36 protein-coding genes, 1 pseudogene and 1 riboswitch are annotated in these 41,587 nt (G+C 43.8%); of the genes and pseudogenes, 19 read left to right on the forward strand and 18 right to left on the reverse strand.

Translation table 11 applies throughout. From position 1 onward, the window contains the following. The 9 genes from tuf to rpoC all read left to right on the forward strand — a co-directional run. On the forward strand, window positions 1–1,003 hold a 1,003-nt coding region (gene tuf, locus KDJ85_RS18540; RefSeq protein ID WP_225820897.1), incomplete at its 5' end, for an elongation factor Tu. A gap of 577 nt (window positions 1,004–1,580) precedes the next feature. Further along, a complete protein-coding gene (secE, locus tag KDJ85_RS18545) occupies window positions 1,581–1,967 on the forward strand; it encodes a preprotein translocase subunit SecE (RefSeq protein WP_004265885.1) in 387 nt (128 codons plus the stop codon). Further along, window positions 1,968–2,513 (forward strand): transcription termination/antitermination protein NusG, encoded by a 546-nt coding sequence (gene nusG / locus KDJ85_RS18550; RefSeq protein ID WP_004264378.1) that lies wholly within the window; start codon window positions 1,968–1,970, stop codon window positions 2,511–2,513. It begins immediately after the preceding gene. A gap of 177 nt (window positions 2,514–2,690) precedes the next feature. Beyond that, the gene (gene rplK / locus KDJ85_RS18555; RefSeq protein ID WP_004264379.1) at window positions 2,691–3,119 is read left to right on the forward strand and encodes a 50S ribosomal protein L11; all 429 of its coding nucleotides are present in this window, start codon (window positions 2,691–2,693) and stop codon (window positions 3,117–3,119) included. A gap of 4 nt (window positions 3,120–3,123) precedes the next feature. Beyond that, the gene (rplA, locus tag KDJ85_RS18560; RefSeq protein WP_206086831.1) at window positions 3,124–3,825 is read left to right on the forward strand and encodes a 50S ribosomal protein L1; all 702 of its coding nucleotides are present in this window, start codon (window positions 3,124–3,126) and stop codon (window positions 3,823–3,825) included. Window positions 3,826–4,151: 326 nt separating this feature from the next. After that, window positions 4,152–4,649, forward strand: a complete 498-nt coding sequence (gene rplJ / locus KDJ85_RS18565) for a 50S ribosomal protein L10 (protein ID WP_154626049.1) — start codon at window positions 4,152–4,154, stop codon at window positions 4,647–4,649. A gap of 60 nt (window positions 4,650–4,709) precedes the next feature. Next, complete coding sequence (gene rplL, locus KDJ85_RS18570) at window positions 4,710–5,078, forward strand: 50S ribosomal protein L7/L12 (protein WP_206086830.1); 369 nt, start codon at window positions 4,710–4,712, stop codon at window positions 5,076–5,078. A 357-nt stretch (window positions 5,079–5,435) separates the two neighbouring features. Continuing rightward, entirely contained in the window at window positions 5,436–9,464 is a 4,029-nt protein-coding gene (rpoB, locus tag KDJ85_RS18575; protein WP_225820898.1) for a DNA-directed RNA polymerase subunit beta, read from the forward strand. A gap of 108 nt (window positions 9,465–9,572) precedes the next feature. Then, window positions 9,573–13,796, forward strand: a complete 4,224-nt coding sequence (gene rpoC, locus KDJ85_RS18580) for a DNA-directed RNA polymerase subunit beta' (protein WP_225820899.1) — start codon at window positions 9,573–9,575, stop codon at window positions 13,794–13,796. 82 nt (window positions 13,797–13,878) lie between these two features. Here the strand turns inward: rpoC and KDJ85_RS18585 are convergent, their stop codons facing one another. Both KDJ85_RS18585 and KDJ85_RS18590 read right to left on the reverse strand, forming a co-directional pair. Next, window positions 13,879–14,388 carry a pyridoxamine 5'-phosphate oxidase family protein gene (locus tag KDJ85_RS18585; protein ID WP_225820900.1) on the reverse strand — a complete coding sequence of 170 codons (510 nt, stop codon included), beginning with the start codon at window positions 14,386–14,388 and terminating at the stop codon, window positions 13,879–13,881. Window positions 14,389–14,429: 41 nt separating this feature from the next. Beyond that, window positions 14,430–15,146 (reverse strand): class I SAM-dependent methyltransferase, encoded by a 717-nt coding sequence (locus KDJ85_RS18590; RefSeq protein ID WP_225820901.1) that lies wholly within the window; start codon window positions 15,144–15,146, stop codon window positions 14,430–14,432. Between the two features lie 336 nt (window positions 15,147–15,482). Here KDJ85_RS18590 and KDJ85_RS18595 point away from each other — a divergent pair, with 336 nt between their 5' ends. Further along, window positions 15,483–16,400 (forward strand): VWA domain-containing protein, encoded by a 918-nt coding sequence (locus KDJ85_RS18595; RefSeq protein WP_225820923.1) that lies wholly within the window; start codon window positions 15,483–15,485, stop codon window positions 16,398–16,400. Window positions 16,401–16,464: 64 nt separating this feature from the next. Here the strand turns inward: KDJ85_RS18595 and dcuC are convergent, their stop codons facing one another. Next, a complete protein-coding gene (gene dcuC, locus KDJ85_RS18600) occupies window positions 16,465–17,838 on the reverse strand; it encodes a C4-dicarboxylate transporter DcuC (protein ID WP_225820902.1) in 1,374 nt (457 codons plus the stop codon). After that, the gene (pepT, locus tag KDJ85_RS18605) at window positions 17,835–19,088 is read right to left on the reverse strand and encodes a peptidase T (protein ID WP_225820903.1); all 1,254 of its coding nucleotides are present in this window, start codon (window positions 19,086–19,088) and stop codon (window positions 17,835–17,837) included. The genes dcuC and pepT overlap by 4 nt, the downstream gene beginning before the upstream one ends. Before the next feature lie 782 nt (window positions 19,089–19,870). On the opposite strand from pepT, the gene KDJ85_RS18610 reads away from it, so the two are divergent. The 3 genes and pseudogenes from KDJ85_RS18610 (at window position 19,871) to KDJ85_RS18620 (ending at window position 21,777) form a co-directional block, all read left to right on the forward strand. Beyond that, window positions 19,871–21,172, forward strand: a complete 1,302-nt coding sequence (locus KDJ85_RS18610) for a uracil/xanthine transporter (protein WP_225820904.1) — start codon at window positions 19,871–19,873, stop codon at window positions 21,170–21,172. A gap of 83 nt (window positions 21,173–21,255) precedes the next feature. Beyond that, the gene (locus KDJ85_RS18615) at window positions 21,256–21,507 is read left to right on the forward strand and encodes a type II toxin-antitoxin system Phd/YefM family antitoxin (RefSeq protein ID WP_225820905.1); all 252 of its coding nucleotides are present in this window, start codon (window positions 21,256–21,258) and stop codon (window positions 21,505–21,507) included. Continuing rightward, window positions 21,497–21,777 (forward strand): annotated as a pseudogene (locus tag KDJ85_RS18620) (type II toxin-antitoxin system RelE family toxin). Before KDJ85_RS18615 ends, KDJ85_RS18620 begins: the two are co-directional and overlap by 11 nt. Before the next feature lie 59 nt (window positions 21,778–21,836). Here the strand turns inward: KDJ85_RS18620 and thiH are convergent. From thiH to KDJ85_RS18680, 12 genes are all read right to left on the reverse strand, one after another. Then, the gene (gene thiH / locus KDJ85_RS18625) at window positions 21,837–22,958 is read right to left on the reverse strand and encodes a 2-iminoacetate synthase ThiH (protein WP_225820906.1); all 1,122 of its coding nucleotides are present in this window, start codon (window positions 22,956–22,958) and stop codon (window positions 21,837–21,839) included. Next, complete coding sequence (locus KDJ85_RS18630; RefSeq protein WP_225820907.1) at window positions 22,955–23,725, reverse strand: thiazole synthase; 771 nt, start codon at window positions 23,723–23,725, stop codon at window positions 22,955–22,957. Before KDJ85_RS18630 ends, thiH begins: the two co-directional genes overlap by 4 nt. Window positions 23,726–23,727: 2 nt before the next feature. Then, complete coding sequence (thiS, locus tag KDJ85_RS18635; RefSeq protein ID WP_225820908.1) at window positions 23,728–23,928, reverse strand: sulfur carrier protein ThiS; 201 nt, start codon at window positions 23,926–23,928, stop codon at window positions 23,728–23,730. Continuing rightward, on the reverse strand, window positions 23,916–24,674 hold the full coding sequence (locus tag KDJ85_RS18640; RefSeq protein WP_225820909.1) for a HesA/MoeB/ThiF family protein: 759 nt from the start codon (window positions 24,672–24,674) through the stop codon (window positions 23,916–23,918). Before KDJ85_RS18640 ends, thiS begins: the two co-directional genes overlap by 13 nt. A 74-nt stretch (window positions 24,675–24,748) precedes the next feature. Continuing rightward, a complete protein-coding gene (thiE, locus tag KDJ85_RS18645; protein WP_225820910.1) occupies window positions 24,749–25,414 on the reverse strand; it encodes a thiamine phosphate synthase in 666 nt (221 codons plus the stop codon). After that, window positions 25,398–27,383: a phosphomethylpyrimidine synthase ThiC gene (gene thiC / locus KDJ85_RS18650; RefSeq protein WP_225820911.1), complete on the reverse strand. Its 1,986-nt coding sequence runs from the start codon at window positions 27,381–27,383 to the stop codon at window positions 25,398–25,400. The genes thiE and thiC overlap by 17 nt, the downstream gene beginning before the upstream one ends. A 146-nt stretch (window positions 27,384–27,529) precedes the next feature. Beyond that, window positions 27,530–27,641: riboswitch (TPP riboswitch) on the reverse strand. A gap of 232 nt (window positions 27,642–27,873) precedes the next feature. Beyond that, complete coding sequence (locus tag KDJ85_RS18655) at window positions 27,874–28,536, reverse strand: HAD family hydrolase (protein ID WP_225820912.1); 663 nt, start codon at window positions 28,534–28,536, stop codon at window positions 27,874–27,876. Window positions 28,537–28,554: 18 nt separating this feature from the next. Continuing rightward, on the reverse strand, window positions 28,555–29,571 hold the full coding sequence (locus KDJ85_RS18660) for an ABC transporter ATP-binding protein (protein WP_225820924.1): 1,017 nt from the start codon (window positions 29,569–29,571) through the stop codon (window positions 28,555–28,557). After that, window positions 29,571–30,395, reverse strand: coding sequence for an ABC transporter permease (locus tag KDJ85_RS18665; RefSeq protein ID WP_225820913.1), 825 nt, complete (start codon window positions 30,393–30,395; stop codon window positions 29,571–29,573). The genes KDJ85_RS18660 and KDJ85_RS18665 overlap by 1 nt, the downstream gene beginning before the upstream one ends. Then, window positions 30,385–31,287: an ABC transporter permease gene (locus KDJ85_RS18670; RefSeq protein ID WP_225820925.1), complete on the reverse strand. Its 903-nt coding sequence runs from the start codon at window positions 31,285–31,287 to the stop codon at window positions 30,385–30,387. The genes KDJ85_RS18665 and KDJ85_RS18670 overlap by 11 nt, the downstream gene beginning before the upstream one ends. Next, complete coding sequence (locus tag KDJ85_RS18675; protein WP_225820914.1) at window positions 31,287–32,102, reverse strand: alkaline phosphatase family protein; 816 nt, start codon at window positions 32,100–32,102, stop codon at window positions 31,287–31,289. The genes KDJ85_RS18670 and KDJ85_RS18675 overlap by 1 nt, the downstream gene beginning before the upstream one ends. A gap of 32 nt (window positions 32,103–32,134) precedes the next feature. Next, window positions 32,135–33,187, reverse strand: coding sequence for an ABC transporter substrate-binding protein (locus KDJ85_RS18680; protein WP_225820915.1), 1,053 nt, complete (start codon window positions 33,185–33,187; stop codon window positions 32,135–32,137). A 265-nt stretch (window positions 33,188–33,452) separates the two neighbouring features. Between KDJ85_RS18680 and nudC the strand changes: the two genes are divergently transcribed. The 6 genes from nudC to KDJ85_RS18710 all read left to right on the forward strand — a co-directional run bounded on the left by nudC (window position 33,453) and on the right by KDJ85_RS18710 (window position 38,031). Further along, window positions 33,453–34,244: an NAD(+) diphosphatase gene (gene nudC, locus KDJ85_RS18685; protein WP_225820916.1), complete on the forward strand. Its 792-nt coding sequence runs from the start codon at window positions 33,453–33,455 to the stop codon at window positions 34,242–34,244. 92 nt (window positions 34,245–34,336) lie between these two features. Then, entirely contained in the window at window positions 34,337–35,401 is a 1,065-nt protein-coding gene (gene hemE, locus KDJ85_RS18690) for a uroporphyrinogen decarboxylase (protein WP_225820917.1), read from the forward strand. Window positions 35,402–35,509: 108 nt separating this feature from the next. After that, window positions 35,510–36,181: a deoxyribonuclease V gene (gene nfi, locus KDJ85_RS18695; RefSeq protein WP_225820918.1), complete on the forward strand. Its 672-nt coding sequence runs from the start codon at window positions 35,510–35,512 to the stop codon at window positions 36,179–36,181. Between the two features lie 74 nt (window positions 36,182–36,255). Continuing rightward, window positions 36,256–36,843, forward strand: a complete 588-nt coding sequence (locus KDJ85_RS18700) for a YjaG family protein (RefSeq protein WP_225820919.1) — start codon at window positions 36,256–36,258, stop codon at window positions 36,841–36,843. A 199-nt stretch (window positions 36,844–37,042) separates the two neighbouring features. Continuing rightward, complete coding sequence (locus KDJ85_RS18705; RefSeq protein ID WP_004264522.1) at window positions 37,043–37,315, forward strand: HU family DNA-binding protein; 273 nt, start codon at window positions 37,043–37,045, stop codon at window positions 37,313–37,315. A gap of 89 nt (window positions 37,316–37,404) precedes the next feature. Next, on the forward strand, window positions 37,405–38,031 hold the full coding sequence (locus KDJ85_RS18710) for a DUF1481 domain-containing protein (protein WP_225820920.1): 627 nt from the start codon (window positions 37,405–37,407) through the stop codon (window positions 38,029–38,031). Between the two features lie 236 nt (window positions 38,032–38,267). Here the strand turns inward: KDJ85_RS18710 and purD are convergent, their stop codons facing one another. Then, entirely contained in the window at window positions 38,268–39,551 is a 1,284-nt protein-coding gene (gene purD / locus KDJ85_RS18715) for a phosphoribosylamine--glycine ligase (protein WP_225820921.1), read from the reverse strand. Between the two features lie 17 nt (window positions 39,552–39,568). Further along, window positions 39,569–41,158: a bifunctional phosphoribosylaminoimidazolecarboxamide formyltransferase/IMP cyclohydrolase gene (gene purH, locus KDJ85_RS18720; RefSeq protein WP_225820922.1), complete on the reverse strand. Its 1,590-nt coding sequence runs from the start codon at window positions 41,156–41,158 to the stop codon at window positions 39,569–39,571. Between the last annotated feature and the right edge of the window lie 429 nt (window positions 41,159–41,587).

Consider the following 41,587-nt stretch of genomic DNA (forward strand, 5'->3'; position numbering starts at 1 on the left):
CACCATCTCTACTTCTCACGTAGAGTACGATACTCCAACTCGCCACTACGCACACGTAGACTGCCCAGGACACGCCGACTATGTTAAAAACATGATCACAGGTGCTGCACAGATGGACGGTGCAATCTTGGTTGTTGCTGCGACTGATGGCCCAATGCCACAAACTCGTGAGCACATCCTGTTAGGTCGTCAGGTTGGTGTTCCTTACATCATCGTATTCCTGAACAAATGTGACATGGTTGATGATGAAGAACTGTTAGAATTAGTTGAAATGGAAGTTCGTGAGTTACTGTCTCAGTACGACTTCCCAGGCGACGACACTCCAGTTGTTCGCGGTTCAGCACTGAAAGCGCTGGAAGGCAACCCAGAGTGGGAAGCGAAAATTGTTGAATTAGCCGGTTACTTGGATTCTTACATCCCAGAACCAGAGCGTGCAATTGACCGTCCGTTCCTGCTGCCAATTGAAGACGTATTCTCAATCTCAGGTCGTGGTACAGTAGTAACAGGCCGTGTTGAGCGTGGTATCATCAAAGTTGGTGAAGAAGTTGAAATCGTTGGTATCAAAGATACGGTTAAAACAACTTGTACTGGCGTTGAAATGTTCCGTAAATTACTGGACGAAGGCCGTGCGGGTGAGAACGTTGGTGTTCTGCTGCGTGGTACAAAACGTGAAGAAATCGAACGTGGTCAAGTACTTGCTAAACCAGGTTCAATCAAGCCACACACTAAATTTGAATCAGAAGTTTATATTCTGAGCAAAGATGAAGGTGGTCGTCACACTCCATTCTTCAAAGGTTACCGTCCACAGTTCTACTTCCGTACAACTGACGTAACAGGTACTATCGAACTGCCAGAAGGCGTAGAGATGGTAATGCCAGGTGATAACATCAACATGATCGTTACCCTGATCCACCCAATCGCGATGGACGACGGTTTACGTTTCGCAATCCGTGAAGGTGGCCGTACTGTAGGTGCGGGTGTTGTTGCAAAAATTATTGCATAATACCGCTCTTTCTGAATAAGAAAGAACTACTTAGTAAAAAGGGCGTCTTATAGACGTCCTTTTTATACGTTGCAAAATTAAGAACCTATCTCATCAATCATTTCTAAATAATTATTGGTGAGATAGGCTCTGAAACAACGAATTAATAATTGCGTTGGTTCCTTTGCGCAGTTATATGAGATTTATTAAGGTTTTGCTCCGAAGATATGGTATATTTTACCGCTGCCACAAAAAGAACCTGATTTTTCTATTGGTGTGGCTGAAAATTTACTGAGCATGCTGAAAATCCTGCAAAATGGATAGCACTTGTGAAATGGAAAGTACTGACGAACGAATAGTACTTGCGAAATAGAATGTGGCTGCAATGGGTTGTATTTGCAGAACGAATAGCGCTAATTACCTCCATTAACAAGGCTAATTGTTTTAACTCGCGGGTGATGTTATTGATATCCCTATCAAATTTTGCAGGCTTAGTTTGTAGTAATTGAGGGATATGTTGGCATATTCTATTGGTTTGGCTTGATTGTTTCTGTAAGCAAACAGGCTTTGTACATACTTCATGGTAACAGGTTGAATTATGAGTGCGAATAGCGAAGCTCAAGGAAGTGGACGCAGTGCAGACATTTTCAAATGGGTGATTGTCTGTGCCCTATTAATAATTGCAATTGTTGGCAACTATTACTTCCGTCAATATAATCTCGCGCTGCGTGCTTTTGCAGTTGTGGCTGTGGTCGCTATTGCAGGTGCTGTCGCTTTATGGACAACAAAAGGTAAAGCAACACTGGCGTTTGCACGCGAAGCTCGTGTCGAGATGAGAAAAGTCATTTGGCCAACTCGCCAGGAAACATTACAAACTACTTTAATTGTTGCCGCAGTAACGGCTGTAATGTCATTAATACTGTGGGGATTAGATGGTATCCTGGTGCGTTTAGTTTCATTTATTACAAGCCTGAGGTTATTCTAAATGTCCGATTCACCTAAAAAGCGCTGGTATGTCATTCAGGCATTCTCTGGTTTTGAAGGTCGCGTAGCACAATCTTTACGTGAACATATCAAATTACATGCTATGGAAGATTCTTTTGGCGAAGTTATGGTTCCAACAGAAGAAGTTGTTGAAATCCGTAGCGGTCAGCGCCGTAAGAGTGAACGTAAATTCTTCCCAGGCTATGTCTTAGTCCAAATGGTCATGAATGATGACTCTTGGCACTTAGTACGTAGTGTACCTCGTGTAATGGGGTTCATTGGTGGGACTTCAGACCGTCCAGCACCAATTAGCGATAAAGAAGTTGATGCTATCATGAACCGCTTACAACAAGTTGGTGATAAACCACGTCCGAAAACACTGTTTGAACCAGGTGAAATGGTTCGTGTTAGCGAAGGTCCATTTGCTGACTTTAACGGTGTTGTTGAAGAAATCGACTATGAAAAGAGCCGCTTAAAAGTCTCTGTTTCTATTTTCGGTCGTGCAACTCCTGTCGAATTGGATTTTGGCCAAGTCGAAAAAGCCTAATCTAAACGACAAAACTGACTTGCAAAAGGCGTGAAATTTGACTACAATTTCGCGCCTTTTGTTTTTATGCTTTGCCAGTTTCGCTTCTTAATTGAGCCTATATTAGGCAGGGCATGTTTAATGTAACGGGGAGCCTTACGAACGTTAAGGCGTTATCACCCATCTAGAGGAAATATCATGGCTAAGAAAGTTCAAGCCTACGTTAAGCTGCAAGTTGCGGCTGGTATGGCGAACCCAAGTCCACCAGTTGGTCCAGCTCTGGGTCAACAAGGTGTTAACATCATGGAATTCTGTAAAGCGTTCAACGCAAAAACAGACAGCCTGGAAAAAGGTTTACCAATTCCTGTTGTTATTACTGTTTACGCAGACCGTTCTTTCACTTTCGTTACCAAAACTCCACCTGCAGCAGTTCTGCTGAAAAAAGCAGCTGGCGTTAAGTCTGGTTCAGGCAAGCCTAACAAAGACAAAGTTGGTAAAGTGACCTCTGCTCAGATTCGCGAAATCGCTGAAACTAAAGCTGCGGACATGACTGGTGCTGACGTTGACGCAATGATGCGTTCAATCGAAGGTACTGCTCGTTCCATGGGCCTGGTTGTGGAGGACTAAGACAATGGCTAAACTGACTAAGCGCATGCGCAATATCCGTGAAAAAGTTGATGCTACTAAACAGTATGACATCGCTGAAGCCGTTGCACTGCTGAAAGAATTAGCGACAGCTAAATTCGTTGAAAGCGTTGACGTTGCTGTTAACCTGGGCATCGATGCTCGTAAATCTGACCAGAACGTTCGCGGTGCAACTGTACTGCCACACGGTACTGGCCGTTCAGTTCGCGTTGCTGTGTTCGCACAAGGCGCAAACGCTGAAGCTGCTAAAGCTGCTGGCGCTGAACTGGTTGGTATGGAAGATCTGGCTGATAAAATCAAAGCTGGCGAAATGGACTTTGACGTTGTTATTGCTTCTCCAGATGCAATGCGCGTTGTTGGCCAATTAGGTCAAGTTTTAGGCCCACGTGGTCTGATGCCAAACCCGAAAGTAGGTACTGTAACACCTAACGTTGCTGAAGCGGTTAATAACGCTAAAGCAGGTCAGGTTCGTTACCGTAATGACAAAAACGGAATCATCCACACCACTATCGGTAAAGTTGATTTCGACGCTGACAAACTGAAAGAAAACTTAGAAGCACTGCTGATCGCGCTGAAAAAAGCAAAACCAGCTTCTGCTAAAGGTGTTTTCATCAAGAAAGTTAGCCTGTCTACCACTATGGGTGCAGGTGTTGCTGTTGACCAAGCTGGTCTGTCAGCGACAGTTTAATTGCTATAGCTTCGGCTAATGAGTAATTAAGCTTTACCTTTGCGTCGATTTTGTATAAAATTTGACGCCTTGAGTTTGTTGGGTATAGAAATGTATCCAACAAACCACAAATTTCGGTATGGAGTCTGGCCTTTCCAGACCCCGTCCAAGACCGCAGGTGTGCTATTTATAGTCACTTAATTTACCTGCGTAGACGGTGACAGAGATACCTAGAATTTTATTCTGGATTCTATTCTGCTCACCGTGTTTTAGCGCTCAAATACATGTTGTATCTGAGTGATGTGAGTCCCGGGGGTTTTCCCGGTTAATCCAGGAGCAAGAAGCTAATGGCACTAAATCTTCAAGACAAACAAGCGATTGTTGCTGAAGTCAGCGAAGTAGCCAAAGGCGCGCTTTCTGCAGTTGTTGCTGATTCACGCGGCGTAACTGTAGCAAAAATGACTGAACTGCGTAAAGCAGGTCGCGAAGCTGGCGTTTATATCCGTGTTGTTCGTAACACACTGATTCGCCGTGCTGTTGAAGGTACTTCTTATGATGTACTGAAAGACGCGTTTGTTGGTCCAACCTTAATTGCTTTCTCTAACGAACACCCGGGCGCTGGCGCTCGTCTGTTCAAAGAGTTCGCGAAAGCGAATCCAGCATTTGAGATTAAAGCTGCGGCCTTTGAAGGTGAGTTAATCCAAGCGAAAGATATCGATCGTCTGGCAACTCTCCCAACTTACGATGAAGCAATCGCACGCCTGATGGCAACCATGAAAGAAGCCGCTGCCGGCAAATTGGTTCGTACTCTGGCTGCTCTGCGCGATCAGAAAGAAGCTGCATAAGCCCTTTCCTTCGTTGCTTTTTAACGTATAAACTATTTCTGAATTTTAGGAACACTTGTTATGTCTATCACTAAAGACCAAATCCTTGATGCAGTTGCAGAAATGTCTGTAATGGACGTTGTTGAACTGATTACTATGATGGAAGAAAAATTCGGCGTTTCTGCTGCTGCAGCTGTTGCTGTTGCTCCAGGTGCTGCTGCTGAAGCTGCTGAAGAAAAAACTGAATTCGACGTTGTTCTGTCTGCTATCGGCGGTAACAAAGTTGCAGTTATCAAAGCAGTTCGTGGCGCAACTGGTCTTGGCCTGAAAGAAGCTAAAGACATGGTAGAATCAGCTCCAGCGACCATCAAAGAAGGCGCAAGCAAAGACGAAGCTGAAACTCTGAAGAAAGCTCTTGAAGAAGCAGGCGCTTCTGTTGAACTTAAATAAGTTCAATTTCAAGAACGCAGCTTAATTTAATTAGGCTGACGGCTGGTGATTTTTTAATCACCAGCCTTTTTGCGCTGTAAAGCGTGATGGGTGTTAACAGCTTTTCACGCAGTTTTAATGTTAACAACAACCCTCCAATACTTCTTTCTATTGACGACTTAATATACTGTGTTCTTCGCTACGACCCGCTCGGGTAGCTCGGTAGCTAAAGCGCGCAATGAAATGATTTAAGAGTAATAGCAATGAGTATTAAGGAAAGTATTCATTTTCCATTTCTTATATAAAACGCGTTGCGGTTAAGACTCTTACTTTAAGAGCTAACCACTTGGGTCACTGATCAACGAGCTGAGGAAACCTATGGTTTACTCCTATACCGAGAAAAAACGTATTCGTAAGGACTTTGGTAAACGTCCACAAGTTTTGGACATACCTTACCTCCTTTCTATCCAACTTGACTCGTTCCAGAAGTTTATCGAGCAAGATCCAGATGGCCAGAATGGGCTGGAAGCAGCTTTCCGTTCTGTGTTTCCAATTCAGAGCTACAGCGGTAATGCTGAACTGCAATATGTCAGCTATCGTTTAGGCGAGCCTGTTTTTGATGTTAAAGAATGTCAAATTCGCGGTGTGACTTATTCTGCTCCTCTACGTGTTAAATTACGCCTGATCGTTTATGAGCGTGAAGCACCAGAAGGCACCGTTAAAGATATCAAAGAACAAGAAGTCTACATGGGTGAAATTCCACTCATGACTGAAAACGGAACTTTCGTTATCAACGGTACAGAGCGTGTTATCGTATCTCAGTTACACCGTAGTCCAGGTGTGTTCTTCGATAGCGATAAAGGTAAAACACACTCTTCAGGTAAAGTGCTCTATAACGCACGTATTATCCCTTACCGTGGTTCATGGCTTGATTTCGAATTTGACCCGAAAGATAACCTGTTTGTACGTATTGACCGTCGCCGTAAATTACCTGCGACCATTATTCTGCGTGCAATGGATTACAACACCGAAGAAATTTTAAACCTGTTCTTCGAGAAAACTGTATTCCAAATCCGCGATAACAAACTGATGATGACGCTGGTTCCTGAGCGTCTGCGTGGTGAGACTGCTTCTTTTGATATCGAAGCGAACGGTAAAGTCTATGTTGAAAAAGGCCGCCGTATCACTGCACGTCATATTCGTCAGTTAGAAAAAGAAGAAGTTAGCAATATCGAAGTACCTGTTGAATATATCGCAGGTAAAGTTGTTGCAAAAGACTACATCGATGAAAGTACTGGTGAGCTGATTTGTGCAGCAAACATGGAACTTTCTTTAGACATGTTGGCACGTCTGAGCCAGTCTGGTCATAAAACAATCGAAACATTGTTTACCAATGACTTAGACCATGGTGCTTACATTTCTGAAACCGTTCGTGTCGACCCAACTAACGACCGTCTGAGTGCATTGGTAGAAATCTACCGCATGATGCGTCCTGGTGAGCCGCCGACCCGTGAAGCGGCAGAAAACCTGTTCGAGAACCTGTTCTTCTCTGAAGACCGTTACGACTTGTCTGCTGTAGGTCGTATGAAGTTCAACCGTTCACTGAACCGCGATGAAATCGAAGGTTCTGGTATCCTGAGTGAAGAAGACATCATCGAGGTGATGCGCAAACTCATCGATATCCGTAACGGTAAAGGCGAAGTCGATGACATCGACCACTTAGGTAACCGTCGTATTCGTTCCGTTGGTGAGATGGCAGAGAACCAATTCCGTGTTGGTCTGGTTCGTGTTGAGCGTGCAGTGAAAGAGCGTCTTTCTCTGGGTGACCTTGATGCATTAATGCCACAGGATATGATTAACGCTAAACCTATTTCAGCCGCAGTTAAAGAGTTCTTTGGTTCCAGCCAGCTGTCACAATTTATGGACCAGAACAACCCACTGTCTGAAATTACGCACAAACGTCGTATCTCTGCATTAGGCCCAGGCGGTCTGACTCGTGAACGTGCGGGCTTCGAAGTACGTGACGTACACCCAACTCACTACGGTCGTGTATGTCCAATCGAAACGCCTGAAGGTCCAAACATCGGTCTGATCAACTCATTATCTGTTTATGCACAGACCAATGAGTACGGTTTCTTAGAAACACCATACCGTTTAGTTCGTGATGGCTTAGTCACTGATGAGATTCACTATCTGTCTGCAATTGAAGAAGGTAACTTCATCATTGCTCAGGCAAACACCGTATTAGGTGAAGATGGTAGCTTTATCGAAGAGTTAGTCACTTGTCGTAACAAAGGTGAATCAAGCTTATTCAGCCGTGAACAGGTTGAATATATGGACGTTTCGACTCAACAGGTTGTTTCTGTTGGTGCGTCACTGATCCCATTCCTTGAACACGATGACGCCAACCGTGCATTGATGGGTGCGAACATGCAACGTCAAGCGGTTCCAACTTTACGTGCTGACAAACCATTAGTTGGTACAGGTATGGAACGTGCAGTAGCGGTTGACTCGGGTGTAACGGCTGTTGCAAGACGTGGTGGTTCAGTTCAGTACGTTGATGCGTCTCGTATCGTTATCAAAGTTAACGAAGATGAGATGTACCCAGGCGAAGCTGGAATTGATATTTATAACCTGACTAAATATACCCGTTCTAACCAGAACACCTGTATTAGCCAGATGCCTTGTGTATCTTTAGGTGAGCCAGTTGAACGTGGTGATGTGCTAGCAGATGGTCCTTCAACAGACCTCGGCGAATTAGCACTAGGTCAAAACATGCGCGTGGCCTTCATGCCATGGAATGGTTATAACTTCGAAGACTCCATCTTAGTTTCTGAGCGTGTTGTTCAAGAAGACCGTTTCACGACTATTCACATTCAGGAACTGTCTTGTGTGTCTCGTGACACCAAATTAGGGCCTGAAGAAATCACTGCAGATATTCCAAACGTCGGTGAAGCTGCACTTTCTAAACTGGATGAGTCCGGTATCGTTTATATCGGTGCGGAAGTGAAAGGCGGCGACATTCTGGTTGGTAAAGTAACACCGAAAGGTGAAACTCAGTTAACCCCAGAAGAGAAACTACTGCGTGCTATCTTTGGTGAAAAAGCGTCAGACGTTAAAGACTCTTCTTTACGTGTTCCTAACGGTGTTTCTGGTACGGTTATCGACGTACAAGTATTTACCCGTGATGGTGTAGAGAAAGACAAACGTGCATTAGAGATCGAAGAAACTCAGTTACGTGATGCGAAGAAAGACTTAACAGAAGAGCTGCGTATTTTCGAAGCTGGCCTGTTTGCGCGTATCCGTTCTGTACTGGTTAACGGCGGAATTGAAGCTGAAAAACTGGACAAGCTGCCTCGCGATCGTTGGTTAGAGTTATCTTTAGCTGATGAAGAGAAGCAAAACCAGTTAGAGCAATTAGCTGAACAGTATGACGAACTGAAATCTGAGTTCGAGAAAAAACTCGATGCTAAACGTCGTAAAATTACCCAAGGTGATGATCTGGCACCTGGCGTACTGAAAATTGTTAAGGTTTATCTGGCTGTTAAACGTCAGATCCAACCGGGTGATAAAATGGCGGGTCGCCATGGTAACAAAGGTGTTATCTCAAAAATCAACCCAGTTGAAGACATGCCTTACGATGAAAACGGTAACCCAGTTGATATCGTTCTGAACCCACTGGGCGTACCATCACGTATGAACATCGGTCAGATTTTGGAAACCCACTTGGGGATGGCAGCAAAAGGTATTGGTGAGAAAATCAATGCTATGCTTAAACAGCATGAAGAAGTTGCCAAACTGCGTGAGTTTATCCAAAAAGCGTACGATTTAGGTGATGATCCACGCCAGAAAGTTGACTTGAACACTTTCTCTGACGAAGAAGTGATGCGTTTGGCTGAGAACCTGAAAAAAGGTATGCCAATTGCGACACCAGTGTTTGATGGTGCGAAAGAGAAAGAAATCAAAGAACTGCTGAAACTGGGTGGTCTGCCAACTTCAGGTCAGATTACATTATTCGATGGTCGTACTGGCGAGCGTTTCGAGCGTCAAGTTACTGTCGGTTACATGTACATGCTGAAACTGAACCACTTGGTTGACGATAAGATGCACGCCCGTTCAACAGGTTCTTACAGCTTGGTTACTCAGCAACCGCTGGGTGGTAAAGCGCAGTTCGGTGGTCAGCGTTTCGGGGAGATGGAAGTGTGGGCACTGGAAGCATACGGTGCAGCCTATACTCTTCAAGAAATGCTTACAGTTAAATCGGATGACGTTAACGGCCGTACGAAGATGTATAAAAACATCGTCGATGGCAGCCATCAGATGGAACCTGGTATGCCGGAATCTTTCAACGTATTGCTGAAAGAAATCCGCTCACTGGGTATCAACATCGAGCTGGAAGACGAGTAATTCGTTTTGTGCCGGAGGGTTCGCCTTCCGGCCTATGTAAGCACTGGGATTTGGGGAGAGTGTCTTTGAATACTCACCTGACAGGTCTAACTCCGACAGGAGCATTTTGTGAAAGACTTAATAAAGTTTCTGAAAGCGCAAACCAAGACCGAAGAGTTTGATGCTATCAAGATTGCTCTGGCATCACCTGATATGATCCGTTCATGGTCATTCGGTGAAGTGAAAAAGCCAGAAACGATTAACTACCGTACGTTCAAACCTGAGCGTGATGGTCTTTTCTGTGCACGTATTTTCGGGCCAGTGAAAGACTACGAATGTCTGTGCGGTAAGTACAAACGTTTAAAACACCGCGGTGTGATTTGTGAGAAGTGTGGCGTTGAAGTTACACAGACCAAAGTCCGTCGTGAGCGCATGGGTCACATTGAACTTGCTTCTCCGACTGCACATATTTGGTTCTTAAAATCACTGCCATCCCGTATCGGTTTGCTGCTCGATATGCCACTGCGTGATATCGAACGCGTTCTGTACTTTGAATCATATGTAGTTGTTGAAGGCGGTATGACCAGCCTTGAACGTGCACAGATTCTGACAGAAGAGCAATACTTAGATGCGCTGGAAGAATTCGGTGACGAATTTGATGCGAAAATGGGTGCGGAAGCTATCCAAGGTCTGCTGAAAAACCTCGATCTTGAGAACGAGTGTGAAACGTTGCGTGAAGAGTTAAACGAAACTAACTCTGAAACTAAGCGTAAAAAGCTGACCAAACGTATCAAACTGCTGGAAGCGTTCATTCAATCTGGTAACAAACCAGAGTGGATGATCTTAAACGTACTGCCAGTATTACCACCGGATCTGCGTCCATTAGTTCCACTGGATGGTGGCCGTTTCGCAACATCAGATCTGAACGATCTGTATCGTCGCGTGATCAACCGTAATAACCGTCTGAAACGTCTTCTGGATCTGGCTGCGCCAGACATCATCGTACGTAACGAAAAACGTATGTTGCAAGAAGCGGTTGATGCGCTGTTAGATAACGGTCGTCGTGGTCGTGCTATCACAGGTTCTAACAAACGTCCTCTGAAATCTTTGGCTGATATGATCAAAGGTAAACAAGGTCGTTTCCGTCAGAACTTACTTGGTAAGCGTGTTGACTACTCAGGTCGTTCTGTTATCACCGTAGGTCCATACCTGCGTCTGCATCAGTGCGGTCTGCCGAAGAAAATGGCTCTTGAGTTATTCAAACCATTTATCTATGGCAAATTAGAATTACGTGGTCTGGCAACAACCATCAAAGCTGCGAAGAAAATGGTTGAGCGCGAAGAAGCGGTTGTTTGGGATATCTTGGATGAAGTTATCCGCGAACACCCAGTCATGCTGAACCGTGCACCAACACTTCACCGTCTGGGTATCCAAGCGTTCGAACCTATTTTGATCGAAGGTAAAGCTATCCAATTGCACCCACTCGTTTGTGCGGCATACAACGCCGACTTCGATGGAGACCAAATGGCGGTACACGTTCCTCTGACTCTGGAAGCTCAGTTAGAAGCACGTGCGTTGATGATGTCAACCAACAACATCCTGTCACCTGCAAGTGGTGAGCCTATCATCGTTCCTTCACAGGACGTTGTATTGGGTCTCTACTACATGACTCGTGATTGCGTAAACGCGAAAGGCGAGGGCATGGTATTAGCCGGTCCTAAAGAAGCTGAGCGTGTTTACCGTTCTGGTCATGCTTCACTGCATGCCCGCGTTAAAGTCCGTATCACTGAAGAAGTGAAAGATTCGGAAGGTAACATCACTATCAACACGGGGTTAGTGGATACCACGGTTGGTCGTGCAATTTTATGGATGATCGTACCAAAAGGTCTACCTTATGCGCTGGTTAACCAAGCGTTAGGTAAGAAAGCGATCTCTAAAATGCTGAACACCTGTTACCGTGTTCTGGGCTTGAAGCCTACCGTTATTTTTGCTGACCAAATCATGTATACCGGATTTGCCTATGCGGCACGTTCAGGTGCATCAGTTGGTATCGACGATATGGTTATTCCAGAGAAAAAAGCTGGGATCATCGCCGAAGCAGAAGCAGAAGTGGCAGAAATTCAGGAACAGTTCCAGTCTGGTCTGGTGACAGCAGGTGAACGTTACAACAAAGTTATCGATATCTGGGCAGCGGCAAACGAACGTGTTGCTAAAGCGATGATGGAAAACTTGTCGACTGAATCCGTTATCAACCGTGATGGCGTCGAAGAACAACAAGTTTCTTTCAACAGTATCTTTATGATGGCCGACTCTGGTGCTCGTGGTTCCGCCGCTCAGATCCGTCAGTTAGCGGGTATGCGTGGTCTGATGGCTAAGCCAGATGGCTCCATCATCGAAACACCAATCACGGCAAACTTCCGTGAAGGTCTGAACGTTCTCCAGTACTTTATTTCGACGCACGGTGCGCGTAAAGGTCTTGCCGATACCGCATTGAAAACAGCGAACTCTGGTTATCTGACTCGTCGTTTAGTTGACGTTGCACAGGACTTGGTTGTGACTGAAGACGACTGTGGAACTCACGAAGGTATCCTGATGACTCCGGTTATCGAGGGTGGCGACGTTAAAGAACCACTGCGTGAGCGTGTACTGGGTCGTGTGACTGCTGAAGATATCCTGATCCCAGGTACAGCGGACATTCTGGTTCCACGTAACACCCTACTTCATGAAAAACTGTGTGACCTGTTAGAAGCTAACTCTGTCGACAGCGTGAAAGTACGTTCTGTTGTAAGTTGTGAAACAGACTTTGGTGTGTGTGCGCACTGTTATGGTCGTGACCTTGCTCGTGGTCATATCATTAACAAAGGTGAAGCTATCGGTGTTATCGCGGCACAGTCAATCGGTGAGCCAGGTACACAGTTAACGATGCGTACGTTCCACATTGGTGGTGCGGCATCTCGTGCGGCAGCTGAATCTAGCATCCAAGTCCGTAACACAGGTACCCTGAAACTGGTTAACGCGAAATTCGTTACGAACTCAGAAGGCAAACTGGTTATTACTTCACGTAATACTGAACTGCGTCTGATTGACGAATTCGGTCGTACGAAAGAAAGCTACAAAGTACCTTACGGTGCGCACCTGTCTAAAGGTGATGGCGCTGCGGTAACGGGTGGCGAGACTGTTGCGAACTGGGATCCACATACCATGCCAGTCGTCAGTGAAGTTTCTGGTTTCATCAGCTTCTCTGACATGCTTGATGGTCAAACAATGACGCGTCAGACTGATGAGTTAACAGGTCTGTCTTCAATCGTTGTTCTGGATACTGCGGAACGTACCAGTGGTGGTAAAGACCTGCGTCCTGCTCTGCGTGTTATTGACGCAAATGGTAACGATGTTCTTATCCCTAACACGGACATGCCAACTCAGTACTTCTTACCGGGTAAAGCAATTGTTCAGTTAGACGATGGCGTTGCTATCAATGCGGGTGATACTTTAGCGCGTATTCCACAAGAATCTGTGGGTACTAAAGATATCACGGGTGGTCTGCCACGCGTAGCTGACTTGTTCGAAGCACGTCGTCCGAAAGAGCCTGCAATCTTGGCTGAAATCAGCGGTATTATCTCGTTTGGTAAAGAAACCAAAGGTAAACGTCGTCTGGTTATCACCCCATTAGATGGTAGCGATCCGTACGAAGAGATGATCCCTAAATGGCGTCAGCTCAACGTGTTCGAAGGTGAGATCGTTGAACGCGGTGACGTTGTTTCTGATGGTCCAGAATCTCCACATGATATTCTGCGTCTGCGTGGTGTCCATGCTGTTACGCGTTATATCACGAATGAGGTTCAGGAAGTTTACCGCTTACAAGGCGTTAAGATAAACGATAAACACATCGAAGTTATCGTTCGTCAGATGCTGCGTAAAGTCACCATCGCGGATGCAGGAAGTTCTGAATTCCTAGAAGGTGAACAAGTCGAGTACTCACGTGTTAAAGTTTCTAACCGTAAACTGGAAGTGGAAGGCAAAATTCCAGCCAATTACGCACGCGACCTGTTGGGTATCACTAAAGCATCTCTGGCAACAGAGTCCTTTATCTCAGCAGCATCGTTCCAAGAAACAACACGCGTACTGACAGAAGCTGCCGTTGCGGGTAAACGTGATGAACTGCGTGGTCTGAAAGAAAACGTTATTGTTGGACGTCTGATCCCAGCAGGTACTGGTTTTGCATATCACCAAGACCGTATCCGTCGCCGTCATCTGAACGACGTTGTGGAAGCGCCACAAGTTAGCGCAGATGAAGCAACAGCGAACTTAGCTGAACTGTTAAATGCAGGTTTCACGAGTGACAACCAGAATTAATTTCTGATTTCCAAGTGTTTCTTGATAAAAACTGGTGTCGTAAGGCACCAGTTTTTTTATGCCTAACAGATGATAAAAAAGCTTATTTGTTACTAAGCAATGATATTGGGACGGCGACTCTTCGACTTTCTTGTTTATCCTCCCAGCTTTCCATATCAAACATCCATAAATGATCGACTGTCATTTCATAAAAGCGTGAATGGCCATTACCACGTAATGCATCCAAATTTACTTTAGTGGAAGAGGGTGATATTTCATCAAAAGGTGATTGGAGATAAAATTCTTCAAGGGTTTCTTCACATTCCACATCCGTGAGCTCTCGTGCTTTCCCTGTAAATTGCATTCCATCTAGGCCTAGTTTTAGCATTTCAGGTAATGAGTGATTAAATAATGAGCCACTGACCTTTTCATTTTGTTGGATATTCTTAGAGTGTTTTGCTTTTCGAGACGAAAACCAAATAAAGCGTAGTGGGTTTAATTTGACGCAATGTTCGACAGTCGATGCCCAAGGTAATTGATCATTACCTTGTGTAGCCAGTGTTAAAAAACGGGTATTTTGCAGTAGTAATAAACTGCGTGTTTTTAAATTCATATAGGGTCCTTTAATCAAAATTGTAGGTTTATTAGAAATAACTATGCGGTTTTCGATGCTGTTATAAGTAGGGCGTGAGGACATTGTAGGTAGTCCAAATATAGCTCTGTAGTTTCAGAATGGTCGGCAATTATGTTTCCATATTGAAGATAGCTGAATCCAGCCTGTAAAATAGTATTACCTAACGTGTTATAGGAATAATAATAAGCTTGTATTGTTTCATTATAAGGAGGGATACAAATATTAAAATGAATGGCACTTTCATCCTTTCTTGGTTGTTTTTCAATTAACCGAAAGCCATACGTGTAATAATATTCGCTATTTCCAGAAAAATCAGGGTTAATTGTTAATATAGTTAAGCGGCCATTTGGTTTCAATACACGGTAAATTGACTGCACAATAGAGTGTATATCGTTCACATGCTGGCAATAAGGAAAAACATAAATGGCAAGAGCTAAATCAAAATATTCAAAATAATTATCAAGATTAGAGGTGTAAGTAATATTTGAATTACTCAGTTTTGCATTTTTTCTTGCCAAATTGAGCATGTTGGGTGAAATATCAAACCCAACTATATTTTTTGCTCCTTCTGTCTCTAACCAGTGCGATATAAACCCTGCACCACATCCATAATCTAAAATAGCCAGTGTTTCTAACTTATCTAAATATGGTTTTATCGTAGGAATATCGATATGCATACGAAAGGGCCACTGAAAGGCATGACTGTATATTTCAGTTAGTTGATCAAATTTTTTCATTTTACTTTAAATTATTTATTAAGTTGAATTAATCGTTTGTTTTTATATTTATCATGGTTTTTTAATTAGATGTTTTTATTGGTTATTTATTTTTTCTCGCATGGCCTTTGAAAAAATTTGAAGCAATATAACGCTGGTAAATTTATATATAAATATTGAGTTTTATTAGATGTTGTTAATTTTTATAGGATGATGATAAATAAAAAATAGTGATAATAAATGACCTCGATATCAATTAGGGGAAATAATAAGGTGATTAATTATTTTTTATTTTAAATTTAAAAGGAATATTAAATGGATAAAGATGTCATAAATAATCAGAGTGATAATGAAAAAATGAACTTGTCTACCCAACAAGGGAATTTATCGAATAATTTTGCCGCTATTAATACTTCCCAGATTGTCACTGGAAGAGGTTCTATTGCATTGGATTTAGTCGTTATTATTGATACCAGTGGTTCAATGTCAGATGAGTCAAATGACCTGAGTCAGCAAATTGATGCTGCTATCGAAAAAGCAGCTGCGAATTGTCCTTCTCAGTTAAGAGCCACTTTTTTAGGTATCCAAGGGACATGGGATAACACAAAATTTGACCAATCAGTGAGTGACTATTTAACAGCCTTAGGCGTTAGTCAAAATAGTTTACAGGCAAGGCAGCCTTTTAAAGAAGCGGATGGTATTGACCATGCAGGTAATAAAGAAGATTTGTGTCGCGCGGTGATTGATGTCAGTAACTATTTTGATTGGCGTGATAACGCACGTAGAGCGATTTTTGTCTTGGGGGATGAAGGCTTAGAAGGTGGCGGAGGGACGTTAACGAGTGCGGCGGTATTGAAAAATAACGAGGCTATTGCCGTTGCACAAAATGCCAATGTAAAAGTATATACTTATCAAGGCACACCAAATGATGATCCATCCAATATTGACCGTTTCCCAACCTTGAGTGACCGAGACAAAGTCACGAAAGAGTATGAGCGCTTAGCAGCACAAACGGGGGGACGTGCGTATATTTATACTACTGGAATAGCGAATTTTTCATTGGTTCTGCAAGAGATTTTATGTGATAGCCTAATGCCTCCGACTCGCCCAGAGACAGAGAAGTCTAGCTGTGCAACGGTTTGTGAACAGCTCCCTTTGATTATAGCGACAGTTAATACATTGGCTGAAATTATCAATAAAACGATAGATGCTTGTTGTCCAGAAGGATCCGATAAGTACCATGATGTGGTTAAGGCTTGCCAATGTGATCATTGATTTTTAAGCAAAAAAAGAGGGAGTCTCTCCCTCTTTTTTATTTTGTAGCTCGTAGTCATACAGACTAATAGAAGATACCAATGATTGCACAGTGTGCAACAAAACCGACCATCAGCGGTACTGCCGTTCGTTTCACCACATCGAAAGGCTGTAGTTTTGCTCCACTGGATACGGCAATGATCACACCTGCTACTGGGGACATACCACGACCCATATGGGAAGCTTGTTGCATCGGTAGGATCATCGAGATCGGATTCACGCCCATGCTGTGTGCGATTTGCGGAATTAACTCCACAAACGCTAAGAATGGCGCATTCCCTGAGCCCATGATAATTGCGGCAGCAAGTGTCACTAGGGCAAAGACGATCGCCATAGCAAATGGCGGTAAGCCGACTGATTCCGCACCTAAAATCAGTTGGTCAATTGCACCACTGACTTTGATACCGTGAGCAAATACCCCAGCTGCAACGAGTAAGCCAACAACGTTACTAAAAGCATGCCCCATTCCGTTAAGGAACGTTTGAAAGCCATTACATACCAATTTAAAATTACGTACTCTTAGGGTTTCAATCACCATACAAATTGCCATCGCAATCAATACAATGGTCACTACATCTAAGTGAATACCTGCAAAGAATAGATTGGATGTACCGACTGCCATCACGATGGGTAGCATAGGAAGAAATGCATAGTATCCTGGAACGGATTTTTTGCTTTCAGTCTTTTCATTGGATTGAACGGCTTTACCGATTTCAGGTACAAAGCCTTGTTTACGGTCACAATGACGTTGCCAGAAAATATGGGTAATACCGACCACCAGCACAGTGGCTAATGCCGCAGGGCCTTGGTAGTAAAGGACATATTCAACGACAGACATATCAACGGCTTTTGCACCACGAATTGCATCGATGGCGGTTGGTGTGTATGCAACACCGAGAGAGGTTGCAATAACCCCAGCCGCGGACGCAGGTGATAAACCCAAACCAATCATTATCGGGAACATGGTTCCCATTAGTAATACAGCAAGGCCAGTTGCTGACGGAATTGCCAGTTGTAGGATACTTGCCAATAAGAAAGAGAAAAACAGCAACACATATGGCGAACGCATGTTTTTCAGTGGCTTAGTAGCAACACGAACAACGGCTTCATTTGCACCGATATGGTCCATATACTGTGCAAAGCCCATCAAAGCCATGATCATCAAACCAAGATCTGCCGCACGACTACTGAAAAGGTCGCGCATCACTTCAAATGGGTCGAGCCAGGTTATCCCTGTTGTTGCGACGTTTTTAGGCAGGATTGGCCCCCAACCCAGCGCCATGGTGAAGATCATCAGTGCTAAACCCGCGATGAGTAACACAGGTTCTGCTTTGTAGCCCTTCAAAATAAACCGCGCAACCAAAACAACGATAATCAGAACCGTTAGAATTGGGATCATGCTTTTGCTCCTGGTTTGAAGCGTTCAGCCGTAATCTGGACCACTTGTTTCAGAACATCGCTTGCTGCATACAGGGACTTCACTGGAAGATATTCATAGATTGAATGGAAGTTATGAGCACCAGTGAAAATATTCGGGCAAGGCAAGCCATTTTGCGACAATGCGGCACCATCATAACCCCCACGCATTGGAATAACTTTCGGTGTAATGCCGCAAGCTTGGTAAGCATCAACAGCAATATCAATTGGATAGCTGTTATCACCTTGCAGGCTGTTATACACATTCGAATAGCGATCGGCTAATTTGCAAACGACGCTTTCTTTGCCCCACAGGTCTTCACAGTTTTCAGCCAGTTTTTTCAAGAAAGCCATACGTGCACGGTAGCCTTCTTCAGTAAAATCGCGAACGTCCATTTTTAACACGGTACGCGCGCTGTTTCCTGACATTTGTTTAACCCAGTAGTAGCCTTCACGCCCTTCGGTATATTCGGGTGCTTCACCCCCTGGTAACATGGCAATAAATTTTTGTGCCATCAATAATGAGTTGATTAATTTACCTTTTGCTGACATTGGATGGGCAGATTTACCTGTAAAGATAATTTCTGCATCCCCTGCGTTCCAGTTTTCATACACTAACTCACCAATCCCGCAGCAGTCGAGGGTATAGGCAAAATCTGCACCAAACTCTTTAACATCAAACACTTTTGCACCGCGCAGGCCTTGTTCTTCATCAGGTACAAAACCAACTTTGATGGTTCCGTGTTTTACGTCAGGGTTTTGTTTGAAGTACTGCAGCATATCCATAATAGATGCGATAGCTGCTTTATCATCAGCACCTAATAAGCTGGTTCCATCGGTGACAATGATGTCATCGCCAATATAATTGACTAGCTCAGGGAAGTCGCTCTTACGTAAGTAAATATTCAGTTCTTTGTTCATACACAAGTCTTCGCCGGTATAAGGCAGAATTTGTGCTTTAGTATCATTAGTTTGTTCTGCACTTGTGTCTAAGTGCCCAAAAAATGCGACAGTTGGGACGTCGTAATCAAGGTTAGAGGGCAGTGTGGCGGTGACAATGGCGGTATCACGTAGTTTGATATCTTCAACGCCGAGAGCTTCTAGCTCCTGAACAAGTTGCTTGGCTAATACGCGTTGCCCTTCAGAGGATGGCATGATCCCCGCAGCGCCTTTTTCCCGATCAGTGGTGGTATTCACTTTGGTGTAAGAAATAAAACGGTCAACAATATTCATTATTCTCATGCTCCAACATCATTTTGAATGTTTTATACTTTAGTTATCGCTGTGTTTGTAATCTCATTTCACAGTATTATTCTTTTATCATAAATATAGATAACTCGAATATCAGACCAGTTGGTTTTTTTTATAAATGTTAGGGAGAATATAAAATCAGTAATTAATACTGGCTTTATTTGCATAATGAATTAAAATGCGCAACTTTATACCCACCTTATTTTGTATGTTAATTTATTGATATTAAAGAGTGATAAACTCCGCTCTTATGTTTTTTTATTTAACATTTCACATTATTCTTACTTATCCAAAATCTATCTTCGAATAAACTGAGATAAATAAACTAACTTAATTTTAAATATTATTACTGAATTTTTATTTTAATTTTCTAAAATTTAAATAGTTCTTTAGGAAGTTATAAATGAATGGTTAAAGTGATATTTTAGTATTTAAAACTAAAGTAGAAATAATGATATTCAATTACTTGTGCGGTGACTGCTAGGGTAATTAATTGTTAGATATATCTACGTAGTTTAGCTAATGTGTAAGACTGGAGGGTAAATTTATTATTAATATTTATGAATAGATAAAATAGATTAAATAATAGTAATAAACCATAAAACCAAATATGTCGTCTTTTAAAACCATTATTTAAATGGAATCTAAGGTATTTTTTTGACATGATGCAAATAGGTGCCTCGCGAGTTGACTTAACCAAATAGAAAGAAAGCTGAAGTGGGCTCTCCTAAACTATTTTTCATAAAGTTAGGCAAGGAATAAACATGAGTTCAATTAACATTAAAAAAAATAATATTATTTCTGGCTTTCAATGGTTCTTTTTTATCTTCTGTAATACCGTGGTGATCCCACCAACCCTACAATCTGCGTTCCATTTATCAGACCAAATCACTTTTACCATTACCCAATATTCATTTTTATTAACCGCGCTAGCCTGTTTGTTGCAAGCTTTCTTAGGTCACAAACGGTCGGTTATGGAAGGGCCTACAGGGCTATGGTGGGCGACGATTTTAACCGTCACATTATCTGAATCAATGCAAGGAACCGCCCTTGGTACTATTGGTTGGAGCCTCGCTATAGGAATTTTTCTCTCGGGAATTATCACCATTTTAATTGGCTTAAGCGGGCTTGGCGGTTGGCTAGCCAGTTTATTTAAGCCTGGTGTATTAGTGGTATTTATGTTTTTGCTAGGGGCTCAATTGGTGACCATCTTTTTAAAGGGAATGCTGGGTCTTCCATTTGGTGTTGGCGGAGCAGAGGTGGCGGTCAATTACCCAGTCTTCTTTCTTGCCCTTGCTGTGCTTGCGTTAGTGATTGGGATTATTATTTATTTACCTGCGAGTATCAGTAAATACGCATTGTTGATTGGTACAATCACTGGTTGGGCGGTGTACAGCATGTTGTTTGGTAGTAACACATTACCAGTATCGCCTGCTTCGTGGCTGCTTTTTCCACTTGGTAAATCGGACGAAATTAGCGTGAGTATTATTTTAACCGCTATCTTTGCAGGTATTCTGAATACCTCAAATACCTTTGGAGCGATGCGAGGAACTGATGTTTTCTACCCCAATTCACAGCCGACCAAATCACTGTACCGACGTAGTTTTATGATGTCAGGTTTTGTGACGGTACTTGCTGCACCTCTGGGCATCGTGCCTTTCTCGCCATTTGTGTCCTCTATTGGTCTGATTACTCAAACAAAAGACAGCTCTCGAATTTCCTTTAGCATTGGTAGTATTATTTTTCTTTGTGTAGGGGGAATTGCTGTACTCACGCAATTTTTCCGTTCGTTGCCCCTCGCGATTGGTAGCGCGGTGATGTTAGCCACATATTTGCCGTTATTGTTTTCGTCATTTTCATTTCTGACGGATATGAAACTGAATGCGCGTAATATTTACCGATTAGCACTGCCGATTTTTGTGGGGATCTTTTTAATGTCAGCGCCATCAGCGGTACTCGATTCGTTACCCACAATGTTCAGTTCACTATTAGGTAATGGGCTTTTAATGGGGATTATTTTTGCACTCATTCTGGAAAACACCATTAAGTGGGACAAAATTTCTTAGGTAAGTGGTATTGCAAAAAGTATCTTTAAAGGTGCTTTTACTAGTGCTTTTGTGGGTGTGAAATTTTAGTTTGGAGATAAAGCATGACTTATCAAATTTTGAGTGATACTGCTGCAAGTATCACTGATTTGAAAAAAAATCCAATGGGTATTATTGCTGAAGGTGAAGGCAACCCTGTTGCTATTCTTAATCGAAATGAACCGGCTTTTTATTGTGTTCCGCCTGACTTATTCGCGTGGTTTATGGAACTAGCAGAAGATGCAGAACTCAATAAGATTGCAGATGAGCGTGTACAATCACTCGATACTGTTAGTGTAGATCTCGATGACCTATAAACTCGAATTTGATAAACGTGCATTAAAGGAATGACAGAAATTAGCGCCTCCGATTAAGAATCAATTTTAAAAAAATTAGCGGAACGTCTTGAAAATCCTTTTGTGCTATCAGCTCAGCTGAGTGGTAAACACAATCGTTATAAAATAAAGCGACGCTCATTAGGCTACCGCTTGGTTTATGAAGTGATCAAGGACAAAATTATTTTACTGGTTATTGCTATCGGTAAAAGAGAAGGGAATGTGGTTTACTTTTCTTCTAATGAACGTTGACACGAGAAATTCTAAGGCATAGTCAATTAAAGGGCTAACATCGCGTTAGCCCTTTAAGTTTAACGACCCAAATAGCCATCCCAATCTTTCCAAACGGGTTGTAACCCTGCTTGTACGAGGGCGTTTGCCACCTGTGCCGCACTGCGGTTATCGTTAGGCGAAAACTGTTCTAACTCTTCTTTGGTATCTGCATAACCCCCTGGTTGGGTTTTAGAGCCTGCGCTGACATTATTAATCGCGAGTGGCACCACATGGTCGCGAAAATACGGTGACTCACGAGTAGACAGTGAAAGCTCAACATTGGGGGCTAGTAACCGAAAGGCACAAATGAGTTGAACCAATTCAGCTTCATTCATCAGTGATGCAGGCTCAACGCCACCCGCACAAGGTCGCAAACGCGGAAATGAAATGGAATAGCGGCTCTGCCAATAATATTGCTGCAAATACAGTAAATGCTCAGCCACCATGTAGCAATCGGTGCGCCAACTATTAGATAAACCAATTAATGCCCCAAGACCAATTTTATCCACACCGGCTTCACCAAGGCGTTCAGGGGTGGCTAAACGCCAGTGGAAATCTTGTTTTTTGCCCTTGAGGTGATGCAACTGGTAGGTTGGCTCATGGTATGTTTCTTGATACACCATCACGCCATCTAAGCCCAATGTTTTCAATTCCTTATATTCGTCAGTGCTTAATGGCTGCACTTCCATCATCAACGAACTGAAATAAGGGCGAATGATAGGCAAAGTATGGCGGAAATAATCCATCCCCACTTTACTTTGGTGTTCCCCTGTGACCAACAATAAGCTATCAAACCCAATTTTGCGGAGAGTTTCGCACTCATTGACTATCTCAGCATCATTGAGTGTTTTACGCTTGATTTTGTTACTCATCGAAAAACCACAGTAAGTACAGTCATTTGCGCAGAGATTGGATAAATAAAGAGGGACGTAAAACCCAACCGCATGACCAAAACGTTGGCGGGTGAGTCTTTGTGCTTTTTGCGCCATTGCCTCGACATAAGGGCGTCCAGCAGGGGAGAGCAGCGCCATAAAATCATCGAGGGTGAGGATATCACTCGCTAAAGCGTGTTCTACATCGTGAGCGGTTTTGCTGTTGATTCGCTGTGTTATGTCGTCCCAATCCAATGTACTTAAGCGCTCTTGGAAACGGGGGATCATGATAGTGCCCCCAAAAAGCTGGTGAGTGGGCTGGAAGCTTGGGCTTGTTGCTTCGGTGCCGCTAACCCACTTTGATAAGCCAGTTCAGCAGCCTCGACGGCAAGTTTAAAGGCTTTCGCCATTAAAATGGGTTGCTTGGCAACGGCAATCGCGGTATTCACCAACACCGCATCAGCTCCCATTTCGATAGCCTCTGCAGCGTGGCTCGGCGCGCCAATCCCCGCATCGACAATAACAGGCACGGTGGCTTGCTCGATAATAATCCGCAGCATCTCTTTAGTGGCTAAGCCTTTATTGGTACCGATAGGCGCACCTAATGGCATGACTGCTGCGCAGCCCACTTCTTCAAGACGGCGGCACAGTACAGGGTCTGCACTGCAATAAGGTAATACCACAAACCCTTCTTTGACAAGCTGCTCTGCGGCGAGCAGGGTTTCGATAGGGTCGGGTAATAAATAGCGCATATCAGGGTGAATTTCGAGTTTGACCCAGTTGGTGCCAAGTGCCTCTCGAGCAAGACGGGCAGCAAATACCGCTTCTTGGGCGTTTTTTGCCCCCGATGTATTGGGTAAAAGCTTTACGCCAAGCTCTTGAAGAGGTTGTAAAATACCATCATCCTGCCCACGCAAATTAATTCGTTTCATGGCCATGGTGACTAATTGGCTACCTGAGGCTTGAATGGCATCTTGCATTAGCCTGGCATTGGCAAACTTTCCTGTTCCCGTAAATAGGCGTGATTGAAAGGTAAAATCGGCGATTTTTAACATTGTTAGCCCCCAGCGATAGCTTGAAATAACAAGATATTGTCTTGGTCATTAATGAGATGAGAATCCCACTGACTCTTTGGAATGATCACTTGGTTGATAGCCAGCGCGGTGCCAGCTGTGGAGCGGCCTAGCGTCTCAAATAACTGGTTGACAGTCAGCGGGGCATCAAGCGCCATAGTTTGGTCATTAATTAGGATATGCATGTTTCTTCCCGACAAACTGGACATTGCAGCGAAGGTGTTAACTGCAAGGTGTTCCACTGTTGTTGTTTTCCATCGAATAAGCGTAGTTTTCCGCTTAAAGATGAAGGCAACCCGACAAGTAATTTAAGGGATTCAAGTGCTTGCAGCGTACCGATAACACCAACGACAGGCCCTAATACTCCCGCTGTGCGGCAGTTTCGCTCGGGTTCATCTTGATCGGGGTAAAGGCAGGCGTAACATCCTGAACTAAACGGCGGTTCGAGCACCATCAGCTGTCCACCAAAGCCCACGGCGCTACCACTAACGAGTGGCGTGTTGGTCATGACACAGGCGGCATTGACGGCATGGCGAGTTGCCATGTTATCGCAGCAATCAAGCACTAAATCGACCTGCTTGGCGAGTGGGATTAATGCCTCAACATCTAATTTTTGCACAATGGCTCGCGTTTTCACGAGCGGGTTGAGTTGATGAAGTCTCTTTGCGGCTAATCGGGCTTTTGGTTGTTCAATATCATCAGTATTGTAGAGCACTTGTCTTTGTAAATTAGAGACATGCAGGTTATCGTGGTCAGCGAGCCATAATTCGCCAACGCCTGCACCAGCTAAATAGAGGGATGCGGGAGAGCCTAACCCACCTAAACCGACAATCAGCACTTTGCTATTTTTCAGTTTTTGTTGCCCTTCAGGGCTAATGTCTTCAAGTAATAGCTGGCGGCTGTAACGCATGAATTCTTGGTCACTTAACATGATTAAATTCCTCGAATTATCAACCGTGTGTCTATTTCACTAAATACACGGCTAATTATTTGATTGTGAATTAATTAACAAGCGCGATGACGCTCAATTAAATTCAGTAACGTCTCAGTAGCAGCTCGCCAATCATCGGCTTTGGTAATCGCACTGACCAGTGCCACACTACCAACACCTGTTGCTAAAACAGCAGGTACGCGCTCAATGGAAATTCCACCAATGGCGACGGTTGGGTAATCAGGTGTAGCCTCAACCATTGCCTTTAGCGTTTCCAATCCTTGAGGAGATGATGGCATCTCTTTGGTTTGTGTGGGGAAAATATGCCCCATGGCAATGTAAGAGGGTCGCACAGATTTGGCGATGGCTAACTCATGTTCATCGTGGGTTGAAATGCCTAACCGAAGCCCTGCTTGGTGGATTGCCAGTAAGTCAGTGGTTTCCAGATCCTCTTGACCAAGGTGTACGCCGTAGGCGCCAAACTCCACGGCTAAGCGCCAGTAGTCGTTGATAAATAACCGTGCGTTATATTTTTTACCCAAAGTGATAGCTTTTTGAATATCATCACGCACGTCAGCATCCGCTTTGTCCTTGATGCGTAATTGAAGGGTGGAAACACCTGCACTAAGCAGGCGTTCAATCCATTCAACGGAATCGACGACAGGGTAAAGGCCGAGGTATTGCTCGGTTTCGGGAAATGGCGATGTTGGCGTAATAATAGGATTAGGCGATTTTTTCATTATCAGCAACCTCTGCACTCACAATTTCTGCGCCATGGTATAGCTCGCTGCCGTGGGCGCGGAAAGCTTCGGACATTTGTTCCATACCCGCTTCTTTTTCGTTTGCTTCTTTTTGGGCTGCGTAATCACGCACTTCTTGGGAGATTTTCATCGAACAGAATTTCGGCCCACACATTGAGCAGAAATGGGCAATTTTCCCCGAAGCTTGTGGCAAGGTTTCATCGTGATATTTACGTGCGGTTTCTGGGTCTAATGCCAAGTTAAATTGGTCTTCCCAACGGAATTCGAAACGTGCTTTTGACATTGCATTGTCGCGAATTTGTGCGCCTGGGTGGCCTTTGGCAAGGTCAGCGGCGTGCGCTGCAATTTTATAGGTGATAAGCCCTTGTTTAACATCGTCTTTGTTCGGTAAACCCAAATGCTCTTTTGGTGTGACATAGCAGAGCATTGCACAACCAAACCAACCGATCATGGCGGCACCAATACCTGAGGTAAAGTGGTCATAACCTGGTGCAATATCGGTTGTGAGCGGCCCTAAGGTATAGAACGGGGCTTCGTGGCAATGCTCCAGTTCTTCCGTCATGTTGCGGCGGATCATTTGCATTGGGACGTGGCCGGGGCCTTCAATCATCACTTGGACATCATATTCCCACGCAATCTTGGTTAACTCGCCAAGGGTATGAAGTTCGGCAAATTGGGCTTCGTCATTTGCATCTTGGATGGAACCAGGACGCAAGCCATCACCTAATGACAAGGAAACGTCGTAAGCGGCACAAATTTCACAGATTTCACGGAAGTTTTCGTACAGGAAGTTTTCTTGGTGATGAGATAAACACCATTTTGCCATGATAGAGCCACCGCGCGAGACAATACCTGTCAGGCGTTTCGCGGTCATTGGTACGTAACGCAGCAAGACTCCAGCATGGATAGTAAAGTAGTCAACGCCTTGTTCTGCTTGTTCTAATAACGTATCGCGGAACATTTCCCACGTCAGGTTTTCCGCTACTCCATTGACTTTTTCAAGGGCTTGGTAGATAGGGACTGTGCCGATGGGGACTGGGCTATTACGTAAAATCCATTCACGGGTTTCATGAATGTAACGGCCTGTGGACAAATCCATTACGGTATCTGCGCCCCAGCGCGTTGACCAAATCAGTTTTTCCACTTCTTCTTCGATGGATGAAGTGACTGATGAGTTACCAATATTGGCGTTCACTTTCACCAAGAAGTTACGGCCAATAATCATCGGCTCAGATTCAGGGTGATTGATATTGGCAGGGATAATGGCGCGACCCGCGGCGACTTCTTGGCGAACAAACTCTGGCGTGATATTTTCGGGCAAATTAGCCCCAAAGCCTTGCCCTGGATGTTGTTGCAGCAAAACCTCACCACGAATACGTTCACGGCCCATATTTTCGCGGATGGCGATAAACTCCATTTCTGGGGTGATGATGCCTTTACGGGCGTAGTGAAGCTGGGTGACGCATTTGTTGGTTTGTGCTTTTAATGGGTGTGGGCGGTTGTTAAAGCGTAAGTGGTCGAGACCTGCATCAGCGAGACGCTGTTGTGTGAAGTCAGAACTTAAGTTTTCGACTTCGGTGGTGTCTGAACGTTCGCTTATCCACGGAGCACGAATTTTTTTCAGGCCTTTGTGAACGTTGAGTTCTGATGCTGGGTCGCCGTAAGGGCCTGAGGTGTCGTAGATAGGAACGGGCTCGTTATCTTCAAATTGCGGGTTATCTTTGTCGCCACCTATGAGGGTTTGCGAAAGCTGGATTTCTCGCATCGGGACTTGAATATCGTCTCTTGAACCTTGGAGATAAATGCGTTCAGAATTTGGAAATGAAACGCCAGAAACGGTGTTGATAAAGTTTTCAGCGGCGTCACGTTGGGCCTTACGCGTGCGAGCAGGTGCTGCTTGTGGGGATAAATCAGCGGTCGGTATAACATTATTTGTAATATTGGACATAGCAATTTCCTGACATTGTCACGGCTATGATGCAAAACGCACCAAGCGGGTTTATCGAAAGAAAGTTGCTTGTCAGGAGTTCGGAGGAGTAATAAAAAGACGTTGCGTTTAAATTTTCACCAAAAGGAAAATGGCAAAAATGGCGCTGAGTGATTACTCTTGTTCCCTTCGCGGGTATTAACCCGATCAGGTTCCGCGGATCCCGAATTAACGGTCTCAGCCTGATGCTATGCATACTAGGCACTCCGACAAGAATTAATTAGTATAGAGAGCTTCCTGTGATTCTCAAGCTTTTTCCTCGTCATTCTTCGCGCGATAGGTGCGTTGGCCGCACTAAGCTACCCTAGTCACATACTTGTGTATGCTCCTAGGGATATCTTAGTTTGCCGCCTTCCTCTAGCACGAATAATTTAGAGGAACCTTTGAAAGGAAAGTTAGTTAAAACCTTAAAAATTAAAAATTAAAATCAAGGTTCGGATAACAATAAGGTTTATAAATTCCACTGATATTGAGGCCAATTATTTTCATTGGCGGCTTGAAGAAGTCGAGGGTCGCCGTTAACGATAAAGGTTTCATCGGCGAATTGGCACATCGGGAGGTCGTTGGCAGAGTCGGTGTAGAAATACACATATGCATCGGTGATTGGCTGGTGGCGGATCCATTCTAATAGGCGTTTAACCTTACCTTCCTTAAAGGTTGGAATACCATCAATTTCGGTCGTATAGCAGCCATTTTGCTGCTTAATATCAATGCCCATGGCGACATCGGCATTGAGTTGAGCTGCGATCTTTTTGACAATAAATGAAACGGTTGCAGAGATCACAATAATCGGGATCCCCTTGGCGCGGTAGCGGGCGATCGTTTGACTCGCTTCAGGGTAGATCTTTGGTAAAACCACGCTTTGTACGAAATCATCCAGCCAGATATCCACTTGTTCCGTTTTGATATTGGCGAGGTTTTGCAGGTTAAAACGCAGGTAAGTCGGCATATCCAAAGTGCCTGCATTATACTGCGCCATCATGGCTTTATCGGCTTCCACAAACTGTGGGTCACTGATGATTTGCTTATCCCACAGGTATTGTGTCCACAATACGCTGCTATCCCCTTGAATCAACGTATCATCTAAGTCAAAAATGGCTAATTGGTTTTGCATTATATTCCTATCGTATGATTAGCTAAATGCGCGAATTTCATTTTTATTAAACATTAACTCAAGGCGGGAGCCAGGTTCAAATAAACGTTCAGAAGAGCGATTGAGTAGGTCAACAGTCATATCTCCTACAGGGGTATTCACGCTATAACGAATAATATTGCCAAGTAACTGATGATCTAAAATTACGGCATCCACAGGGTGAGAAATATGTGTACCGTATTGGCGACCCGCTTCTTTCACATAAATAGATTCAGGGCGGATGGCGAGTGTACCCTGTAAATTTAACCCTAACATGGTATTGGCTTTGTGAGCATCCACCAAATTGTAGTGACCCATAAAACGAGCAACAAACTCGTTCGCTGGCTGGGTATAAATATTCTCTGCCGTATCACTTTGTACGATCTGCCCTTTATTCATCAAAAAGATCCTATCAGACATGATCATCGCTTCGTCTTGGTCATGGGTGACAAAAATCGTCGTTAGCCCAAGTTCCCGCTGAATATGACGAATTTGTTGGCGCAAATGCTTACGAATGCGCGCATCAAGGGCGGATAACGGCTCGTCGAGTAATAAAATTTGCGGTTTCATTACGAGCGCCCTTGCTAGGGCCACGCGTTGACGCTGACCGCCTGACAATTGGTGAGGAAATTGCTGCTCTTTACCTTGTAATTCAACTAGTTCAATTACTTCTGCAACGGCTTTGGTTCTTTCGTTACTATCAATTTTACGTATTTTTAAGCCGAACGCGATATTGTCTGCGACGGTCATGTTGGGGAATAGCGCATAGCTTTGAAACACCATGCCCACACCACGTTGTTGGGCAGGTTGGTGGGTAATATTTTTGCGGTTAATATAAAGTTCACCATTATTAGGTTGCTCAAGGCCTGCAATACAGCGTAATAAAGTTGATTTCCCGCAACCACTTGGCCCTAATAGGGTGATAAATTCGCCTTTTTCAATGGTAAATTGAATATCAGTGAAGACCTGATTTGACCCGAAAGATTTTGTTAAGTTTTCAGCAATAACATAGCTCATCATTCATCTCCTGAACGATTTAAACGCATTGCTAACCACGTCAGCAATAACGTAAATAAGAAGTAAGACATCACTAGTGCAGAAGTGAAGTGCCCACTGGTTTGGCGCATATTGAATAAGTAAATTTGCAGGGTCTCATAACGTGTTCCCACTAAAATATTGGCAAACACAAACTCACCCATCAAAAATGAAAATGAAATTAATAATGAAACCAACATGCCTTTGCGAATATTTGGCAGCACAATCATCATGAAAGCGTTGAAGGTATTTGCCCCTAGCAAATGTGCCGCATCCATCAGATCATGTAAGTTAATCCCTTGAAAACTATTGGCGAGGGCGCGGTACATAAATGGCAGTGTGATGGTGAAATAGGTGCCAATTAAGATCCATGGCGTGCCCACTAACATAAATGGTTCATCCGCAAAAATTTGCAATAAACCGACGGACGATACTACGGGGGGGATTGCAAAAGGGAGGATAATCAATAAATCCATCAGCCCTTTTAGCTTGGGAAAGCGATAAAACACGGCAAATGTCATCGGTAAAATGACCAAGGTGCTGATTAACAGCGTGCCAAAACAGATAATCAAGGAGCGTCCAAATGCCATTAAAAACCGTGGGTCTTGCCATAATTGCAGATACCATTTTATAGATAATGCATCGGGTAACACGGTTGCGCCCCAAGAACTGGCAATGGAATACACAAACGTAGCAATAATAGGCAGCGCTAATAAGCTGGCAACACTGATTAACACTAACTTATGAAACCATAATCCAGAGTTCTTATTGGTTATGATAGGGCTAATCACATTGTTATTTTGCATGGTAGCTCCGTTTGATTAACCAATGATGGATACCAGTGATAAACCCTAAGATAGCGATAAGCAGGACAGATAACGCCGCCGCCATATTTGGCTCGAGGAATAAATCACCAGACACTAAACTGGCAATACGTATGGTCACAAGGTTGTAGTTACCGCTGGTTAACGCATAGGTACTGGCGTACGCGCCCATCGCATTGGCAATTAAGATAATAAAAGTGCCAAGTAAAGCTGGGGAAAGCACTGGAATAGCCACTTTCAACCAGTAGGTCAATTTGCTGGCCCCCATGGTTTTTGCCGCATCTTCCCACTCAGGTTTGAGGGCATCAAAGGCAGGGTAGAGCAACAATACACCGAGTGGAATTTGAAAATAGACATAAAGCAGCATTAACCCGCTGGCGCTGTAGATATTAAAATCTTCGATAATTCCCCACGCTTTGAGCTGCAAAGTGATTGCGCCATTAAAGCCCAAAATAATGATAAACGCGAAGGCCAGCGGAACGCCGCTAAAGTTACTTGCCATGGTGGTGAATGAAATCATCATTCGGCGCACCTTGCCTTGCATCTTGTAGATAGAAAAGGCAGTAATGCTTGCGATAAGCAAACCGATTAGGCTACAAATCAACGATAACCATAAGGTATTTTCGAAGGCTTGCAGGTAAAAATCATTGGTAAATATGTCGAGGTAATTACCTAAGGACCAGGCTTCTTCATAGATAAAACTGTTGATAAACACCCAAATCATCGGGGCGAATTGAAATAGGCCAAACAATACAAAAAAGGGCAACAAGAGTAATGCTGCGCGCCAATGAAAACGGGCAAAGGTTTTTTTTAACATGGCCATTTTCCCCTGCTGTGGTTGGGCTTGCTCGTAGGGCGCAGTCAGGTCAGCCATCATGCATCTCCTTGTAATAATGCATCACACACAGGCTTGTCGAGCGGATCGATACCCAATAAACGGCAGACTGTGCCACAAATATCGGTTTGCTGAATATCACAAGGTTGATGAGCAAACTTTGAACCGATAACAAACAGCGGAACCAAACACTCTTCAGGAAGTGTGCCGCCATGGCTACGGTCATTGTTCATGCCATGATCGCTTGTGACAAGAATTTGATAGCCTTGCTCAATCCATGTTGGGATGTAATTCGACAAAATAATATCGGCATGGCGAGCTGCATTGCGGTATTGCGGTGAATCAAATCCGAACTTGTGCCCTGTATCATCGATATTCATTGGGTGAATCAATAAAAAGTCAGGGTTAAATTGGCTACGCAAATATTCAGCATCCAGCAAGAGATGGTCATCGGGGTAGCTGTCTATTTGATAAAAGCAGCCGTGCTGAATAGTGAGCAATTCATCGTGCGTAAAACGGTCGCGAGTCGCCACGAAGGGTGCGCGGTTATATAGCTCGCTTACCCAATAATAAGCGGCAGCTGCTGTGGTTTTACCCGCAAGACGTGCAAGAGAGAAAATGCTGTCAAAGTGGGATAAACGTACAATCTCATTGTTGACGATCCCGCTTTTCACTGGTGGTATACCCGTTAAAATGCATTCATACAACGGGCGAGACATGGAAGGGAGTTCGCACTCTAATTGATAAAGTGTTGCGCTATCGGCTTTGATAAGTCCATTGAGATAGCCCATACACTGATGGGCTACTGAATAACTTAAACCGTCTAGGACAACAAGTATGACTTTTTCAGACATCAGACTTTTATTCCTAAATTCAACAAATTCAATTATTGCTGGTGGATCAGAACTTGTTGTTGCCACATTTTTGGTAAATTACGCGATGATTTTTCCCAGCCGTCAGCATCTTTAATTGGCTGAACATTTTTATACTGTTCTTCTGGTAGTAATTTTGCTTTAACATCATCAGGTAATGTCAGATATTGGGCGCGAATTGGACGAGCATAGCCTTCTGCCAGGTTCAACTGACCTTTATCACTGAAAATAAATTCACGTGCTAACTTGGCTGCATTTGGGTTTTTTGCAAATTTATTGATGATAGTGGTGTAGCCAGAGATCACTGAACCATCGGATGGAATGACAACAGTAAAACGATCGCGGTTGATCTGATCGCGATAATTCAAGGCGTTAAAGTCCCATAAGATCCCAACTTCCACTTCACCTTTTTCAATATTTGCAACGGTAGGGTCATTTACAGAGAGGCGCTTTTGCTTTGCTAACTCAGCAAATAACTCAATGGCAGGTTTAAGGTTATTTTCATCACCACCGCGGGCAAATGCAGCGGCTAAAACGGCATTATTGGCTTGTGCTGCAATACCAACATCACCTACGGTGACTTTGTATTTGCCTTTTAACAAGTCATCCCAACTTTTTGGTGCATCTTTAACTAAGTCATTATTAATCATAAAGGCAATTGAACCGGTATAGGCTAATGCCCAGTGGCCGTCTTTATCTTTTGCCCAATCAGGAATTTGTGACCATGTGGTGGGTTTATAAGGCTGGGTGACCCCTTTTTGTACCGCTACAGGGCCAAACGATGCGCCGACATCGCCAATATCTGCTGTTGCGTTATTTTTTTCGGCGGCAAATTTGGCAATTTCTTGTGCAGAACTCATGTCCGTATCTTGGTGTTTTAAGCCATATTGCGTGGCTAAATCTTGCCAAGTTCCTTTCCAGTTTGCCCAAGAATCAGGCATCCCAACGCTGTAAACTTGCCCTTCTTTTTTCGCTGCATTGATTAACTCTGTTAAATTAGCATCAGCAGCAAATGTCATACTGGATGCGGTCAGTGATAGTAAAATCGCAGGAACGATAGCTTTCATTGTTTTCTCACTTTTGAGGAACGGTGAACCAGATTGGTTACTGAGCATCCTAATTTTAATAAGTGACAGTGAGTTGACCGTTTTATGACAGTTTTTAGACATTTTAAGGGATGAATTGTCTAAAAAGTGTCAAAATTGACAGAGATAGGAAATGAAACAAACGTTTGAATGACATTGTGTCAAAGAAGTGTATTGTGTGATTCGAAACTGATTTTTTATCGACACCCTTTTTATCAACAACAAAAAGCCAATAAAGATAGATAAAATGAATAAATTAACGTTAGTAGGAACAGAAAGTGGCTGGTGGTTCGTCTGTTTCGCTGGTCGATTGTGGTTACCAAAAGGGGATATTCCACGCGGCAGTGCTAAAGACTATTCATTAGAAGGTAAAAACGCGACGCCAATCGGTGAATGGCAAGGGGAAATTGTCTGGCTGATCGCAGAAAAAATGCCATCAGATATGGCGTCTCCGCGGGTTGTTGCTGCGCAAGATGAAGGCTTATTCCGCCTGGCAGGGCGCGGCGTACAATTGGCTGAATTCTATCGTTCCCACCGCTATTGTGGTTACTGTGGTACGGCAATGCGCCACAGTGCAACAGAATGGGCGTGTTTATGTGATCATTGCCATGAGCGTTATTACCCGCAAATTGCCCCTTGTATTATCGTAGGGATCCGTCGTGATGACCATATTCTCTTGGCGCAGCACCGTCGTCATTCCCAAAACCCATTATTTACCGTATTAGCAGGTTTTGTTGAGGTGGGTGAAACATTAGAAGAAGCCGTTATGCGCGAAGTCATGGAAGAAAGCCAGATAAAAGTGAAAAATATTCGCTATGTCTCTTCACAGCCATGGCCTTTCCCTCATTCCTTAATGATGGGCTTCCTTGCAGATTATGAGAGTGGTGATATTCAGGTTGATCCAAATGAGTTAGTTAGTGCAAATTGGTATCATTACAATGACTTACCGCTTATCCCTCCTGGGGATACTATCGCAAGGCGCTTAATTGAGGACACAGTAGCGCTATGTCGTCAAAGTGAGTACGAATCGGACAAATAGCAGTGCGCTGATATTGTTGCCTTTTACATGTTACAATAGCCATCTTTGCTTATAGCCATTTGCGGCGGCCACTAATAATAATGGAGTAAATAATGACTGAGTTAAAAAATGACCGCTATCTACGTGCTCTGCTACGTCAGCCTGTAGATGTGACCCCGGTATGGATGATGCGTCAAGCGGGGCGTTATTTGCCTGAATACAAAGCAACGCGTGCCGAGGCTGGTGATTTTATTGCGCTGTGCAAAAATACTGAGCTTGCGTGTGAAGTGACATTGCAGCCATTACGCCGTTTTCCATTAGATGCCGCAATTTTATTCTCTGATATCCTAACTATCCCTGATGCCATGGGGCTTGGGCTGTATTTTGAAACAGGTGAAGGCCCACGTTTTCAAAAACCGATTACCTGTGCAGCGGATGTGAAAAACATCCCAATTCCTGACCCTGAAATGGAGTTGGGATATGTGATGGATGCTGTTCGCGCCATTCGTAAAGCCCTTGAAGGGAATGTTCCACTGATTGGTTTCTCAGGAAGCCCATGGACATTAGCCACTTACATGGTGGAAGGTGGCAGCAGTAAAGCCTTCACTAAAATCAAAAAAATGATGTATGAAGACCCGAATACACTGCATTTATTACTGGATAAACTGGCAGATAGCGTCATCTTATACTTAAATGCGCAAATTCGTGCGGGCGCACAATCCATCATGATTTTTGATACATGGGGTGGTGTATTAACTAAACGTGATTATTTACAGTTCTCTCTGAATTATATGCATAAGATCATTGATGGATTAATTCGTGAAAACGATGGCCGTCGTGTGCCAGTTACCTTGTTCACCAAAGGTGGCGGGCAGTGGTTAGAAGAAATGGCTGCAACTGGTTGTGATGCATTAGGCCTTGATTGGACAACAGAAATTGCTGATGCGCGCCGCCGTGTTGGCGATAAAGTTGCGCTGCAAGGCAATATGGATCCGTCTATGTTGTATGCGCCACCTGCACGTATTGAAGACGAAGTGCAAAATATTCTGTCTGGTTTTGGCCACGGCGAAGGGCATGTTTTCAACTTAGGTCACGGCATCCATCAGGATGTGCCACCTGAGCATGCAGGCGCATTTGTTGATGCGGTTCACCGTTTCTCTCGCCAATATCATCAGTAGTCATCATTTCTTGATGTTCTTGATTTGTGGTGTATTTATAGAACCTTGTAAGTACACCATTATCATCTATGATTAAGAATAATTAAGTATCGAAGCATTGGATGCGCTATGGTTTTAGATACTCAACAGCTACGAAAAGAACAAACTAGCCAAGCCTCAAAAATCATTTTGCAGGATGAGTTTCCATCATTGAAACTGATTGGTGGGGCGGATGTGGGCTTTGAACAACAAGGCTCAATTACCCGTGCAGTGATCGTTGTGCTGTCTTGGCCGCAGTTAGAACTCGTTGAGTATCAAATAGCACGAATCCCGACTCAGTTGCCTTATATACCTGGGTTACTTTCTTTTCGTGAAGTGCCTGGTTTAATGGCTGCGTGGGAAAAAATACAGCACAAGCCTGAATTAGTCCTTGTGGATGGGCAAGGTATTGCTCACCCAAGGCGCTTTGGTGTAGCTTGCCATTTTGGTTTGCAGGCCAATGTTGCAACGATAGGCGTTGCAAAAAGTCGTTTATGTGGTGATGCTGCCGAATTAGGTGACTCTCCCGAAAGTGTTCAGCCATTAATGGCAGGGGAAAATCAACTCGGTTGGGTATTGCGGAGCAAAAAACGCTGCAAACCATTATATGTTTCGCCGGGGTATAAAGTCGGTTTTTCGTCTTCCTTATCGTGGGTTAAGCAGTGTCTAAAGGGTTATAGGTTGCCTGAACCAACACGTTTTGCTGACGGAATTGCATCAAATCGAACGTTTTTTAAGCGAATGAATGAGAAAATCAGCTAATTATCAGCAAAATATGTGGCATTGACAGATTTTCAGGTAAACTGCGAAGTATTAAGATTGATGAGTCAGAAATTATGTTAAGAAATCCCATTCATTTGAGGTTGGAAAAATTAGAAAGCTGGCAACATACAACTTTCATGGCAAGTTTATGTGAAAGAATGTATCCCAACTTTCAGATGTTTTGTCAGCAAACTGAATTTGCCGATGCAAAAGTTTATCGTTCCATCCTTGATTTAGTTTGGGAAACTTTGGTCATTAAAGATAGCAAAGTCAATTTCGACAGTCAGTTAGAGAAATTAGAAGAAATTATCCCATCAGCAGATGATTTCGATATGTATGGTGTGTATCCAGCTATTGATGCCTGTATTGCATTAGGTGAAATCATTCACTCAAAATTGAGTGGAGAAACCCTTGAGCACGCAATATTGGTTAGCGAAGCCTCCATTCGTACGGTTGCCATGCTCGAAATGACTCAAGCAGGGCGGGAAATGACAGATGAAGAACTTAAAGAAATTCCTGCAATTGAAGAAGAGTGGGATATCCAGTGGGACATTTTCCGTTTACTGGCAGCTTGTGAAGAGCGCGACTTAGAGTTAATTAAAGGATTAAAATCTGACCTTCGCGAAGCGGGGGTGAGCAATATAGGTATTACTTTTGGCTAATTTTTGCGTTTTCGTTATCGAAAACGTGACTTAGCGCAGTAATGCTGAGTACTAAGACTTCACATTTGCCCCTACTCTGGTCTACATTTAGGGGCGAGAAGAAGTGGCTATCGGGGGCGTGTATCAGGGGCTGTCAATTTGGCATATCCGACGCACTCGATGCTTTGCAAACGATAAACACACTGTGTAAGGATAATTTATGAATAAGACTGAATTAGTTGATGCTATCGCAGAATCAGCAGACCTGACCAAAGTTCAGGCAAAAGCAGCTTTAGAATCTACTCTGAATGCTATTTCTGAAACGCTGAAAAAAGGCGAGCAAGTACAACTGGTCGGTTTCGGTACTTTTAAAGTTAGCCACCGCGCTGCTCGTACTGGTCGTAACCCACAAACTAAAGCAGAAATTCAAATTCCTGCGACAACTGTGCCAGCTTTCTCTGCCGGTAAAGCACTGAAAGAAGCTGTAAAATAAGTACATTGTACAGTCGAATTATCAGAGGGGGTAAAAAACTACCCCTTTTGTTTATTCAAAAAGGGTTGCTGGTATTGGGAACTCTCTCAATGCTAAGCGCCTGTTCCTCGAATGCACCAAAACTCCCAGAGTTTAGTGCAAGCGGTTTTATTGCCGATGATGGCGTCATTCGTATGTGGCGGCTGAACGATGCAAAAAGCCAACCGATTGTTCTGATGGTGGTTTATAGCCCCTATAAAGGCACAGATACGTCCGTTAATTTCTTCGAATACCGTTCTGGTAATCTCTGGCAAATTCGTAGCCAAATTTTGAACCAAAAAGGCGGCGATATTACGGAACAGTTACGCTTCGATAAAAATAATGATGTTATTTTTATGCAGCGTGCTCAGGATGGTACTAAAACACCTCTTTCTACCGATGAAATCACGCGCTGGCGCTTTGAAGCCGCTCGGGTACTTGAGACCAACACCGCGCTTATCGTGGGTGGGGTTAAACTTTATCAAGGGCGTTGGCAGCAAGGTAAGGTGACGACTTGTGAAGGTGATGTGAGAGACGTGACTTTTGAACCATATGCTGAAAACTGGTTACAAAGCCGTGCAAAAGTGTGGCATTCTCAGCTGAATTTGGCGTGGTTAGAATCCTCAGAGGGGAATCAACTTTTGATGGTGGCGGATACGGATTTTTGCCGCTGGCAACCTTCTAAAGATTCACTCTAATTTCACCGCTCGTCGTCTTTCAAATCCTAGCGTTGTTGGCTTCGGTGACTTAACCCAGTCACATAGTTATCTATGCCCCTGGGCATAAGTAACCTTGCCGACTAGCTATGCTTCGAAATACTTAGAGCCATTGTCTGTGTGAATGTTCAAAGGCAAAAACAAGTTCAAAAAATAGAAAATAAAAAACTGATAAAAGTTTCCTCTTATCAGTTTAGGGAATGGTTTAGTGCTTTGTATTACTTAATACGTGCGATGGCGCGGTAGCCGATATCGTTGCGATAGAAGCTATCATTCCAGTGAATGTTTTTAGCGGCTTCATACGCTTTTGTTTGGGCTTTCTCGATATCATCACCCAGTGCCGTTACGCATAATACACGGCCACCGGCGGTAACCACTTCGTCATCTTTCATGCGGGTACCTGCATGGAACACTTTGCTATCAGCGGCTTCAATGGTTGGTAATCCAGAAATAGCATCACCATTTCGGTAATCCCCAGGGTAACCCCCTGCAGCAATGACAACCCCTAAAGCAGGGCGCTCATCCCACAGCGAATCTTTACCAGCCAGTTCCCCTTTTGCTCCTGCTAAGCACAGTGCAACTAAGTCTGATTGTAAACGCATCATGATAGGTTGTGTTTCAGGATCGCCAAAGCGGCAGTTAAATTCGATAACTTTTGGATTACCCGATTTATCAATCATTAATCCAGCGTATAAGAAGCCTTGGTAACGGTTACCTTCTTGATCCATACCTTTAACGGTTGGGTAAATAACGTGTTCCATAACACGCTGATGGACTTCATCAGTGACAACAGGAGCAGGAGAGTAAGCCCCCATACCACCTGTATTGAGGCCTGTATCACCATCACCAACGCGTTTATGGTCTTGGCTCGTTGCCATTGGGATGACATTCTCCCCATCGACCATCACGATAAAGCTGGCTTCTTCACCATCAAGAAACTCTTCAATCACAATACGGTGTCCTGCATCGCCAAAGGCATTGCCTGCTAACATATCTTGCACAGCGTCTTTTGCTTCTTGCAGTGTCATCGCGACAATAACACCTTTGCCCGCCGCTAAGCCATCAGCTTTAATCACGATAGGTGCGCCGACTTTATCTAAATACGCTAACGCGGGTTCCACTTCTGTGAAATTTTCATAGGCCGCAGTCGGAATATGATGGCGAGCTAAAAAGTCCTTAGTAAATGCTTTTGAACCTTCAAGTTGTGCTGCCCCTTTTGTTGGGCCAAAAATTGTTAAGCCAGCCGCTTTAAATGCATCAACAACGCCAATCACTAAAGGGGCTTCAGGGCCGACAATCGTTAAATCGATTTGTTTTTCTTTGGCGAACTGCAGCAGGCCATCAATATCAGTAGCAGAAATATTCACATTTTCGATAGCAGGCTCAAGCGCTGTTCCTGCGTTACCTGGTGCAACATAAACTTTCTTTGCTAAAGGCGATTGCGCCGCTTTCCACGCTAATGCGTGTTCACGACCACCACCGCCAATAATTAATATATTCATGAATAATCTCCTAATAATTAGTGACGGAAATGGCGCATATTAGTGAAAATCATCGCAATACCATGTTCATTTGCCGCAGCAATGACTTCTTCATCACGAATTGAGCCACCTGGCTGAATAACACAAGTCACACCAACGGCAGCCGCCGCATCGATACCATCGCGGAATGGGAAGAAAGCATCTGAGGCCATCGCACAGCCTGCAACTTCTAAACCTTCGTCGGCCGCTTTGATCCCCGCAATTTTAGCTGAGTACACACGGCTCATTTGGCCTGCACCAATCCCGATGGTCATGTCATTTTTAGAATAAACAATCGCATTTGACTTAACGAATTTCGCGACTTTCCAGCAGAATAGGGCATCTTTTAGTTCACGTTCAGTAGGTTGGCGTGTCGTAACAACGCGTAGTTCTTCTTTTTCTACCATGCCTAAATCACGGTCTTGGACTAATAAACCACCGTTGACGCGTTTGAAATCTAAGCCTGCAACGGGTTTATTCCATTCGCCACAAACAAGTACGCGAACATTTTGTTTGGTTTCAAGAATCGGTAATGCATCACTTGCTACTGAAGGTGCAATAATGACTTCAACAAATTGACGTTCAATAATAGCTTGTGCAGTTGTTTTATCTAACTGACGGTTAAACGCGATGATACCGCCAAACGCAGAGGTTGGGTCAGTTTTGAATGCATTATCATAAGCTGTATGAATATCTTTGCCGATAGCGACACCACAAGGGTTAGCGTGTTTTACAATCACACAGGCAGGTTCGTCGAATGACTTCACACATTCTAGAGCGGCATCGGTATCGGCGATATTATTATAAGAAAGCGCTTTGCCTTGAATTTGCTGTGCGGTTGCAATCGATGCTTCTTTTGGATTTTCTTCTATATAGAAAGCGGCATCTTGGTGGCTGTTTTCGCCATAACGCATATCTTGTTTTTTGATAAAGTTTAAATTCAAGGTGCGAGGGAAACGACCAGAAGGCTGCGTGGTATCACCATAATAAGGGGCAACTAACTCGCCAAAGTAGTTCGCTATCATGCTGTCGTAAGCGGCGGTGTGTTCAAACGCTTTTATGGCCAAGTCAAAACGGGTTGCCCAATTCAGCGAATTTTGGTGGTCATCCATTTCATCAATAATAGTTTGGTAGTCATTGCTGTTGACTACGATCGCAACGTCTTTATGATTTTTAGCCGCAGAGCGCACCATGGTTGGGCCCCCGATATCGATATTCTCAACTGCATCTTCTAGTGTGCAGTTTGGTTTTGCTACAGTTTGAGCAAAAGGGTATAAATTCACAACAACCATATCAATAGGCGAAATATCATGTTCTTGCATGATTGCGTCATCAGTGCCACGACGCCCTAAAATGCCACCATGAACTTTCGGGTGCAACGTTTTTACGCGGCCATCCATCATTTCAGGGAATCCCGTGTAATCTGAAACTTCAGTTACGGTAAGGCCTGATTCTGCGAGGAGCTTCGCAGTACCGCCTGTTGATAGAAGCTCAACACCACGTTCGGAAAGCGCTTTAGCGAATTCAACAACCCCTGTTTTATCAGACACACTAAGCAGGGCACGACGAATAGGACGAAGCAGTTGCATGAGATAGATCCCTTGGATTTGAATAAATAAGGCAATACGAATATCAATGAGTGAAAAGCCATTGGCTCTTCTTATATACCTACTTATAAAAGCGGAATTTGATTGCTTCTTCAATAGCGATATATAAGTCACTAACAATTTCAGAACATAAAAACAAAATTAATGCTGAAATTTCGCGCTAATTATAACGCAAACGTTTGCGTAATGCGCGATAAATTTTAAATTATTTTCACTGTGTGGATAACTTAGTGGATAAGTCAGTATAAGTAGGGGTTTTGCTGTGGAATGCAGCAGTTGAATAAAAAAATGCAAAAAAGGGGTTGCCAGATTTTTCTGACTCCCTATAATGCGCATCCACTGACCGGGAACAAGACAACGCAAAGCGCGGTGAACACTGAAACGGCAGCGAGAGATTCTGAAAAGAAAAAG

It is taken from the genome of Providencia vermicola (assembly GCF_020381325.1).
In the GTDB taxonomy this organism is placed as follows: domain Bacteria; phylum Pseudomonadota; class Gammaproteobacteria; order Enterobacterales; family Enterobacteriaceae; genus Providencia; species Providencia vermicola.

What these genes read in the sequence shown, in the direction of transcription:
- rpoB (WP_225820898.1), top strand. Translation starts at nt 5,436, where the DNA reads ATGGTTTACTCCTATACCGAGAAAAAACGTATTCGTAAGGACTTTGGT.
- KDJ85_RS18670 (WP_225820925.1), bottom strand. Translation starts at nt 31,287, where the DNA reads ATGGCTGACCTGACTGCGCCCTACGAGCAAGCCCAACCACAGCAGGGG.
- thiS (WP_225820908.1), bottom strand. Translation starts at nt 23,928, where the DNA reads ATGCATATCCTAATTAATGACCAAACTATGGCGCTTGATGCCCCGCTG.
- nudC (WP_225820916.1), top strand. Translation starts at nt 33,453, where the DNA reads ATGAATAAATTAACGTTAGTAGGAACAGAAAGTGGCTGGTGGTTCGTC.
- rplK (WP_004264379.1), top strand. Translation starts at nt 2,691, where the DNA reads ATGGCTAAGAAAGTTCAAGCCTACGTTAAGCTGCAAGTTGCGGCTGGT.
- rplJ (WP_154626049.1), top strand. Translation starts at nt 4,152, where the DNA reads ATGGCACTAAATCTTCAAGACAAACAAGCGATTGTTGCTGAAGTCAGC.
- dcuC (WP_225820902.1), bottom strand. Translation starts at nt 17,838, where the DNA reads ATGATCCCAATTCTAACGGTTCTGATTATCGTTGTTTTGGTTGCGCGG.
- thiC (WP_225820911.1), bottom strand. Translation starts at nt 27,383, where the DNA reads ATGTCCAATATTACAAATAATGTTATACCGACCGCTGATTTATCCCCA.
- nfi (WP_225820918.1), top strand. Translation starts at nt 35,510, where the DNA reads ATGGTTTTAGATACTCAACAGCTACGAAAAGAACAAACTAGCCAAGCC.
- KDJ85_RS18610 (WP_225820904.1), top strand. Translation starts at nt 19,871, where the DNA reads ATGAGTTCAATTAACATTAAAAAAAATAATATTATTTCTGGCTTTCAA.
- nusG (WP_004264378.1), top strand. Translation starts at nt 1,968, where the DNA reads ATGTCCGATTCACCTAAAAAGCGCTGGTATGTCATTCAGGCATTCTCT.
- KDJ85_RS18640 (WP_225820909.1), bottom strand. Translation starts at nt 24,674, where the DNA reads ATGTTAAGTGACCAAGAATTCATGCGTTACAGCCGCCAGCTATTACTT.
- KDJ85_RS18710 (WP_225820920.1), top strand. Translation starts at nt 37,405, where the DNA reads ATGCTAAGCGCCTGTTCCTCGAATGCACCAAAACTCCCAGAGTTTAGT.
- KDJ85_RS18680 (WP_225820915.1), bottom strand. Translation starts at nt 33,187, where the DNA reads ATGAAAGCTATCGTTCCTGCGATTTTACTATCACTGACCGCATCCAGT.
- KDJ85_RS18595 (WP_225820923.1), top strand. Translation starts at nt 15,483, where the DNA reads ATGAACTTGTCTACCCAACAAGGGAATTTATCGAATAATTTTGCCGCT.
- thiE (WP_225820910.1), bottom strand. Translation starts at nt 25,414, where the DNA reads ATGAAAAAATCGCCTAATCCTATTATTACGCCAACATCGCCATTTCCC.
- KDJ85_RS18675 (WP_225820914.1), bottom strand. Translation starts at nt 32,102, where the DNA reads ATGTCTGAAAAAGTCATACTTGTTGTCCTAGACGGTTTAAGTTATTCA.
- KDJ85_RS18590 (WP_225820901.1), bottom strand. Translation starts at nt 15,146, where the DNA reads ATGAAAAAATTTGATCAACTAACTGAAATATACAGTCATGCCTTTCAG.
- KDJ85_RS18700 (WP_225820919.1), top strand. Translation starts at nt 36,256, where the DNA reads ATGTTAAGAAATCCCATTCATTTGAGGTTGGAAAAATTAGAAAGCTGG.
- KDJ85_RS18585 (WP_225820900.1), bottom strand. Translation starts at nt 14,388, where the DNA reads ATGAATTTAAAAACACGCAGTTTATTACTACTGCAAAATACCCGTTTT.
- purH (WP_225820922.1), bottom strand. Translation starts at nt 41,158, where the DNA reads ATGCAACTGCTTCGTCCTATTCGTCGTGCCCTGCTTAGTGTGTCTGAT.
- rplA (WP_206086831.1), top strand. Translation starts at nt 3,124, where the DNA reads ATGGCTAAACTGACTAAGCGCATGCGCAATATCCGTGAAAAAGTTGAT.
- KDJ85_RS18615 (WP_225820905.1), top strand. Translation starts at nt 21,256, where the DNA reads ATGACTTATCAAATTTTGAGTGATACTGCTGCAAGTATCACTGATTTG.
- purD (WP_225820921.1), bottom strand. Translation starts at nt 39,551, where the DNA reads ATGAATATATTAATTATTGGCGGTGGTGGTCGTGAACACGCATTAGCG.
- KDJ85_RS18630 (WP_225820907.1), bottom strand. Translation starts at nt 23,725, where the DNA reads ATGTTAAAAATCGCCGATTTTACCTTTCAATCACGCCTATTTACGGGA.
- secE (WP_004265885.1), top strand. Translation starts at nt 1,581, where the DNA reads ATGAGTGCGAATAGCGAAGCTCAAGGAAGTGGACGCAGTGCAGACATT.
- KDJ85_RS18665 (WP_225820913.1), bottom strand. Translation starts at nt 30,395, where the DNA reads ATGCAAAATAACAATGTGATTAGCCCTATCATAACCAATAAGAACTCT.
- hemE (WP_225820917.1), top strand. Translation starts at nt 34,337, where the DNA reads ATGACTGAGTTAAAAAATGACCGCTATCTACGTGCTCTGCTACGTCAG.
- KDJ85_RS18705 (WP_004264522.1), top strand. Translation starts at nt 37,043, where the DNA reads ATGAATAAGACTGAATTAGTTGATGCTATCGCAGAATCAGCAGACCTG.
- pepT (WP_225820903.1), bottom strand. Translation starts at nt 19,088, where the DNA reads ATGAATATTGTTGACCGTTTTATTTCTTACACCAAAGTGAATACCACC.
- KDJ85_RS18660 (WP_225820924.1), bottom strand. Translation starts at nt 29,571, where the DNA reads ATGAGCTATGTTATTGCTGAAAACTTAACAAAATCTTTCGGGTCAAAT.
- thiH (WP_225820906.1), bottom strand. Translation starts at nt 22,958, where the DNA reads ATGATCCCCCGTTTCCAAGAGCGCTTAAGTACATTGGATTGGGACGAC.
- KDJ85_RS18655 (WP_225820912.1), bottom strand. Translation starts at nt 28,536, where the DNA reads ATGCAAAACCAATTAGCCATTTTTGACTTAGATGATACGTTGATTCAA.
- rplL (WP_206086830.1), top strand. Translation starts at nt 4,710, where the DNA reads ATGTCTATCACTAAAGACCAAATCCTTGATGCAGTTGCAGAAATGTCT.